This window comes from Laspinema olomoucense D3b (assembly GCF_025370785.1).
Classification (GTDB): domain Bacteria; phylum Cyanobacteriota; class Cyanobacteriia; order Cyanobacteriales; family Laspinemataceae; genus Laspinema; species Laspinema olomoucense.
Genome location: NZ_JAMXFA010000023.1, coordinates 67,580 through 110,549, shown reverse-complemented (window position 1 = coordinate 110,549; position 42,970 = coordinate 67,580). Strand labels below are relative to the sequence as shown.

General features: G+C 47.1%; 37 protein-coding genes (1 of these 37 only partly in view). 13 read left to right on the top strand and 24 right to left on the bottom strand.

What is annotated here, in order from left to right; genetic code table 11:
- Positions 1 to 104: 104 nt before the first annotated feature.
- On the bottom strand, positions 105 to 404 hold the full coding sequence (locus NG792_RS17650) for a DUF2283 domain-containing protein (RefSeq protein WP_261236243.1): 300 nt from the start codon (positions 402 to 404) through the stop codon (positions 105 to 107).
- Here NG792_RS17650 and NG792_RS17645 point away from each other — a divergent pair.
- Positions 403 to 654, top strand: a complete 252-nt coding sequence (locus tag NG792_RS17645; protein WP_261236242.1) for a hypothetical protein — start codon at positions 403 to 405, stop codon at positions 652 to 654. The genes NG792_RS17650 and NG792_RS17645 overlap by 2 nt on opposite strands.
- Positions 655 to 674: 20 nt before the next feature.
- Here NG792_RS17645 and NG792_RS17640 read toward each other — a convergent pair whose 3' ends face one another.
- From NG792_RS17640 to wecB, 8 genes are all read right to left on the bottom strand, one after another.
- The gene (locus NG792_RS17640) at positions 675 to 1,454 is read right to left on the bottom strand and encodes an Rpn family recombination-promoting nuclease/putative transposase (RefSeq protein WP_261197218.1); all 780 of its coding nucleotides are present in this window, start codon (positions 1,452 to 1,454) and stop codon (positions 675 to 677) included.
- Positions 1,451 to 1,633, bottom strand: a complete 183-nt coding sequence (locus NG792_RS17635) for a hypothetical protein (RefSeq protein WP_261197217.1) — start codon at positions 1,631 to 1,633, stop codon at positions 1,451 to 1,453. The genes NG792_RS17640 and NG792_RS17635 overlap by 4 nt, the downstream gene beginning before the upstream one ends.
- A gap of 88 nt (positions 1,634 to 1,721) precedes the next feature.
- Positions 1,722 to 2,405, bottom strand: coding sequence for a ribonuclease III (gene rnc, locus NG792_RS17630; protein WP_261236241.1), 684 nt, complete (start codon positions 2,403 to 2,405; stop codon positions 1,722 to 1,724).
- Between the two features lie 124 nt (positions 2,406 to 2,529).
- Positions 2,530 to 3,021: an NYN domain-containing protein gene (locus NG792_RS17625; RefSeq protein ID WP_261236240.1), complete on the bottom strand. Its 492-nt coding sequence runs from the start codon at positions 3,019 to 3,021 to the stop codon at positions 2,530 to 2,532.
- Between the two features lie 531 nt (positions 3,022 to 3,552).
- Positions 3,553 to 3,801: a DUF6887 family protein gene (locus NG792_RS17620; RefSeq protein ID WP_435387588.1), complete on the bottom strand. Its 249-nt coding sequence runs from the start codon at positions 3,799 to 3,801 to the stop codon at positions 3,553 to 3,555.
- 123 nt (positions 3,802 to 3,924) lie between these two features.
- On the bottom strand, positions 3,925 to 4,311 hold the full coding sequence (tumE, locus tag NG792_RS17615; RefSeq protein ID WP_261236238.1) for a toxin TumE: 387 nt from the start codon (positions 4,309 to 4,311) through the stop codon (positions 3,925 to 3,927).
- The gene (gene tumA / locus NG792_RS17610) at positions 4,301 to 4,531 is read right to left on the bottom strand and encodes an antitoxin TumA (RefSeq protein ID WP_261236237.1); all 231 of its coding nucleotides are present in this window, start codon (positions 4,529 to 4,531) and stop codon (positions 4,301 to 4,303) included. Before tumA ends, tumE begins: the two co-directional genes overlap by 11 nt.
- A gap of 90 nt (positions 4,532 to 4,621) precedes the next feature.
- A complete protein-coding gene (gene wecB, locus NG792_RS17605; protein WP_261236236.1) occupies positions 4,622 to 5,734 on the bottom strand; it encodes a non-hydrolyzing UDP-N-acetylglucosamine 2-epimerase in 1,113 nt (370 codons plus the stop codon).
- A gap of 222 nt (positions 5,735 to 5,956) precedes the next feature.
- On the opposite strand from wecB, the gene NG792_RS17600 reads away from it, so the two are divergent.
- Positions 5,957 to 7,234 (top strand): type IV pilus twitching motility protein PilT, encoded by a 1,278-nt coding sequence (locus NG792_RS17600; RefSeq protein WP_261236235.1) that lies wholly within the window; start codon positions 5,957 to 5,959, stop codon positions 7,232 to 7,234.
- 164 nt (positions 7,235 to 7,398) lie between these two features.
- On the top strand, positions 7,399 to 8,172 hold the full coding sequence (locus NG792_RS17595) for a circadian clock KaiB family protein (RefSeq protein ID WP_261236234.1): 774 nt from the start codon (positions 7,399 to 7,401) through the stop codon (positions 8,170 to 8,172).
- 129 nt (positions 8,173 to 8,301) lie between these two features.
- On the opposite strand, the gene NG792_RS17590 is transcribed toward NG792_RS17595, so the two are convergent.
- The 6 genes from NG792_RS17590 to NG792_RS17565 all read right to left on the bottom strand — a co-directional run bounded on the left by NG792_RS17590 (position 8,302) and on the right by NG792_RS17565 (position 17,304).
- The gene (locus NG792_RS17590) at positions 8,302 to 9,135 is read right to left on the bottom strand and encodes a hypothetical protein (RefSeq protein WP_261236233.1); all 834 of its coding nucleotides are present in this window, start codon (positions 9,133 to 9,135) and stop codon (positions 8,302 to 8,304) included.
- 185 nt (positions 9,136 to 9,320) lie between these two features.
- A complete protein-coding gene (locus NG792_RS17585) occupies positions 9,321 to 10,757 on the bottom strand; it encodes a NupC/NupG family nucleoside CNT transporter (RefSeq protein ID WP_261236232.1) in 1,437 nt (478 codons plus the stop codon).
- A 443-nt stretch (positions 10,758 to 11,200) separates the two neighbouring features.
- Positions 11,201 to 12,721: a thioredoxin-like domain-containing protein gene (locus tag NG792_RS17580; protein ID WP_261236231.1), complete on the bottom strand. Its 1,521-nt coding sequence runs from the start codon at positions 12,719 to 12,721 to the stop codon at positions 11,201 to 11,203.
- Between the two features lie 308 nt (positions 12,722 to 13,029).
- Positions 13,030 to 14,067, bottom strand: coding sequence for a tetratricopeptide repeat protein (locus tag NG792_RS17575; protein WP_261236230.1), 1,038 nt, complete (start codon positions 14,065 to 14,067; stop codon positions 13,030 to 13,032).
- A 283-nt stretch (positions 14,068 to 14,350) separates the two neighbouring features.
- Positions 14,351 to 16,111, bottom strand: a complete 1,761-nt coding sequence (locus NG792_RS17570; protein WP_261236229.1) for an N-acetylmuramoyl-L-alanine amidase — start codon at positions 16,109 to 16,111, stop codon at positions 14,351 to 14,353.
- Positions 16,112 to 16,197: 86 nt separating this feature from the next.
- A complete protein-coding gene (locus tag NG792_RS17565; RefSeq protein ID WP_261236228.1) occupies positions 16,198 to 17,304 on the bottom strand; it encodes a DUF1460 domain-containing protein in 1,107 nt (368 codons plus the stop codon).
- 359 nt (positions 17,305 to 17,663) lie between these two features.
- Here NG792_RS17565 and pyrG point away from each other — a divergent pair, with 359 nt between their 5' ends.
- Together pyrG and NG792_RS17555 are read left to right on the top strand one after the other, a co-directional pair.
- Positions 17,664 to 19,325: a CTP synthase gene (pyrG, locus tag NG792_RS17560; protein WP_261197201.1), complete on the top strand. Its 1,662-nt coding sequence runs from the start codon at positions 17,664 to 17,666 to the stop codon at positions 19,323 to 19,325.
- Between the two features lie 49 nt (positions 19,326 to 19,374).
- On the top strand, positions 19,375 to 19,800 hold the full coding sequence (locus tag NG792_RS17555; RefSeq protein ID WP_261197200.1) for a hypothetical protein: 426 nt from the start codon (positions 19,375 to 19,377) through the stop codon (positions 19,798 to 19,800).
- A gap of 70 nt (positions 19,801 to 19,870) precedes the next feature.
- On the opposite strand, the gene NG792_RS17550 is transcribed toward NG792_RS17555, so the two are convergent.
- From NG792_RS17550 to NG792_RS17535, 4 genes are all read right to left on the bottom strand, one after another.
- Positions 19,871 to 20,779, bottom strand: a complete 909-nt coding sequence (locus NG792_RS17550) for an ROK family protein (protein WP_261236227.1) — start codon at positions 20,777 to 20,779, stop codon at positions 19,871 to 19,873.
- 135 nt (positions 20,780 to 20,914) lie between these two features.
- Entirely contained in the window at positions 20,915 to 21,796 is an 882-nt protein-coding gene (locus NG792_RS17545; RefSeq protein ID WP_261197198.1) for an ABC transporter permease, read from the bottom strand.
- 530 nt (positions 21,797 to 22,326) lie between these two features.
- Complete coding sequence (locus NG792_RS17540) at positions 22,327 to 24,792, bottom strand: tetratricopeptide repeat protein (protein WP_261236226.1); 2,466 nt, start codon at positions 24,790 to 24,792, stop codon at positions 22,327 to 22,329.
- 92 nt (positions 24,793 to 24,884) lie between these two features.
- Complete coding sequence (locus NG792_RS17535; RefSeq protein WP_261236225.1) at positions 24,885 to 26,132, bottom strand: glycosyltransferase family 4 protein; 1,248 nt, start codon at positions 26,130 to 26,132, stop codon at positions 24,885 to 24,887.
- A 133-nt stretch (positions 26,133 to 26,265) separates the two neighbouring features.
- Here NG792_RS17535 and NG792_RS17530 point away from each other — a divergent pair, with 133 nt between their 5' ends.
- Positions 26,266 to 27,279 carry an Npun_R2821/Npun_R2822 family protein gene (locus NG792_RS17530; protein WP_261236224.1) on the top strand — a complete coding sequence of 338 codons (1,014 nt, stop codon included), beginning with the start codon at positions 26,266 to 26,268 and terminating at the stop codon, positions 27,277 to 27,279.
- A 6-nt stretch (positions 27,280 to 27,285) separates the two neighbouring features.
- On the top strand, positions 27,286 to 28,230 hold the full coding sequence (locus tag NG792_RS17525) for a glycosyltransferase family 2 protein (protein ID WP_261236223.1): 945 nt from the start codon (positions 27,286 to 27,288) through the stop codon (positions 28,228 to 28,230).
- Between the two features lie 16 nt (positions 28,231 to 28,246).
- Here NG792_RS17525 and NG792_RS17520 read toward each other — a convergent pair whose 3' ends face one another.
- The 3 genes from NG792_RS17520 to NG792_RS17510 all read right to left on the bottom strand — a co-directional run bounded on the left by NG792_RS17520 (position 28,247) and on the right by NG792_RS17510 (position 30,334).
- Positions 28,247 to 29,038, bottom strand: coding sequence for an SDR family NAD(P)-dependent oxidoreductase (locus NG792_RS17520; RefSeq protein ID WP_261236222.1), 792 nt, complete (start codon positions 29,036 to 29,038; stop codon positions 28,247 to 28,249).
- A 211-nt stretch (positions 29,039 to 29,249) separates the two neighbouring features.
- Positions 29,250 to 30,122 carry an SDH family Clp fold serine proteinase gene (locus tag NG792_RS17515; protein WP_317619163.1) on the bottom strand — a complete coding sequence of 291 codons (873 nt, stop codon included), beginning with the start codon at positions 30,120 to 30,122 and terminating at the stop codon, positions 29,250 to 29,252.
- Positions 30,123 to 30,160: 38 nt separating this feature from the next.
- Complete coding sequence (locus NG792_RS17510) at positions 30,161 to 30,334, bottom strand: hypothetical protein (protein WP_261236221.1); 174 nt, start codon at positions 30,332 to 30,334, stop codon at positions 30,161 to 30,163.
- A 62-nt stretch (positions 30,335 to 30,396) separates the two neighbouring features.
- Between NG792_RS17510 and NG792_RS17505 the strand changes: the two genes are divergently transcribed.
- From NG792_RS17505 to NG792_RS17495, 3 genes are all read left to right on the top strand, one after another.
- Complete coding sequence (locus NG792_RS17505) at positions 30,397 to 31,251, top strand: hypothetical protein (RefSeq protein WP_261236220.1); 855 nt, start codon at positions 30,397 to 30,399, stop codon at positions 31,249 to 31,251.
- Between the two features lie 132 nt (positions 31,252 to 31,383).
- A complete protein-coding gene (locus tag NG792_RS17500; RefSeq protein ID WP_261197191.1) occupies positions 31,384 to 33,507 on the top strand; it encodes an ATP-binding protein in 2,124 nt (707 codons plus the stop codon).
- A gap of 6 nt (positions 33,508 to 33,513) precedes the next feature.
- On the top strand, positions 33,514 to 35,649 hold the full coding sequence (locus tag NG792_RS17495; protein WP_317618826.1) for an AAA family ATPase: 2,136 nt from the start codon (positions 33,514 to 33,516) through the stop codon (positions 35,647 to 35,649).
- Between the two features lie 57 nt (positions 35,650 to 35,706).
- Here NG792_RS17495 and NG792_RS17490 read toward each other — a convergent pair whose 3' ends face one another.
- Together NG792_RS17490 and NG792_RS17485 are read right to left on the bottom strand one after the other, a co-directional pair.
- Positions 35,707 to 36,495: a hypothetical protein gene (locus NG792_RS17490; protein WP_261197189.1), complete on the bottom strand. Its 789-nt coding sequence runs from the start codon at positions 36,493 to 36,495 to the stop codon at positions 35,707 to 35,709.
- Positions 36,492 to 37,913 carry a ParA family protein gene (locus tag NG792_RS17485; RefSeq protein ID WP_317618825.1) on the bottom strand — a complete coding sequence of 474 codons (1,422 nt, stop codon included), beginning with the start codon at positions 37,911 to 37,913 and terminating at the stop codon, positions 36,492 to 36,494. The genes NG792_RS17490 and NG792_RS17485 overlap by 4 nt, the downstream gene beginning before the upstream one ends.
- Before the next feature lie 337 nt (positions 37,914 to 38,250).
- Between NG792_RS17485 and NG792_RS17480 the strand changes: the two genes are divergently transcribed.
- The 3 genes from NG792_RS17480 to NG792_RS17470 form a co-directional block, all read left to right on the top strand.
- On the top strand, positions 38,251 to 39,090 hold the full coding sequence (locus NG792_RS17480) for a hypothetical protein (protein ID WP_261197187.1): 840 nt from the start codon (positions 38,251 to 38,253) through the stop codon (positions 39,088 to 39,090).
- A 57-nt stretch (positions 39,091 to 39,147) separates the two neighbouring features.
- Positions 39,148 to 41,160: an ATP-binding protein gene (locus NG792_RS17475; protein WP_261197186.1), complete on the top strand. Its 2,013-nt coding sequence runs from the start codon at positions 39,148 to 39,150 to the stop codon at positions 41,158 to 41,160.
- A 101-nt stretch (positions 41,161 to 41,261) separates the two neighbouring features.
- Positions 41,262 to 42,970, top strand: partial view of a DNA translocase FtsK gene (locus tag NG792_RS17470; RefSeq protein WP_261197185.1) — the 5' portion only. The gene runs 880 nt beyond the window's last position; the window shows 1,709 of its 2,589 coding nt (coding positions 1–1,709); its start codon is at positions 41,262 to 41,264; the stop codon falls past the right edge of the window.

Below are 42,970 nucleotides of genomic sequence, written 5' to 3'. Positions count from 1 at the left end.
TTATGCGGTTTTTAGCAAAAGATCCGGAAAATCAGCTATAACCGGCCATCGGCTAAAATCAAGCAAAACTTTTTATTTTAGCATAAAATTATTTTGCAAGAGGTCTATTGTGCTGCCAAAATGCGGCGACGTTCCTCTAAGGGCAATTGCATAAAAGCACGCCGATCGCTTAAGGAGATGGGTTTCCCTTCTTCGGGAACGGGATTGGGTGAAATTACATAATATTCAACCCTTTGAGGATTCGCCACTCGCTGGGAAGCATTCAGGATTTCTAGTCTGACCAAATTTCCGTTTTTGTCATAATCGAGAATCCGGTCGGGTTGTTCCCGCTCTCTTTTTTCTACCGGACTTTCTTGAAAATAGATATTCAACACATCTGTTTCGGGATTGTAACTAATTTTCATGGTTCTACCCCTGAAAGTTTGGGTGATATTTTCCTCGGGTTTGGGAACCCGAACTACCGATCACGATCGCTGTAGGTTTAGCCCTCTCTTCCCTGCGATCGCCCAATGCTGTCAAAGGTTTGGCGGGACTTGCCTCCATTCTATCCCCGAGGGTTGCCAACAGCGATCGCTCAGAAGGAACGCCTCGGACAAAGTTGCAGTTAGGGCGATCGCCTCTGCAAACCTGCGATCGCCTTTATCCAACTTTTAATTGAGTGCAGCCGAAACTATCTAAGAGTTAGACTGTCCTTGTGCTGCCTGCCGAACGATCTCCACATCCAACCCCAACGCTGCGGCAATTTGTTCCACACTTAACCCGATCGCCAACAACCCCGGTACGGATTCTAGCTTACCCTCCGCTTTCGCTTGTTGGTAAAATCTCGTCTGTTTTAAATCCTCTAATCCAAACATCGCTTCTAACTCCTCCCGCGTTAACTCGGTAAACTTGTACAGGATGACGGTTTCTATTAATTCTACAACTTTTAGCTGGAGTGCGGCATCGTCGAGTTCCTGCTTTGCCTGCTGTAGCAGTTGGTTCGTTTGAGCGATCGCCGTCTCTCTATTTCCCACAATCAATTCCACGATTCCCAAACCCAGGGAGGGTTCTGCTGGCATCTCTAATTCATCCAAGTACACAAACTTGACTTGTTTGCTCATCACCAACCCCCGATACTGGTTGGGCACTCCCGGATCTAAATTGCGCGAGGCAAACACCGCCACCGCACACCAATCGTTGTTCGGTTTGTATTGTCCCAGATAAACGAAAATTTCGGTAAAAAACCGCCAATAAAAGTCTGACTTAAACTGAAACTGGACTTCTACAAAGTAGATCAGCAGAGCGGTTTCTTTTTCCCTGGGCAAAAATAGGCCGTCAAAGCGGCGAGCGAGTTCTTTGATTTCCCGTGAAGAAAACTGATAAGCGGTTGCCCGTTCGGGAGCCTCCCCCATGATTTCAAATAGTAATTGCGGGAAGGTTTGAAAGAGTTTGTAAAATAGGGTATCTGTTCTCATTCTTTCCTCATGGTTTCTTCTATTAATTTATCTTGAAATTTTCCCGACCCAGCAAATAAAGGAAACTCTAAAGACGATCGCCCCAGCAAAACTGCGATCGCCCTCACTGCAACCCATTCAAACTCAACCCAAACATCGGCACAAATTCTGCAATTTTCCCTGCCGTCTTCTGTTGCCAATGGTCACGCGGCATCGGATTTAACCCAGCAAAATATCGCTTCCATCCGCCCAGGAACGGCTATAAATTAATCAGAAAAATTTGCATGATTAAATCTTACCCTGCTTCTTAAGTTCAGACAAAGCATTTTCAGCCGCTTGCTTTTCAGCCTCTTTCTTGCCGCAAGCTTTGCCTTTTCCATAGGGTTCATCATTGACAGACACTATAGATTGATATTCCGGTGCATGATCGGGACCTCCGATCCGTTTTGTAGTGTATTTGGGCAATATTGAGCCAAAAGTTGTTTGGACATACTCTTGCAGCCTATTTTTGGAATCAATGTTAGAACGCAGTTCAACGATTGTGGGAGATACCGAATCAAATAAATCCTCGATAATAGGACGAAGTACCTCCATCTTGCGATCGCAGTCTAAATAATAGGCTCCTACCACCGCTTCAAAGGTACTACTCAATAAATTAGGACTTTGATAACCCCCATTCCGAATCATCCCTTGACCCAGACGCATCCGAAAGGTTAACCCCACTTCAGTGGCAAATTTGGCAAGTTGCTTTTCATCCACCAATGCCGATCGCCGTCGAGTCATTTCGTCTTCTGCCATTTCCGGATGCCGACAGTACAGGTATTCACCACTAATAAAAGTCAGGATAGCATCCCCTAAAAACTCTAGGCGTTCATTATGCAGTTCGCCAGAGTTTTCATTGGCATAAGAACGATGAGTCAATGCCTGTAGCAATAGCTTTTCATTCGTGAATTTCAATAATTTATGGTCCATTTGTAACAGCCTCATGGGTAGTTTTTATCTAAATCATAGCATTTATCTCGTTGGAAAATAAAAAGGGGCAAACCCATGTTTGCCCTTTTTGGGAATCACGCTATGTGTTTGATTGGGTCAGAATTTATCGTTTATTTTTGAAACGATAAAAAATATGTTCAACTTGATTTAAAGCGCAAAAGCCCTCAACACCAACCCGCTTTTGTAGCTTTTTACTGGTCTGATTCCAGGATTGTGTAACTATAATCACTTTTTTCCCGTGGGATTGGCACTGACTTACTAAATCACTAAATCCCCCATCCTTGGACAACAAAATTACTGTACATATTTCGGGGTTAGTGAGAATATACTGCTTACAGTCAGCCTTGATTTTCTCGTCTGCATCATTTTTATGCAATCGAGACGCCTGAACCCAACGACATTCAAAACCGCATTTGTCCCAAATACTAGCCCATTTTTTCAGTTCTATGCACCCACCGTATGCTTTTACATAGGAGGGTTTTCCATATTTTGTAGCAAATTGCAATAAAGCTATAACTTGCTCTTCGGACCGAACGTGGACATTTTGACCATCCCACAAAATCGCTACTTGATTCGACGTTAGTTGATTAGACATTTTATTTTGTGCCTCGTTTATGATTCGTGATTGGAGGCAGCTTCCGGGCATAGATCTGTACAGTAAAACCCCAGATACATTCTGGAACTGTTAGATCTATTCCGGTTGTCGTCTTAAAATCACAGTACCCTCATTCCCTGAATCATCACAGAGTTATTACATTGAGCTGGCTAAATTTGATACCAGACCAAGGCAAGAACTTTATGAAGTCCAGGTGCAGGGGTGCTGCTCATAAGACGAGAACCCAAGCGTAATGCTTGCGTTGCGCTGTAAGCTGCGTTGATTTCATTAATGCACAGTCTTTTGGGTTTGTCAAGGGCGATCGCAAAATTTCTTGTCTGCCCCTCATCCCTTGCTAGAGTACCTAGGGTCTATACCCATTTTCCCATACAAAGCAAGCCTGCGCGGGCTACCCTGCACCGAAGCGGCTGGAACCTGTACGTTCATGGAGCCAGACTTTTCAGAGTCCAATTCAACATCACCGGCATCGGTAGCGTCCGAAATAATATTAATATCCTAACCCCAGAACGACTAACTGGGAAAATTTGGAGAAGGGCGATCGCCCCCTTCAATCCGCCGCTGAATTGCCTCCTCAGAAATGCGGATAGTTTCTTCAGTTAAAGGTGCAGGATACCAGGTTGCCTCCGAGTCAGGACTCCGACGATTCACTAAAGCATCTAATGCTTTTAAATCATCTCGATAAGCTAATAGATAGGCTTTTAATTCCTCTGGGGACATCAGGTCAAATTTTGGATTCCTAAATAAACCTCCATTCTCCACTGTCGATAACAATCACTTCTAAATTATCTGCTGCCAATGTGCTTGCTTCTTCCTGGGGTTAATCACAGTTTCCTTCAGGGGGGCTGTTGCTCTTCTGCCAGACCTATAATGCCCCACTTTATTTTATGGAAATCCCTTAGTAATCGCCTCTCGTAAAACATCCGTAATATCTGGCTTTTCGCAAGCAATAACCACATCGGGTAAATGTTGGTGATGGGGAAAACTCGATAAATCTGGAAAGTGGGGAGTGCTGTCATAGCGAAAAATCAAACGATTGCCCTGATCTTGATAGTGATAACGATAGTCTAACCACATCAATACATCCTCCTCAACCACGATCGCCTCATTGATTTCCAATAACTGCCCCTCACTAAACCTCACCCGAATCCGCAACGTAGCTCGTTGTGGCGTTAACACCTCCTCCACATATCGCTCAACATAGACATCCTCTAGTGCCATTAAAGCCTGCTCAACGCGATTTAGATAATTTGCTAAAACTTCATGCCACATCTTGTAATCGCTTCTCTAACTCCAACCGCAAACCCAAAAAATGACGATAATCATTGGCCCACTCCACCCAATGCTCCTCATCGGAAAATTGTCCTTTTGAGTAGCGATTAAAAAACTCTTCTGTGTCCATACTGTACTGACTTTCATACAAGCTCAAACGCTTGGTCACGGCAATCAAGGCATCCAACGGTGAAGTGTAAATAACTTGCTGTTTTCGCATTTTGAATCTCCAAAGCTTAACTCAAATCCCCTGATTTGTTGCCAATATCCCCCAATAAATTGTCAGATAAATTGGATAAAATGAGCGTGCCTAGTCCAAATACTTCCGCACAATTTCTACGATTTTTTCCGACGCATGACCATCTCCGAAGGGATTGACTGCGGTTGCCATTTTTTGATAGGAATCCTTGTCTTTTAACAAGGCACTGGCGGCGGTGAAAATCTCTAGGGAATCGGTGCCGACTAATTTGGCTGTACCGGCGTCGATCGCCTCGGGACGTTCTGTGGTTTCTCTTAACACCAAAACAGGTTTCCCTAATGCCGGTGCTTCTTCTTGCAATCCGCCGGAATCCGTTAGTAACAAATAGCATCGTTGCATGGCCCCGACTAATTCGGCATAGTCTAATGGTTCCGTTAAAAATACCCGGGGATGATTGCCTAACATGGCTTGTAATGGTTCTCGGACGGTGGGATTTTTATGTAAGGGTAACAGTAATGCGGTATCGGGAAATTCATCCAAGGTTTTGAGAAATCCTTGGGCAATTCCCGTTAGGGGTTCGCCCCAATTTTCGCGGCGGTGAACTGTGGCGAGGAGGACGCGATACTGTTGCCAATCTAGTCCGGGGATGGGACAGTCGGGTTGGCGGGAGGCGACGGAGAGTAAGGCATCGATGACGGTGTTTCCGGTGAGGTGAATCTCTCCGGTGACCCCCGATCGCTCTAAATTTTCTACCGCTTTTGTAGTAGGAGCAAAATGCAGTTGCGCCAGTTGGGAAATTAACCGGCGATTGGCTTCTTCGGGATAGGGATTGAATAGCTCATCGGTCCTTAAACCCGCTTCCACGTGACCGATCGCAATTTTTTGATAAAACGCAGCTAAAGCGCCAGCAAAGGCGGTGGTGGTATCCCCTTGGACGATTAACAAATTCGGAGTCGTCTCTTGCAAGAACCCTTCAAGTCCCTGTAAACTACCACAGGTGATATCCGTGAGGGTTTGCTGATGTTTCATGATCCCGAGGTCGCAGTCGGCTTGCAAGTCGAACAGATGCATGACTTGCTCCACCATCTCCCGATGTTGGCCAGTTAAAATAACTTGGGTCGTGAAATCGGGCGATCGCCGGAATGCCTGGATCACCGGGGCCAGTTTAATCGCTTCAGGACGGGTTCCCAGGGCAATCAAAATTTTCAGGGGAGAGTTTAGCATTAGGCGCTTGATCGGCAAGTGAACAACAGGCGGAACCAACCCATTCTGTTAAAAGATGTCAAGTTTTGGGAAAACTCTAACAAAGAGAGGGCTGAGTTAGATCTATCTTAGAATACATCCACTCATTGATTGCTAGACTTACTCAACCGCCTAAATTCGCCCATTCCCTAGACTGAGCCAACTCCCTAAAATTTAATCCCTGTTCGTTAAAGAGAGAGAGTCATGACACAATCTCAGCGTCCACCTGTTCCACCACCGCCACCCCCGCCACCAGGGCGGCCCCCGGCAGCCCGCGCCCCTGGAGGTCCCCCGATGCCGCCGCCACCGCCGCCACCGCCACCAGGTCGGCCACCGGGTCCCCCGGCTGGGGTCGCTGTCGCAGCACAACCGGCGACCCCAGCCGCACCCGCCGCCCCCAAAGGCCCCGGCCCTAGTCCCGGACATCCGACCTTGCGGGACTTAGTGGTACAGGCGAATGAAGAAGGAATTTCCGATATTCACCTTGGAGTGAATGAACTGCCGCGCTTCCGCAAACGGGGGGATATTGCAGAAGCGGGGTATCCCGTCACCGATCTCAATACCTTTATGAGTTGGTTGCGGGAATGTATGAGCAATGAAGAAATCCAGCAGTTTCAGGAAAACCTAGACTTTGACGGGGCGTTTGATTTTGGGTTTGTGCGGGTCCGGATCAGTGCGTTTGACTCGTTAGCAGGTCCAGCGATGGTGTTGCGACTGATTGCTGCCAAAATCCTGACGATGGAACAACTGGGTTTACCCGAAGTGTTTAAAAAGGTCTGCCACTATCACAAGGGGTTGGTGTTGGTGACGGGACCGACGGGTTCGGGTAAGTCTACGACAATGGCGGCGATGATTGACTACATGAACAAGAATTTCGCCTATCACATGATCACCATTGAGGATCCGGTGGAATTCGTTCATGAAAGTAAGAAATCCCTGATTAAACACCGGGAAGTGGGTCGGCATACCCTGAAGTTTTTTAATGCGCTTAAAGGGGCATTGCGGCAAGACCCAGACATGATGTTAGTCGGAGAAATTCGGGACAAGGAGACCGTGGGGATTGCCATTAAAGCAGCCTCAACAGGTCACTTAGTCATGGGAACGCTGCATACGAATAGTGCAGTCAAAACCCTGACTCGGATTTTGGATATGTTCTCAGCGGAAGAACAGATTTCAATTCGGGTTTCGCTTTCGGAAATTCTGGTTTCGATTATTGCTCAGTTGTTGTGTAAAACCACCGATGGAAAACGAGCGGCGTTCCACGATATTATGATTAATACGGACGTCATCAAGGAATATATCCTCAAAGAACAGTATGAGGATATTCAACAAATCATGCTGAAAGATACTTATGAAGGCATGACGACGATGAACCGATCGCTCTATGAGCTGTATCAAGAAGGGCGAATTACGGAAGAGATTGCGTTGGAACAGTCGCCAACCCCGAACGAAATGGCTCAAATGCTCCGAGGTCGGATTTAAAGGTTCACAAACTCAGGTTTTTCTGTTGCACGAGCAGTTATGAATGTTAAGGGGTCCCAACTAGATCGCGGCCCCTTCATAACTGTTGTTTCCTGTGAGGGTTCCGTCTTGTACAGTTTCTCAATCGCCTAGTTCCCATCTCATATCCAAGCGATCGCGAGTTGTTGAAAAACCCATCCTCTTCTCTTCCTCCCCTATTTAAAGGGATTGCTCTGTTTACTCCTGGTGGAGACCTGATTTACTGTATCGACCCGAGCAAAAAAAATCGGTGGCATCTGAATTTATGCGCGGTGCTACAAGAATGGCTGGGGCTAATCGAACCCCCCCATTTCCTAGTTCCTTGTTATACCGCCACGGTGGACCGATGGCTTGATCCCTATACCGGACAAGTGCAAACTTCCGCGATCGCCTCGGCTTCAGTCCTGCGCTATCAAGCCTTGCTGAATGCTATCTTTGAAATAGAGGACTTGACTTGGGCGATCGCCCCTTGGTCCGAAGAGTTATGTCATCCAATGGTGTTAGCCACCTATCGTCAGCAGTTTCCCCAACTCTGGGAGAATCATGAGCTGATTGTCCGCTTGGAGTCAAGCGCAGACGAGGGCAGCATTCACCCCCCGAATTTATCCCCGAAGTTGAGGTTTACTTTGTCCGAACAAACCCCGACTCAAGGATATGTGCTCCGGTTATTTGTGTCGGGTCATACAGGAGCAACGGAGAGAACCCTCAAGACCTTGCACCAGCTTTTGGAAGAGTCTTTAGGCTATCCCTATACCTTGAAAGTGATTGATGTTTCTAAACATCCAGAACAGGCAGAACAGGCTCATGTTTCCGCTACCCCTACCCTGGTTAAAATGTGGCCCTTGCCCGTGCGCCGCATTGTCGGAAATTTAGAAGATCAAGATAAAATTCTGAATCTACTGGGCTGTCTGAACTCTTAACTTGATCCGATGAAAATTAGGGGTCAGTTAGGGAAATCTTAACCCCTCATTAATCTGGGGTGACTGATTAAAAAGGGCGCACCCTGTGCGCCCCATTGTGTGGCTAATGGTTGGGTTAGCGAGAGGAAATTAGAGGGGTTGCAGGGTCTCGAATAATAAAGCGATCGCCGGTTCGAGCTTAGATGCGGCCACATCTGTTGCGGAAATGAGCAACAAATAGACACTGCGATCGCGCTGACGGACCAAAATTGTCCCCTGCATCGGCGTCTGATTATTGAAAATCCCTGTCCAAGGGACGAGCACCTCTCCCGAGGCGATCGGCTTAAACTCATCGGGACTAAATCCTTCCCCCCGCTTAAATTCCTCAATCGCCATTTCTGCCAACTCCTCATTACTCAAGGTGCGGGCAGTGGCTAGGGGTTGGACAATCACCGTATAGGCTAAATTGCCATCAGGAGACTCGATTAACGGAATCCCCGCTGAAGACCCAATTTTATAGGGTTCCAGACGTCCTCTTTCCCCTTGGGACTCTTCATTTTGAGACTCTTCATTTTCAGCCGGTAAATATTCTGCCAGCACACCCACAGTAAACCGTCCTCCGGGGTCTTTATAGGGTTCTGCGGTTAACTGGACAGGACTCGCCTCTCGTTCTTCCTCAGAGAGACTCGGAGCCGGGGTGGCAGAGGGGGAAGATTGGGGAGAGGGGGAAGATTGGGGAGATTGGGGAGATTGGGGAGATTGGGGAGATTGGGGAGATTGGGGAGATTGGGGAGATTGGGTATTTCGAGACCCTCTTTGGGCGACTTGAATTACCCTAGCCGGAGCCTCTGCTGCGCCAGCATTTAACTGCAAATTCGAGATACCAACCTGGGGGTGCAGGTGAATGGCTCGATTGTCAGCAATCATCAGAGTTAGGGCAGTTAACAGCCCCAAACCGAGCAGCCAAAGCCGGTTTCGTTTCATTTTCAGCTTCCTCGTTTTCATACTGGGAGAGATTGATCCAGGAAATAGGCGATCGCCCAGGGCGTCGGTACAGGATTGGGAAGACAAACCAGGTTTATCCAAGTAAATATGAGCTACTGAGTCCCAAAGCAAGGGCGATGAAACCCGGTTTCTTGTCCTTATTGATTTAATACTCTACCCACGCTCTAGCGGCCTAAGACAGCGGCGTTACCGATATCAAATAACCCCGCAATACATCCGCTCATTAACGTTGCCAGAGTACCTGCCCAAAGCGCTTTAAAGCCCAAAGAGGCGATTTCATTGCGACGTTCAGGGATTAACCCGGATAACCCTCCGATAAAAATGCCGTAGGAGGCAAAATGGGTAAACCCACAGAGTGCATAGCTGATGATTAACAGGGCGCGATCGCTGATTTCCCCACTCAGGGCTAACCTCCCTAGCTGTTGATAGGGGGGAATATTCGTTTCAAATAGCCGTCGCCCCAGCACGAGAGAACAACTCCACAATTCCTGCCAATCGAGGGATACCCCAGTTAAAAAGGTCAGGGGTAAGAATAACATTCCCATGAGATTGGCGAGAGGATTAGCAAAGAACTCGGTGATCAAGGAAGGCTCACCGGATGGAGAGGCTCCCAGCACTACAGTGGAGATCGTCGTAAAGACTGCATTAATCAGAGCAACCATCCCCAGAATGGCAATAATTGCCGCAGCAATCCCTACCGCCATTTTCACCCCATCCAATGCACCACCAATTAAGCTATCCATTGGGTTAGGACGTTCAGAGGATTCACCCTCTTCATCTTCAGGGATGTGACCGAGGGTTTTCGGGTCGCCAGTTTCGGGAATTAAAAGTTTAGACATCACGAAACAAGCGGGAATGGTCATGATCGAAGCGGAGACCAAGTGACCGGCAATGGAGGGAAAAGTGGGGCGCAATAAACCGGCATAGAGGGCTAAAACCGAAGAGGCGATCGAGCCAAAGCAACTGGTCAAAATCGCGCAAAGTTCGCTGCGGGTCATATCTAACAAAAAGGGTTTGATGGCGATCGCCGATTCAATCCCTAAAAAAATATTAGCCGCCCCTGCCATTGATTCAGCACCACTGATATTCATGGTTTTTTGGAAAATGATCGCAAACCACTTCACCACAGGCTGAATCAGATTCAGGCGATACAGTAGACTGACCAATCCCGAGAAGAAAATAACTTGCGGCAAGGCGCGAAAGGCCAGAACGTAAGCAAAACCGGGATTGAGGTTATCCGGACTGAGGCGATCGCCCGCCACCGCGACGAAGGGAGTGCCTACAGTTCGGGCAATCCAGCGACCCGCTGGCCCTGGACCTGCGGCAAAATTGGGTTCTGCCACCAACATCGAAGACGCTCCCCCAAACAGGAATTTGGCCCCTGCTTCTGAAGCATCTAGGACCACATTGAGCAAATTACTCAGTCCTTCAATGAGACTGCTTCCTAACCCAAACACGATTAATCCCACAACCATTTGTAGGCCAATTCCCCAAAAGATGACCTTCCAGGGAATAACACGACGATCTTCAGAACCCAGCCATGCAATAAAGCATAGACCCACGATTCCGAGTAATGAGAGTAAATTTAATATCGGGTTCATTTTTCGATTGACGTCTCCCGCACGATGAACGGTGTGGTGATCGACTGTAAGTCAACTGGACTGGTTTGACACTCCCCCATTCCAACCGTTTGGAACCAGAGGAGGTGGGGGCCTTTTGTCCACTTCTCTTGAGGGGTAGCCAACTGGGTTTGAACCTTTAAGAAAAAAGTTGGCTCAAACCTATAACCGTTGACTCTTTATATCAAATGCGAAAGTGAATTTTCATTTAGACGTCCCGGGGCAAATTCTAACGTTATGCGGGCGTTCCTGTCTAGTTGTGCCGTCAAATTTTTTTGAAAATTCTCTCTTTATCCGGATAAAAAATAAAATCCCCATTTGGGGAGGTTATTTGGGGAGTTTATTCACTTCGCCTCCCACCGAGGGTCCCTCTTTTTGAAGCAGTCTGAGCCTTGTGTTAGAGTAGTTAGTTTTTAGCAAAATTCTCATAAAACACAAAACCCCGGTGCACATAATCCAGGAAACTCCAGGGTGGTTACGGTTAGAGTATCTAATGCTACCTGTCGGATGCGATGATTATTGGTATCCGCAATATAAAGCATACCTGTAGCAATACTCAAACCCCCGGGTTCAAAAAAGCGGGTGGCGGTATTTTTACCGTCTAATAATCCAGCAGTTCCATCTCCTAAAACCGTTTTGCACTCTCCCGTTTTGGGATTAACGGTTTTAATTTTGTGGTTGTAAGTATCTGCAACCCACAGCAATCCCTCGGCATAATCAATACCGAGACAATGTTGCAAGAGGGCCTCTTCTGCGGTCCCATCGCGATCGCCAAATCCAAACAAATCTCCACTGCCGCAAAGGGTTCGCACCCGGGGTTCATCTCCTAACCCGATTCCCCGAATCGAACTAATTTCACTATCCGCCACAAACAGTTCCTCATCATTGGTAGTAATGCCGCTAGGTTGAGCAAATGCCGCCTCATCCAGTTCTCCATCAATGCCAGCTTCTGCACCGATGCCACTGTAGGTCCCCACGGTTCCATCTATCAAATCTAGCGCCCAAATTTGGTGGGACCCGGCCATTGCGATTAATAACACTTCCCCCCCAATTAGTTCTAAATCCCAGGGAGAATTTAAGGGAGTCTCTAACCCGGGACCTCCTTGGGGTTCCAAGGTGCGATTTTGTTCTCCCGTTCCGGCAAGGGTTTGCACCTGTTGCGTCGTAAAATCGATTTGCCGGATTGCATGGTTTTCCGTATCCGCCACATAGAGACATTGGGAGTTACCATCCCAAGTCATCCCTTGGGGTCCAAAAAACTGCGCTTCAGAAAAAGATCCATCGGTTAATCCAGGAGTGCCATTGCCGATGATGGATTGTACAGTGCCTTCTAGGGTGGTGACAATGATGCGATGATGTCCCGAGTCGGCAATAAATAGGCGACTGCTGGCAGTATCGGCGAGGACTTTCCCCGGAAAGGCTAAGGGAGTAATTAAGGGATTTTTTTGTTTTTCTAGGATAGGTTTGATATGAGGAATTGAGACGGAACCTTGAGCTTGCTGCTGGGCGATTAACTGGGCGATCGCCTCATCCAATTCCCCCCGTTTCCCTTCTCCAGAAACCATTCCCACTACATATCCCAAAGGGTCAATTAAAATTAAAGTCGGCCATGCGCGCACCGCATACTGTTGCCAAATTTCAAACTCCTGATCCACAATGACCGGATGTTCGATATCATACCGCAGAATCGCTTGCCGAATATTTTCTGTTTCTTTTTCGTTCTCGAATTTAGCCGAATGAACACCGATGACCGTGAGATGTTCGGGATATTTTTGCTCTAAATATTTTAAATCCGGTAAAATATGCAGACAATTAATACAGCAATAGGTCCAAAAGTCAAGGAGAACAATTCGGCCTTTTAATTGGTTTAGGGATAAAGGGCGATCGCAATTTAACCAAGGTTGATGGGAAGGAAATTCTGGCGCTCTCACCCGAGGAAGATTCATGGGATTGATTTCACGATGGGTTGACTCGATTATTTTAAATGAAAATCCCTCGTTCGTAGTAACTCCTTCAGGAGTTATCTTGATGCAACTATAGCGGTTCCCATAGTTTCTAGTCCTAGGGTGGGGGGTAGAAACCGGGTTTCTTTCCTAAATTTAGGCAATTCAACAACAAGGGTCACAGAAACCCGGTTTCTAGTCCTAGGGTATGGGGTTAGAAACCGGGTTTTTTTCCTAAAGTTAGGCAATCCAACAACAATTGTTGCAGAAACGAGGTGACATCACAGGATTGAAAATACTCCCGCTCACATTCAATCAAACTCGTCAGGCAGCGCCTCTGCTCGGGCTTTCCATGCAGCTTTCAGAGTTGCTTCCGCCTCCGCGAGAATCGCACTTGCTTCAGCATCCCGATTGGCTAACTTGAGTGCTGCACCCACGTGATTCAGTGCTTCCCCTCGATAACCATCAACGCGGATCGAGTAGGCTAATGCAGTGGCCTCAGATAACTGTCCAGAACGAGCCTGCGCTGCCACGATTTCAGAGAGCGCCTTTTCCGGCCAACTCGGATAGCGCATGGAGCGAGCAGCTTCTACGGCGTCAGAAAAACGTCCCAGTTGTGTGAGTGCCTTTGCCAGGTGGTTGAGACTATTCTCTCGGTCCACCTCATCGCCAAGAGAATAGGCGATCGCTTTGGTTTCAGTCAAAACCGCATCCGCTTCCTTGGGTCGATTGACTTGCTCCAGGGTTTTCACCACCTCAAGTAGAGAATAAACCGATAAAAACTTCAAAGAACGAGCTGCCGAGGTGGCTTCGGTGAACATCGCGCTGGCTTGATCTGGGCGATCGCAACTCTCCAATGCGACAGCCAACTCTAAAAACCCACGGACGCGCTCACTCCCCTTGGTAATCGAACGGATCACATTTGCCGCTTCCTCAAACTTTCCCGCTTGAGTCAAGGCAGTCGCCAAACTCCGCAGCGCCTTGACGCGCTCACCTTCCCCCTTTAAAGAAGCCGCAACAGAGGCAGCTTCGACAAATTCTCCCGCTTGTGCCAACGCTCCTACTAGCTCGCTCAGAACGTTTTCTTGACTGGAAGCAGGCCAAAGGGACTGGGCGATTTGAGGAATTTCGGCAAACAGCGCCTTTGCTTCATCATGACGGTTGGCGCGGTGGAATGCTGTTGCTAACTCGCACAATGCAATGGCTCGACTGGACATTTGAAGAATAGAGCGAGTCGCTGTAGTTGCCTCGGCAAAAACCGCACTCGCTTCACTGTCACGACCGGCGATCGCCAATTCTACGGCGCGATCTCTCAATTCTTGCGCTCGTCTCGTCTCTACAAAATCCATACAAGAGGCTACCTCCATGACCGATTGAGAATGCTGAAATGTCTATTTAAGCTTGATTATACATATAAAACATCAAGACTTAAGTTAAACCTAATACCAAATCTGTAGCAAATATTAATGAAATTGGTATTAGGCAATGAAACGACAATTGTCGCAGAAACCCGGTTTCTGGTCCTGGGGTAGGGGTTGAGAAACCGGGGTTTTTTCCTAAATTTAGGAAATGATAACGACAAGTGTCACAGAAACTCGGTTTTGGGTTCTATAAGTCGAGAGGAATCTGACGTTACCGAGTAGTGGCGTACCACTCTACAATTCCATCAGCCAGGGTTTTGGCTAACTTTTTCTGTTCCTGTTCATCGACAATCCACTCAAACTCAGTGGGATTAATCATAAACCCGAGTTCTAGTAAAATGGATGGAGCAACCGTGGGACGAGTTAAGGCTAAATTATTCCAGAAAACGCCATAGGAGGGTCGGTTTAATTTCTGCACTAAATAGTTATGCAAAAATACCGATAAATCATGAGCTTGGGGATGATACCAAAACATTCCGACTCCTGCTGTATTTATGGCATCGCCGAAGTCGGGTAAGGCATTATAATGGACGCTCAGGGCGAGGTGGGGTTCGTCTTGTTCGATTTGAGCAACGCGATCTTGCGGCCATAAATCTTCATCTCCTTCTCGGGTCATTAAGACTGTAGCACCGCGCTGTTGTAGCTCATCTCGCAGGAGTTTGGAGACAATCAGGGTGACGTCTTTTTCGGGATAACCTGTGGGTCCGCGCGCACCGAGGTCCTCGCTGCTGCCATGTCCTGCATCTAGGAGAATTGTCATCCCTGTTAAGGGTTGATTGCGACTGCCGCTGGCGCTGGGGGGATGACGCAGGGAGAGAATGAGGGTTGTGCCTTCATAGCGCAATTTGTATCCCCATTGATGTGAGGGTTTGAAATGAAATGTATATTGCACTTGCTCGTTACCGGAGGGTTGCCAATCCATCCGTTCAACTAAGGGATCGTCGTTGAAAGCAATGGTATCGGTTTGAGCAGTAGTGTTATGCAATGTAAGCATAAAATTGCGATCGCCCTGGGTGACGGTAACAGGTACAGCAGTTTGCAGGGGGAATAGCACTTCGGTCCAGCCCGGAACCTGCCGCGATCGCACACCCCGAATTGCCGATCGCGGGGGAATCCCTGCCGATAAAATTCGGGCTTCCTCCGCCTTAATCCAGGCCCCGTAATCTAACCGAATCCATTCGCCTTCCCGTCCTGTCACTGCGGCGCGAGTCCCCTTGGGTAACGGTGTGAGACGGGAATGATTGGTACTCGGGCCCGTGCGTGCCACTGCTGCTTCGGCAGTCACTTCAGCCACTGTAATTTGACTCGGGGAAACAATTTCAATATTACCCGCTGCCATTTGGGTTTTTGTTTGTCCATTTAGGGACAATTGATAAGTCGGTTGACCCCAATTGGCAGGATTTTGCGGTGCAGTGGTACAGCCTTCAAAATTACCCGCTTCCCGGGAAACATTCGGGTCTGTCGTTCCGGTTAATACTGCTAAATTAGAAGGCAAAGAAACCGATTCTTGATTGAGCATTAACGGAATGGTGCGATCGCCAACTTGCACAGAAACTGTCGCATTCGGGGGAGCAATTGCCCCAAAACAAATCAACTCTCCAGGCATTCTGGCAATATCAACCGTCGGCGTTAGAGAACTTTCCACAAATGCCATTCCTTCAGGAACCGGCGGCAAACTCGACTCCCGGGTAACTTTGATTTGGAGTTGTTGGGTTTGATGGGTTAAGGTAAAAATATTTTCCCCTAATTCTAAGGGAAAGCTGGGGGCAAAATGTCCAGCCGGACTGCGTTCAATTCGTTGTCCATTGACTAAAACTTCCGCATCCGGTGCAGCAGTTCCAATTAAAAAAATACGGTCAGAGGTCGTTTTATGTTCCGGGGGAGGATAAGCCACAAAAAGCTGTTGTTCAGCAGCGGCGGGAGTGGTGAGCATAATAGATGCAATGGCCGTGGATAGAAAAATGTTTCGCATGGGTGTAAGTCAAATCTAGCTCGAACTCGGCAAGCATTAGAGGGGAAATTGACCCGGGAAATTCGGACAATTTCCCCTTTAATGCTTTAAAAAGAAGGCAAGGTATCTGGACGTTCAGGGCGGGTATCTAGGGGACGGGCAACAATAATGCCAATTTGACCTTCCACCGCTTGGACGTAGGATTGTAAATCAGGAGCAACCGTCACTTGTCCACTAGGAGAAGCATGAATAAATGCCATTTTGCCATCTTTGGATTGATAAACCAATCCGGTATGGCTGACATCAAGTCCTTCGATATCCGTAGCGGCGGCGATGATGTCTCCGGGTTGCAGGCGATCGTAAAGGGTAGAAATTTGGTCTTTGGGAATATAAGTGAGAGAAACATCCTTGAGCTTGGCTTCCACTTGACGAATGCACTCGTAATTCCCATCATCGGCGAGTTGGGGATAACTTTGACGATTTTGGGTCATAAAATTCAAGGTTTTATTCAGAGGAATCCCGCCGAGGGATTGGGTAATATTTTCAACGAGTCCGCGTTTGCTATTATCATAAATCCAGTCGGAGAAATAGTGGAGACGACTACAATAATCGGTGAGTTTACCATCGCGATAGCGTTGTTCTTCAACGCGATTTTCTAACCCTTGGTAGGTGTAATCCTGTGCGGCAATTCCTCGGGCGATCGCCAGAACGGTTTCTATAAATAATACACAATCAAACCCGGCGAGAGAAACGACCAGGGTTTCATCTGGAGATTTATCTAATAAACCGGCTACGTAAGGGGCCCCGATAAATTGCCCCGCCACCCCGGAGATAATCTCACTTAGTGGGCGACGGCTCAAATTTTGGGCAGAGGCCCATTGCATGACTTCTTTAAACTTGAGGTCCTGGGGTTCAGCCTCAACAGGGTCCGGGAGTTCCACATCACCAGGGTCCTCAGCATTGGGATCAATCAGGGGTAATTCCCGAGGTTCAGAAGTCTCCTGGGCGATCGGGACCTCAGCAACCTCGGTCATGAAAGCTGAGGGGGTTTTAGGCGGTGTACCTCCGGTTACAGTCCCCCCTAGGGTCCCGAATGCCGGGAGTAACGTCAGAGACCCAAATATTGCCAGTGGTAAGAGTTTCGGTCGATTGCTAGACTTTTTCATTTGCTGTTCTATTTGCTCATACCCATCGCCAATCTTAATGATGTGCACAATCCACAGAAGGAGCAACCCCAACTGGATTCCCTCCCCAAACTTGTCCCCATCATTCCCCTGCACCCTAGCACCCAGAGTCCTAGTTTGAAGCCCGGTTGTGCCAGCGTAACATCTGCCTTGAATCTTTCAATTTTCATGATGGAGTTTAGCTCCTCACTGTAGAATAAGCTGAGCATTGCCAAGCTGACATCCTCAGAGCAAGGGTTGTTGGATGAGCGGGATAGAAAATGGGGCATTCTCTCCTCCCCCGTTAGGATTCGTGGTTTTAGGACCAGGAGCGAGGGTACTCATGCCGTAAAATGTGGCACAATGAACCCAGGATCTAGGCGCGTAAATCACAGCGTTGGGTAAATTTTATGACTAAGTTTGTGTTTGTAACGGGTGGGGTCGTTTCCAGTATCGGAAAAGGGATCGTTGCTGCGAGTCTGGGACGGTTGCTCAAGTCCCGGGATTATTCTGTCTCCATTTTGAAATTGGACCCTTATATTAACGTTGATCCCGGTACTATGAGTCCCTTTCAACATGGAGAGGTGTTTGTGACCGAAGATGGCGCTGAAACGGATTTAGACTTAGGACATTATGAACGCTTCACAGATACGTCCATGTCTTGTCTGAATAGCGTGACCCAAGGTTCTATTTATCAGGCGGTCCTGAACAAAGAACGGCGGGGGGATTATCAGGGGGGGACGGTCCAGGTGATTCCCCATATTACCAATGAAATCAAAGAACGCATCAAACGGGTGGCTAAAAATACGAATCCGGATGTGGTGATTACGGAAATTGGTGGAACTGTGGGTGATATCGAATCCCAACCCTTTTTAGAAGCGATTCGGCAGTTTCGTAAGGAAGTTGGGCGCAATAATGTCCTGTACATTCATGTCACCCTGGTGCCTTGGATTAGTGCTGCCGGAGAGATGAAGACGAAACCCACCCAGCACTCGGTGAAGGAACTTAGATCGATTGGGATCCAACCGGATATTTTAGTCTGTCGATGCGATCGCCCTCTGCCTGCGGGACTCAAGGAAAAAATGTCAGAGTTCTGTGACGTTCCGGTGCAGTGCGTGATTACCTCGCCAGATGCCAGCAGCATTTATGAAGTTCCCCTGATTTTAGAACGGGAAGGATTGGCCGAACAAGCCTTAGATTTGCTGAAACTTGACCCCCGTCAACCGGACCTCAAACAATGGCAAATTCTGGTAGAACGGTTGTATGGAAAGGGCAAACCCATTGATATTGCGATTGTTGGGAAATATGTCCGCCTCAGTGATGCGTATCTCTCTGTCATTGAAGCGATTAAACACGCAGCGATCGCCTTTGGGGCCGAGGTTAACCTGCGGTGGATCAACTCCGAAGATATCGAAGCGCATGGATCTGAAAAATTTCTCAAAAATGTCCAAGGGGTCTTGGTTCCCGGTGGGTTTGGCATTCGCGGCGTCGATGGGAAAATCGCGGCGATCCAATATGCGCGGGAACAGCAGATTCCCTTCCTCGGTTTATGTTTAGGAATGCAGTGCGCGGCGATCGAATGGGCGCGTCACGTTGCTAAATTCGCAGATGCCAACAGCGCAGAGTTCGACCCCGATACCAGCAACCCCATTATCAACCTCCTCCCTGAGCAGCAAGATGTGGTCGATTTGGGCGGCACCATGCGCTTAGGGTTATATCCCTGTCGATTAATTCGCGATACCCTCGCTGCCTCGGTTTATCAACAAGAGGTGATTTATGAACGCCATCGCCATCGCTATGAGTTCAATAATGCTTATCGCAACCTCTTTATTGAAACCGGATACGTGGTGAGTGGCACTTCCCCCGATGGACGACTGGTGGAAATTATTGAACTCCCCTCTCATCCCTTTTTCATTGCTACCCAATTTCATCCCGAGTTTCAATCTCGACCCAGTAACCCCCATCCCCTGTTTAAAGGCTTTATCCAAGCGGCATTAGGTTCCCTGTCTGATAATGCAGAATCATCGGTTTCATCCGAGATTTCTGCTGCCATCACTCCTGGGCGATCGTAACGGATAACCGGGCTGTAAATGGGATTGAATTGCCGAGTGAGGAGGTTTTGTGACGTATTGGGTCAAATTTATTTATGACAGAGAGACATACGTCGTGGATTTAGCGCGGATCGGTGCTTTTTGTCGATCGCCAAACGGAAAAATTGCCTTTTGGTTACCTCAAAGTCGCACTCCTGTTGTTATTCATCCTCAGAGTAATACCGAGGCTTATCAAACCGTGGTAAATTTCATCAACAAAACCCGACAATACTCCCTCGGCTCTCATTGGGTAAAAATTCATTACGAGCGGGAAGAATACGATATCGATTTGAATCGAATTAGTTCCTTTTGTTGCGCTCCGGGAAATGGAAAAATCTCCTTTTTCTTACCGGATAGTGGCATGAGAATTATCATCCATCCTCAAAGTAATCCCGATGATTATCAGAAGGTCGTAGACTACATTGAACAGACTACGGGTCATGATTTAACGGGATAGTAGGGTGGGCAATGCTCACCCTACAATTGCTACAATGGCTCGTTAAATGACACCTTAAACGGGCTATTTTCTACAAGCTATCTTCGATAGTTTGCCATGCTAATTTAGCTGCACCAACCATACCGGCTTTATTGCCTAATTCAGCGACTAAAACTTGCAAATTGGGACGACAAACCGGCAGAACCCGGCGTTCAATTTCTGCGATCGCTGCTGGAATAAAAAATTCCGCACTCGCACTAATTCCACCGCCAATAATAATCGCCTCTGGGGTGAGTACATACATTAAACTGGCTAATCCAGCCCCCAGGTGATGTCCATACCCTTCCCAAAACTCCAACGCCTGCCGGTTGCCCGATCGCGCCGCATGACCTATTTCTTCTGGGGTGGTCCGAGTCGCCCGTTGAATCGCTTGCACCGAAGCATACTGCTCTAACGAGCCTTTATTCCCGCTATTACAGTCAGGACCATACAAATTAATCGTAATCAATCCTAACTCCCCTGCTGCCCCGGTATGGCCCGTAAACAACTTACCATCGAGGATAATTGCACCGCCAACCCCAGTCCCCAGGGTGAGCAAAATCAGATTGCGAAAATGACGCCCGGACCCTAACCAAGCTTCTCCCAATCCTGCACAGTTGGCATCATTGGCGAGAATCACAGGTTTGCCGGTTTTTTGGGATAACCATGAACCCAGGGGGACATCCTGCCAACCATCCAAATTAATCGCAACTTTGGCAATTTTACCCGTGGCATCCACCGGACCCGGTGTCCCCACCCCGATTGCCCGACATTGATTGTCCGGGTCCACTTGAGCGATCGCCTCCACGATCACTTGTAATACAGCCTCTGGAGTCGCCGGTTTTGGGGTATCTACAGACCAAGATTCCTTACAGGTTCCATCAGCTTCAAATCGTCCTAATTTAATCGCCGTCCCGCCTAAATCAATTCCTATAACAAAGGGGGTATTGTCATTTGTCATTTGTTATTTGTCCTTAATCATTTGTCCTGGGTCATTTGGGGTTGGTTTTTTGTCATTTGTCATGGGTTGTTGGTCGTTGGTCGTTGGTCATTTATCTAAACGACAAATGACAAATGACAAATGACCTTTCTCGGGCTATTCCTTCCGCATTTTGGGATTAACAAATTCGTTTAATCCTTCTCCCAAGAGGGACAATCCCACTACCATTAAGGTCATGGTACAGCCGGGGAAAAAGGCAGTCCACCAAATGCCGGTGGGTAAGGCATCGAGGGCTTGACGGAGGTCATTTCCCCATTCTGGAACTTGTTCGGGAAGTCCTAATCCCAGGAAGCCTAATCCTCCCAGGATTAAGATGGCATCAGCGGCATTGAGGGTAAAGAGGACTGGGACGCTTTGAATCACGTTTAAAAACAGGTAGCGGGAGAGGACGCGCCAGGTGGAGGCCCCCATTGCCTGGGCGGCTTCGATAAAGAGTTCGGTTTTGACGCTGACGGTGTGATTGCGGACGACGCGGTAATACTGGGGAACGTAGGCAATACTCAGGGCGATCGCGGCGTTAAAAATGCCTCTGCCGACGACAAAGGCTAAGGTAATCGAGAGCAACAATCCAGGCAAGGTGTAGATCGTATCCATCAAGAATAAGAGGGTCCGGTCTAATTTGCCGCCTAAATAGCCACTGACTAACCCCAGGGGAACCCCGATCGCCATACTCAAGGCGGTGGCTAAAATCACCACTTGCCATGCGACGCGAGAGCCCATTAAGGTCCGGCTGAACACATCATATCCGAGGCGATTAGTACCAAACCAATGGTCCCAGGAGGGGGCGTCATGGATGGGATGACTGAGAAATTCCGTAGGGTCCGTTATCCATCCCCAGGAGATCAACAAGGGAGATAACAAGGCAATTAACACGAACATCACGGTAATCCCTAATCCCACTCCCATCATTTTCATGGATAAGTTGGGACCGTGGGACGATCGCATGAATCGAGGCAGTCGAAGTTTCTGGGTAGTCATGAAAGGGAGTGGATGGGTAAGGGATGGGCTATTTTATAACAACCCGCACCCTGTTTGCGTAGCGTTCCGTAAGGAAAGGGTGGGGAGGAAAGCGGACGTAGACGCGCTAGCGGCTTCGGTGAAGGGTAGCCTGCCTACGCAGGCTACAAGAGAAAACCGACGTTTTTTGGCTGTAACCCGCACCCTAAAGGGTGGGGCTATACGGACGAAGCCTGCCTACGCAGGCTAAAAGAGAAAACCGACGTTTCAGACTCAGATTTGGTAGACTCCTAAATCCGATTGTCAAAAACCTACTTAACTTGACGATAAACAGCCCGCGCAGGCGGGCTTTGTCCGTATAGCCTCCGGGCTTCAGCCTGCGGGGCAGGTGGGTCTGAACAGCCCGCGCAGGCGGGCTTTGTCCGTAGAGCCAGACCCTTTCCTTACGGAACGCTACGCGAACAGGGTGCGGGGCAGGTGGGTCTGAACAGCCCGCGCAGGCGGGCTTTGTCCGTATAGCCCCACCCTTCAGGGTGCGGGTGTTTGGTTGGTTAAAACTCAAACCGCTGGCGATCGCTGGACCAGCGCTGCAAGTTATACCCATTGCTGCCTTCTACCACTAAGACGGGGAGTCCGCCAATGGGTAGATCGGCAATGCCTGCGATCGCTTGGCTGTCTGCGGTGGAGAGTTCACTATAAATGAGCGCCCCCTGGTCATCAAAAATTAAAGTGCGGGTCCGGTAGGCGGCATGGGAGAATCCAGGGGATGGCACTAAGGCATCACTCCGCAAGGTGATCACGGCTTCGGACAAGTTGTTGCCGGTGAGGTCCGTGGATTGGACGAACCATCCGCCCAGTTGAGTGAGCATTTGTTCCGTGGAGGGAACTGCGCCCTGGGGGACCTGTCCGGTAGTTTGCAACTCCTGCCACAAGGAAGGCAGTAGGATCTCAACCCATTCCGGATCATCCCAGTGCAATTGTTTGAGGGTTTGGGGTGCGGGCGATCGCCATTGTAAGGCACCCGCTGTCAAACTCAAGGGTTTGGACACTCCTGAGCCAATTTCTGGTGTAGGAATCGCATCACTGGTGGTCAGCAGGAGTAAGTCCCCCCCAACTAAGCGCAATCCCTTGACGGTCCCCAGGGTGGTTTTTTGCTCCCCATTCGGCATCCAAACGCCGATTTGAATCTGGGGGTCGTTGTGCAATCCCAACTCTTTCCACAGATGATTGGACAGGGCGGATTTGGGCAGATTAATATCTTTGAAGGGTGCCTGTCGCCAGCTACGGGAGTCGTTAAACCCACTCACCTGAACTTGATACCAGACTTGTCCGGATTGCAGTTCTAAGGGGGGACTGCCTTGGGGGCGAAGCCAGTCCTGGGGATTGACTTGGGAGAGCATGGAGGCGGTCCCGATGATTTGGCTTTTATGGGTTTTGAGTTTTTCGGCGTAGGTACTGGCATTGGCGCGGGCATCGAGCAAATTATAAATGCGATCGCGCAGTTGGGCTGTATTTTGCGCTTGTTCTTCCAACCAGGCAACGGCTTCGCTGTCATTGTAGCGGGCGGCTAAGACCAATGCTCCCCAGGCTTTGGCATCCGCTTGGGCAGGATTCACTTTAACTGCGGTTTCGATGCGATTCCACAAGGCAAATTTTTCATCGGTGAGCAAGCTGCCCATTTCATCCCCGAGTTTAAGCTGCAACTCATACACCTCTAGGGCTTTTTTCCAGTTGCCATCGATCAAGGCGGTGAGGATTTGCTGGGGGGGTTCCATCCCGGTGGCGTTGGCTTGGGTTTGGGTGATTTGGGCATGATACCGGATCACATCCAGTTGGGCTTGGGCGGCTGGGGGCCAGCTTGAACTGGAACTGTCTTGTTTGAGGGAGGCCATTAATTCCCAGGCGGCAGACCATAACTGACTTCTGGCCAGCAGAAGGGCATCTCGGTAGGCCCGGGAAGTGAGGATGGGTTCGACGAGGGAGATTTCTTCTAGACCGATGGGGTTGAGGAAGAATTGGATGGGTTTGATTTGATAGATTTGGAACTGGGGTTCCATGCCGATGCTGCGATCGATTACCAGTTCGGGGTCGCCGCCTCCGCTGATTTCCTGCCATTGGGGGAGATGCCCTTCGGGACTCACCCAGTCGGTCATTTCGCTTAGGTGAAAGGTTTCAGGGTTGTAGTGAATGATTTTGCCGTAGGCGATTTGGCGGTTGCCGAAGGTGCGATCGCTGTGTAAATTAAACCAATTTCCCGGTTCTGGGGCATTTTCAAAGGGGTCTAATCGGGTCAGGGGTTGAGGGCCAAGGCTCAGGGCGGCGGCTTCGCTGTCCGTTAAGGTGGGAACGAGGGCGGATGGGTCGGGTCCGGTGACTTCTAGCTTGTTGAGGAGTTGATAGTAAGGCTGGGGGTCACTGGGATTGTTTGGATTGAAGACGGGACGATAAACCCGGAGTTCGGCTAAGGCTTGACAAGGGGTGGCGTTGGCTTTTGGAGTCCCCGAACAGGGGATCTCTGTCATCACCGGCATTAGGAGTTGCTGTTGGGCTTTGGTGGGGGTGGGGTTTAAGGTCTGGGGTTCGGAATCCAGGGAGAGGGTGGATGCGGGAATCAGTCCCGCTTCTCGAATCTGGTCAGTGATTGCCTGGAGGGTTTGGGGGGCTTCTTTGTTGGCGATCGGGACTTGAGAGGCGGCAGGTAACCAGGATTGTACCCAGTTGATGGAGGCGGGATCAACAATTAGGCGAACGCTCAACCAGGCGCCGCAAAAGAATAATGTGGTACTGCCGGTGATGGCGGCCATCGCACTTAATCCATTACCCGGGGTGCGTTCCAGGGGGCGATCGCCCTTCCGCGATCGGGAGACTTTGGCCGTTTTGCTTGGCGGCGACAGCCGATCGCCGCTATCGGGTCGCGTTCGCGATTTCGCAGCAGGCGACTTCGGCACTGGGTGCGGGAGTGGCCGGTTTGCTGTGGCCGGACTCAAAGGTGCTCGCTTGCGAATAGGGTTGTTCATCCGAGGTTTCAACGGTAAAGGGGATATGTTTCTATCCGGGGGGATAGACCCAAGTATGAATGAAAAAGAAAATTGAAAGTGATGCCATCCTATCAGGATTTGCTGGTGGATAACTCCCTTAACAAGGTTTCATAGCGATCGCCCGCCACTTCCCAGGTATAATCCTGTTCCACGAACCGTCGGGCATTCACGGATAATTGGTCTCGCAGACGTCGGTCCTCGAATAATCGTCCGATCGCCGCCACATATTCGTTGACTTCATTGGCCCGTAATGCCCGTAAGGGGACATTGGGTCCCTCCACGGTTAAGCCTTCTAATCCGCGATCGCTGGCCAAGACTGGGGTTCCTGCGGCCATTGCCTCTAGGGTTTTATTTTTAATTCCATATCCGGTTCGCATGGGAATCACGCAGACGGTGGCTTGGTGCAAATATTCGGCGATCGAAGGGACCTGACCTGTAACGGTTACTCCGGGCTGGTTTGCCAGTTCCTGGACTTCGGGTACGGGTCGGGACCCCACGAGGGCCAGGGTGGCATCGGGATACCGCAGGCGGACTAAGGGAAAGACTTCTAAGGCTAAAAATCTGGCTGCATCAATATTGGGTAAATTATCCATTGCCCCACTAAAAACCAGTTGATGCCGCCCCGGATCGAACTGTCTGAGGGGAAATCGCGTTAAATCAACGCCATTGGCGATCGCCGCAATTTTGGCCCGGGGTTTTAAGTCGAGGATTTGCTTTTGGTCCTCTTCGGTGGTGACCACAATCCCGGAGAATTTAGAGCAGTAACGCTGTTCATACCTCTGCAAAAGGGGCAGTTGCAGGCGATCGCGCAGGGGTTTTTCTGAGGTGTTGGTTTCCAGCAGTTGCCGACAGGTTCCATACAAGGAACTATGGATATTAACCACTGTGGCAATTTTGGACTCCCATTCCGGACGAACATAAATCTCGTTAACGCTATGTTCACAGGTGATCACCAAATCGCCAGCTTCACCCTTGGCGATCGCTGACTCCACATAGCGATCAACCCAATTTTGCATTTTTAGAGAGTAACTCGATAGGACATTTGGCGGGGTCCCCTCTCGTAGAAAATTCGCGAAGCGCTTCACTTTGGAAAAGGCCCCATCCATGCTACTAAAGGCGGGACGGGCAAAAATCGCCACATCTTGGACGCATCCGCGCAACCCTTCGACTTCTTCCTCCGTAACATCGGGCGATCGCTGGGTAACTAAAATCACATGATGACGCTGGGTTAGATACTTCATTAAATGAAACGTCCTCACCTGAGTCCCTCCCCGGGTGGGTGGATAGGGAAAGGTGGAAGAAAGCATTAAAATTTTCATACCAGGATGAATCACTCAGCTAGACTACTCATATAATAAAAGAGTATCCTCAAGATCCTTCAAAATCTCCCTCAAGTTTCAGGGGGTTATCACTGGAAGTGATTACTTGTCTATAGGACATGGAGTAAACTTGATGAATTCCCACGGTATTTATACCCTAGCTAATGATGTGGTTTATGACCAAGTAATAGCTTTAATCAACAGTATTGAGGTAAATATTGGTACAGATATTCCCATTTGTATTATTCCTTACGATGATCGTCTCACTCGCCTTAAACAGGAAATAGCCACCCGAGATAATGTTTCCCTTTACGATAACCATGAGTCCATCCAGCGCTGGGAAAACTTTGCCCGTGAGGTCTGGTCAGCTCATCCTTTAGCTCAACAAAAACGCTTTGCGGCTTTGGCGGCTATGCGCGTGCGATTTCAAAGACGCTATGCAGCATTTGATGGACCGTTTGATAAATTTGTGGTCTATGATGCCGACTGTTTAGCGATGCATTCCCTGGATCGGGTCTTTGCTAAACTGGATACTTACGATTTTGTGTTTGATGATTGGGAACATAAGAAGCCGATAGAAGTGGCAGCTTTGGATTTGAAAGCTGTTGAAAAATCAGGGATTTTTCCAATTGAAGAGTTACGGCCTAAGCTCCATTGTAGTAGCTTTTGGGGTTCCAAACGGGGCTTTTTTAACGCGGAAGAACTGGCTTATATTCAAGACAGACTGATCAACCAAAACGAAGTCACCTGGCTTCGAGGAATCAGTGAAGCCTTTCTCTTTTCTTATATGACTCTATGGGGCGATCGCTCTTTATTTAACTTTACCCTCAGCCCCAACCCTCAAGACCGAACTGGCAACTGTGCCGATGCCGATAAGTTTATTGAACAAGACAAGGTATTGTACAACCAAGAAGGCTTAAAACCGATTCATCGAATTCACTACATGAACTATCCCTCCATAGATTTTACTCGGTTATGTCAGGGCGAAGATGTCAATCTCTATCACCAAGACCTGTTTTTATACTATCGCTTTCTTAAACAACCGGATCAGAAGCCCTCGGAGTTAAAAAAGCCCAGTTTAGGGGTGAAAACGAATCGGTTTATTCAAAAAACGATTACTAAAATTAAAAAGAAGTTAGTTAATTAAATTTAGATGCCAAAAGTTAGCGTCTGCATTCCCACCTATAACCGCGTTGAACTGTTGCCGGTGGCAGTTGAAAGTGTCTTGAGCCAAACTTACACCGACTTTGAGTTAATCGTCTGTGATGATGGTTCCACGGATGAAACTCCCAAATTGATGGACAAATTAAGCGATCGCCGGGTTCGCTACCTGCGCCATCCCCAGAATATCGGCAAAAGCAACAATATGCGATCGGGATTTGAAGCCGCAACCGGGGATTATTTTATTAAATTCGACGATGACGATCGCCTAACCCCTGAGTTTCTGTCTCAGACTATAGCAATTTTGGACCAAGATTCTACCTTAGATTTTGTGGGAACCGATCATTGGATTATTGACATCCACAACCAGCGACAGGAAACCCAAACGGAACAGAACTCTCAGCGATGGGGACGTGGGGAATTATCAGCAGGTCCCGTGGAGAATTTGCTAGAAGTCGTCTTTGTTAAGCAAAGTTTCCAAATTGGTGCGACTTTATTTCGGCGATCGGCATTATTAGATGTCGGCTATATGCGTCCTAATCTGCAAAATTGTGAAGATAATGATTTGTTTGTGCGTCTAGCCTTATCCGGAAAAAGGGGATATTATCTCCCCGAATTATTAATGGAATATCGGGTCCATGAGGGACAGCAAGGACTGAATCGTGCTATTCCTTATTTAGGGGATAAAATTCAATATTTGGAAACCTATCAGTTTGACTCCCCAGAATTAGAATCGATTCGGCAGTCGCGGTTAAGAGAAAGTCAGTTACTGTTAGGATTGCGCTTAGTCGAAACTGGCGACACTGAAAAAGGTCGTCACTTACTCCGCCAAGGAAAATCATTCGCTCCCGCCAAGGCTTATCTCGGCTTAACACTCTCCGCATTACCCCTGGGGTTGAGAGGACTAGCGTTTAAGACCCTGCGACAAATGAAATAAAAAAACAAGCTAAAATTTACGCGGTAAATCCCCCATCAATTACTAATTCTGCTCCCGTTACAAATTGCGATTCATCCGATGCTAAATACAGAATTGCTAGAGCAATTTCTTCGGGGTGCGCGAACCGTTTTAAAGGGGTATCTTGGGCTAACTTCTCCCATAATTCTGCTTCTCCTCCAGCTTGGGATTTAAAGGTTTCCCACCCTTCCATCCTCGACCACATGGGTGTCATGACGCCACCGGGTAGCACTGTATTCACCCGAATCCGGGGTTCAGTTTGAGCAGCTTCTAGGGCGGCACATTTGGAAAATAAGCGCACACCTGCTTTACTGGTAGCATAAGCTGAAGCCCCTGGGGTGGCTTTCAGTCCGGAGGCGGAGGAAACGTTAATAATGCTGCCGCCCTTACCTTGCTTCATGCCGATTATCCCATATTTTGTCCCCAAAAATACGCCATCTAAATTTACGGATATCACTTGCCGCCATTGGGCTAAGTTCATGTCAGTAATAGACTGGGCGAGGGAGATGCCAGCATTATTGACTAAAACATCTAATTGACTCCATTGGGCTACTATTAAATCTAATCCTTGTTGCCATTGATTTTCATCGGTAACATCCAGTTGAAAGGACAGGGCTAGATATCCCTTTTCCCGAATTTCTTGTGCTGTTTTTGCCGCTTTTTCTCCATCGATATCAGTAACTGCCACCTTTGCACCTTCTTGTGCCAAGGCGATCGCTGTTGCCCGTCCAATTCCTGAACCCCCACCCGTAACCCAAGCCACTTTTCCCGCAACTCTACTTTTGGTCATTTGTTGTTTGTCATTTGTTGTTTGTCATTTGTCATTTGTTGTTTGTGAACTGATGAAGCAGGGGAGGGAAACGACAGCAAGTCGTTACTACCAACATCTCCCCTATCTCCCCCACCTCCCCTATCTCCCCTATCTCCCCTATCTCCCCCACCTCCCCTATCTCCCCTATCTCCCCCACCTCCCCTATCTCCCCCACCTCCCCTATCTCCCCTCACCCTTTCCCCTTCCCTTCGGGCAACATGGGACGATTTTGATAGGGCATGGGAATATACTGAACTGTGGGACGGGCTACTTTTGCTTGGGGATATAAATCCATTAAATCATAGATAGAATTAGGTAAACCAACGGTTATGGGTAAACCCATTTCTGTTGCTTCTTCTACGGTAATGGGATAATCATGTGTCACTTGACCTGTGGTTAGTTTTTCAATGATGGTATCAATATCTTGGGGGTTGATTTTTTGGACTGGAATATTGTCTTCTAGGAGGGTGCGAACAAACCGCTGGACTTGGGCGATCGCCTTGCGGGCAATATCGGCCATAATCAGGGTTTGGTCGTCAATTTCAGAAATGGGTTTTTCTTCTAAAACTTTGAGAATACTGGCCGCTGGAGAGGTTCCTAACTGCGGGTCAACGGGACCGAGGACGGCATTTTCATCCATGATAATTTCATCGGATGCTAGGGCCAGCATGGTTCCTCCACTCATGGCATAATGAGGAACAAATACGCTCACTTTTCCCTGATGACGAATTAAGGCCCTAGCAATTTGTTCGGTGGCTAAAACGAGTCCGCCTGGGGTATGTAATATCAAATCAATGGGAACATTAGGGGGAGTCAGGCGAATCGCCCTGAGAATTTGTTCGGAGTCTTCAATACTGATATAGCGAGACAAAGGAATCCCTAATAAACTAATGGATTCTTGCCGGTGAATTAGGAGAATGACACGGCTATTTCGTTGCCGTTCAAATTCAGATATGGCTTGATAGCGACGGGTTTCAATTTGACGTTTTTGCCATAAGGGTTGCAAGGAGGCGAGTAAGAAAAAAACCCAAATAAAATCCAGGAAATTAAAGTCCATATTCATGAAGGAAACCCTTAAAACAATCTGCTATTACTGGTATTTTAGTGTAAATGCTGAAAAATTGGACACGAGGGGGCGATCGCCGACTTCGGGTCTGGTTTGAAATTATAGCCGGTTTCGATGGGATGATTGAAGGGGTAAGGGTTCCAGTCGGCCATTTCCCCCGGGAGGCGATCGCCAAGGCCATTCTCGGAGTTCTCTGGGTCTCCCTGCAATTTAAACTGGTATTAGACGTTTTGTCGTTTATTGTCGTTGCCAATCCAGTTAGGGGGAGCACATGGAAGTGCAGGAGCTCAAGTTTCTGCTAGATTTACTAGGGTTTCCCGATTATCGGGCAGCCATCACCCAGATTAAACCGAATCCGAAAACCAAGGCGGCGGAACGCGATGGCATCTGTCGTACACTCGCCGATCGCGAGTTAGTTGGATATGCTGAGGAGATTTTGACCTTTTCGATTTCTCCGGCAGGAAAGTCGCTGCTACAACTCGATCCCACCCGATTGCCGATCGCTGAGGCGTCCGTGACCATCCTCACGGCTTGTGCTGAGTCTACCATCACTCCGGCACAAACAAACCTAGAGGCGGCAAACCGGCAATCTGTTATTCAAGGGTTAGCAGAAAAGGGGTTAATTAAGGCGGAAAAAAGCCAAATTACTGAGGTCTGGTTGACAGCCCGAGGGCAGGAATATCTCCGGGAAGAGTACAATCCCAGTGGAACGTTACCTGTCGTTAGTTTGGATATGCTAACGAATTATTTGCGCTTCTTGCGGAAATCGTTGCGATCGCCAGAAGACTCTCTTCCCCCCCATTCATCTCCCGCCACAATCACTCCCCCATCATCGGAGGTTATTGTACCTAAACCCTTATCCGATGATGAGATTGTGCAGTTAATTCAGCAGTTAGATCGGGAATTAGCAACGGATAACTATTTGCCGATTTTTCATTTACGCCAAAAGTTACAACCCCCTTTCTCCCGGGAAGAGTTGGATCGCACTCTTTATCGCTTACAACGTAATGATCGCATTGAGTTAAGTTCTTTACAAGAGGCCATTTCTTACAGTCCGGACCAAATCGAGTTGGGGATTCCCCAAGATATCGGCGGCCCTTTGTTTTTTATTATTGTAACTCAATAAATTAAAAATAGGTCATCATCAATAACAAAAGACACCCCACCCCCTAATGTCCAAGGACCAATGACCAATGACAACACCCCCTAATGACCAATGACCAAGGACCAATGACCAACAACAAATGACCACCGACCAATGACCCATGACAACTTACCCAAAGCAACTCTTATGGCAACACTCGAACAAATCATTCAGCGTGAACCAAATCCTTTTGATGCGGAAACCTTTTGGTCTGGGAATTTTTGGCAGGAAAAACAAAATCCGGCTTTTACGGTTGATTCCATTCACCAAGAGGCCATTTCTCAAATCGAAACTCTACTCAATCAGGTGTCCGAGGACCATCGCACTCGCACTGTTTTATTAGAAGGTGAAACAGGATCCGGCAAGTCCTATTTATTAGGCAGAATCAAGCGGATTCTGAATCGTAAAGCCTTTTTTGTTTATATCGAACCCTTTACTGCCAGTGACTATATTTGGCGGCATATTCTCCGGTACACGGTGGATAGTTTGCTGGAAGTTCCCGAGGGCGAAGAAGATTCTCAATTAATTTTGTGGTTGAAAGGGTTATCGGAATTTGAGCATCGCAGTATCATGGATATGATTCGTGGCGATCGCCAGGTTTTTATTCGCAATCTCCGAGATAACTATCCCACGGGAATTTATAATGCCCATGAGTTCTTTGGCGTCCTTTATGACTTGACAAATCCTAAATTTTCTAGTCTTGCCTGTGAGTGGTTACGCGGGGATGATTTAGATGAAGAAAGTCTCAAGATTCTCCGAGTGCAACATTCTATTGATAGCGAAGATGCGGCCCAAAAAATTCTAGCCAATTTTGGGAGGATTTCCGCTGAAACTCTCCCGATTGTTCTGTGTTTTGACCAATTAGATAATATTGCCAGATTAGCCGATGGATCTATTGATTTACCTAGTTTATTTGGGGTAAACTCCGTCATTCACACGCAAAAATTAAAAAACTTTCTGGTAATGATTAGCATCATTACCGATACCTGGAAACAAAATGCGTTTCGCATCCAAGCAACGGATAGGGACCGACTGGATGCGATTGTTCAACTCAAACAAATTAGTTTGTATCAAGGGGAGGCACTTTGGGCGAGTCGTTTGTCTATTGTGCATCGTCAATCTGCCACCCAACCCCCTTCTAATTTGTATCCCCTCACCCGAGAAAAGTTAGAGGATAAATTCCCCGGAGGGAAAACTCGTCCCCGAAATGTGTTGATGTTGGGACGCCAGTTATTTCAGGACCACAAGTTAGAATTAATGCGCGATCGCATCGAGTATATTGATGTCGAATATACCCCGGTTCTGGATCAACAATCCTCCCATTCTCCTGAACCGGCGATCGATGTTTCAGAAACGCCTAGTTTACCCCCTACTGCTGAACCCAAAGCAGATTTACTGGCAGCTTTCAAGTTATTATGGTTGAGGAAATTTAGCCAAACTCAGGATAGAATTTCCCGAATTCGTCAGTTTTCTTCCCCGGAATTAATCGCCATGTTAGGGGAAGCATTAGAAGCATTATCCGTCCCCGAGGTTAACCTTCGCTTCCTAGATAGTCGCACTTATAGCAGTTATTCCCTCAGCTATCAATTCCCCGGAACTTCAGAAACCGTTGGAGTTGCCTGGAGTGAAGATGCCAATTTGACGAAGTTTTGCAATTTTATGAAAGTCTGCCAAGAGGCGATCGCGGCGAAACAATGCCACAAGTTGCACCTAATCCGCGAAGAAAGTATCGGCAATCCCAACAATACCGGATACAGAATCTATAGCGATATTTACCGGAAGTCTCGTCATCAGCATCTTAAACCCGACTTGCTGTCGGTTCATTATTTAATTACCTATCACAGCTTAGTCAATGATGCCTGTGGAGGCGATTTAATTGTGGGCAATTCTACCCCAAATTTAACCGAATTGCAAACCCTGATTCGAGAATCCAAAATTTTGCAATACTGTCCCCTATTGCAACAATTAGAACTGGTCCCTAGTCTCCCCATTGGCGAAGCAACTCGGGAATTGTGGCAACCTGTGGAGGATTTTTTGTTAAATCGGGCGATCAGTCAACAATGTATGGCGCGCCAAAGGTTATCTCAAGAAGCGATTTCGCAATTTTCCCATATTAACGAATCCCAAGTTCACCATTTAATTGAACATCTTTGTGAAAATCATCCCTCGGTTGCCATCCTGAATCCTGATGCAAAACTGGAAGATCAGTTAGTCTATTTGGTCAACTCGCAGCGATAACTCCAATTGCGATCGCCTACAAAATGCGATCGCCTCTGGACGAAATTGCACCCTAATTACACCCTGTATTCTCTCACTGAGGAGTCCGCCGTGGCATCTATTGACCGCATTATTCAAGAATCCGTTAACCCCTTTGATTCCACCACCTTTAGACCCGGTAATTTTTGGCAAGAAGACCAAAATTCTGCCTTTACCGTCGATTCCATTCATCAAGAAGTCTTAACGGAAATTACCTCCGTCGTCGATCACGTCACCCAAGATCATCGAACCCGGACAATTCTACTCTCGGGAGATTCGGGTTCTGGGAAAAGTTATCTCTTAGGACGGATTAAAAGTACCCTCAATTCCAAAGGCTTTTTTGCCTATATTGGACCTTGGCCCGAAAGCGACTTTATTTGGCGGCATACCCTCCGCAATACCTTAGATAGTTTAATGTATGTTCCCCAAGGTCAAACCGAATCCCAACTGTTACTTTGGTTAAAAGAATTAGCCGCATTTCAAGATAGAGGTCTGATGAAACGGGTGTTCGGAGAACGGCAACTGTTTATCCACAAATTAAAAGGAACCTATCCCGCTGGAATCTATAACGCTAATGAGTTCTTTGGCCTTCTCTATGACTTAACCAATCCTAAATTATATCCCCTCGCTTGTGAATGGCTCAAAGGCGATGATTTAGACGAAGGCAGTTTAAAACTTCTGAGGGTCAAACGGTCCATTGATTCAGAAAATGCCGCCCAGCAAATTTTATCCAACTTTGGCAAAATTGCCTCCGCAACTCAGCCGATGGTTTTATGCTTTGATAATTTAGATAATATAGATAGGGGGATAGATGGATTAATTAATTTACAGGCGTTATTTAACGTAAATTCAATTATTCATAATCAAAAACTCAAAAATTTTGTTATTATCATAAGTATCATCACCAACACCTGGCAACAAAACTATAAACGGATACAACCGGCGGATTTAGCCCGAATTGATACAAAAATCCGCCTGAGTGCGATCGACCTCCATCAAGCTGCCGGATTGTTGGCGATGCGCTTGTATCCCTTACACCAACTAGCCGAAACTGCCCCCCCATCCCCCATCTATCCCATCACCGAACAAGATTTAGAGGCGAAATTTCCCGGGGGGAAAACCTTACCTCGGTTTACCCTCCTCCTGGGAAGACAACTGTTTCAAGAGGCGAAACAGCAGGAGGGAACAAAACCCGAAACGGTCATCTCACCTTCGGCTAACGAAGTCACTGCCGCCTTTCACCTCCTCTGGGTGAAAGAATTTAATAAAACCCAGGAGAAAATCACCCGCTTGCGTCAATTTTCCGCCCCCGAATTGATGCAAATGGTGCGAGAAGCCCTAGAAGCCTTAAATGTGAGTGGGATTCAACAAAAACTCTTACCCAGTCCCAGCTACGCTAGTTATTCCCTCAGCTATCACCTGCCAGCACAACTGGGAAGAATTGGGATTGTCTGGACAGAAGACCCCAATCTAGTCAGCTTTTATCATATCATGAAAGCCTGTGAAAAAGCCCTGACTATGCAACGCTGCAAAACCCTCTATTTAATTCGCGCTGAACGCTTAGGAACGCGCAAAAACCTGGGAAATAAACTCTACTCCGAAATTTTTACCGGACATCCCCATCGCCATATTTTACCAGATATGGTATCGGTACATTATTTGGTAACGTATCATAGTTTAGTCAACGCTGCTTGTGCTGGTGAATTAGTCGTGGGAAGTCTTACCCCGAATTTAAAAGAACTACAAGAAATGATTCGCCAATCCCAAATTTTAGAAGAATGTCCGGTATTACAAACCTTGGGGGTGTTTGCCGGATATACCCGCATTATCGGAGTTAGTGATAATAAACCCAAACAACTCGGACCCGCAGGCGATCGCAGCAAAGCTTTAAAGCAAGCAAAAGAGTATTTACTCGCCTTAGTTCGTACTCAACAAATCATGGGCCGAACCGTGTTAATTCAGAATACCTTAGACCAATTTACTGATGTGCAAGAGTATCAAGTTAAAGAGTTACTGTTTCAGCTATGTACCGAAAACAAACTGTTTATTTTAGATGAAACGGTCCCCGACTCCGCCCAGTTAGTTTGTGTATTAGAAGCCTTTGGCAAGAAGGCTAGAAACTAGACAGAGTGGCAGGTTTAAAACTGCCACTCCTTTAAAGATTAAAGGGTCCATATAGGCTTACCTTTGCCAACCATCAATCATTTTAATCATGGTTTTTGCAGCCACGCCATTAATTCTGTCCACCACATCTTCAAAAGTGACAAAGGGTTCAAATGGCGTTGTATTTCGCTCTTTTGCGATATTCTCGATAATCTTATTATTAATTCCAGCCTTTTTCAACCGCGAAGCCAGTAAAGGCAACTCTAAGTTATTCAGAGATTCTAATAAGGGAGCAGGTTTGGTATCCCGACTTTCAATATCTTTTAACCGTTCCTCTACCTTTTGGTCTAACATCTCCTCAATTCTCTGAAGATTCTGAGAATACTCAGCCTTTAATTCATTGAGTCGAGTGTCAATTCTAACTTCAATATTAAGGAATCGGGCTTCTAAATCCGGTTGAATGGGCGTCTGAAGGGGTAAATCTTGAAGACCTTCCTGATTAGATTGAATAGGCGCTTGAGCGGGTGCAACTTTAACGCCTTGGTTGGTCTTTGAGTCGGCAAAACTATTCAATAATTCAGTTTGCTTGAGGATGATTTCTTCATGTTTGGGTGCAATCACAAAAGCATTAACCATTTCTCCTTTACGAGGATTTTTTTCTTTTGCTCTAACCGCAGCGTAATATTCTAAATGTCCATCAACTACGGTATAACTTTCGGGTCCCGTTCTTTTTAAAACTACAGGTCTTAGAAGTCCTTCACACTCTAAAATTAGGTCGGAAAGACTATCCAAGACTGTTTCAGATAAAGTGGAACGAGAGACGGTAGAATGGATACTTTTAACATCTACTAGAGAAAAAGAAATCATAGGTCTATTCCTGTTTTTGTTAAAACTTCTAGGGCTAAGGCTTGAAATTCTCCGGAGGATAAAGACTCCGGAGAATATTCCAATATTGATTTGGGTTCAGGTATCTCTTCCCCCAGAGCACTGGTATGATTAGTGCATTGAGAAAGAAGGACTCTTTCATAAATAATTGAATCCATTAAGGGAATGCCATATCGGCCCGGAATCACCCTCTTTTGTTTGGGAAAACTATATTGCAAAAATTTGGGGTTAGGGGAAATTTTAGAAGGTAAAACTCCTAAAATATTAAGGGGTTTTTTTCCAATCATCTCCCGAAATTCATCAACTTGGCTGATAAACTGGGTAACACTGGGTAACCCTTGGTTAGCAAAAGGTTTCAAATCCGACGGAATAATTAAATGATCCGCAGCAATCAAGGCTACTTCTGCATATAAATCCCGAGAGGGAGGGGTATCTATAATTACGAAATCATATTCTTTTTCTACTCGGCTTAACTTAGTCACTAACCGAGTTTTACTGGCACCGATTTGATTCAATTTATACTGCCCTTCAATCAGGGTAATATGAGAAGGAATTACCTCAATTTCTGGATTATTAAAACCCTCCGATTTTCGCGCCACATCGGAAATAAAACAAAATTCGCCCGATTCCAGAAGATGATAAACATTATTATCTCTTAAATTGTCATCTTCTTCAAAAATGAATTTAAGTAATCCGGTTGCAAAAGTTGAATTAGATTGAGCATCTATATCAATCAACAGAACCTTTTTACCCCTTTTTCTCAGAGCGGCAGCTAAGTTGACTGCAACTGTGGTTTTTCCAACGCCGCCTTTATTATGATAAACAGCAATTACTTTCAACGTAGCTTTCCTCTGGTTATTAAAATTTTGCTCAACAACGGGTTTGGGCTGAATGGGAGTTTCGGGAAATAATTCCTCGGGAAATGGGATGGAAAAAGGAATGTCTTTAGATACTCCTTCAGGAATTGACTCGGCTCCCAGGTGAGGGAAATTAGAGTCTGTAGACCGGGAATCTAGGGTTTGCTTAGGGTTCCTGCTATCTTTCCCAATCAAGGCATTTATTTCTTCAATTCTTGCCTCAATTTCTCCTCCCCTACACTGAAAAACTAGCTCAATCTCATCCCCCAATCGTTCATAAATCCGCATTTCCTTGCCATTCGTGAGAACACCATATTTAACTTGTAGTTTCGTTAAATATCGCTTCAACTTTCTTCGGTTTCGATCTAGGTTTTGTTTGGGACTTTTGGCCTCAATGACGACCCTCATGGGCGAATTCGCATCGAGGACGAAGGGAATTGCTGGGGTATTGAAGGCTAAGAAACCTAACCGAAGTGAAATAAAGGCAACTTCTTGATGCCAACTGTCCGGGGTGTAGCCTAAGGCTGGCAACAAGTAACTCACGATTAGTTTACTCTCGACTTCGCTCTCGTTTCGGCAAAGGTCTGGATGGAAACTCAAGGTTTTTAGCCGGATAATCCGGAGCCTTACAGAATCGTTTTACATATTAGCGGATCTGAGGTTAAATTTGAACAATATCTTAACATTTATTAATAAACACAAGCGGTAGACTTTGTTCTGTTGAAGACTTCCCCTTATAAGGTGGAGGGTTTTTAAAGAGGGACTCGGAACCGGACCCGGGAAGATTTCTAAAGTTTTGTAAAAAAGCGATCGTCGGGTTCCAAATCGGGTCATTATAAAGTTGGGCAGTTGTTATGGCGCGCAAGCGACGGGTGAAGGTATGGATGTAACGGAGCTAAAATTTCTGTTGAAGTTATTGGGGTTTACGGATTATCGGGCATTGATCACCAAAGTTGAGCCTAACCCGAAAACGAAAGCTTCAGAACGCGATCGCATCGGTCGCCAACTGATTGAACGCGGGCTAGTTGATTGTACGGAAGAAATCAAAAAATTGGCGATCGCCCCTCCGGGAAAATCCCTACTCCAAGCAGATCCGACCACATTGCCGATCTCTGAACAAGAATTAAAAGTCCTAAAAGCTACAGCTAAAGGTAGCATTTCCCCTGCGCAAACTGGGGTTGCTGCGGAGCAGCGACAAGCTGTCATTCACAGTTTAGCCGCCCGGGGATTTATTAAAGTTATTGATAAAAAATTTAAAGAAGTTTGGCTGACGGAACGGGGAAAAGAATTTTTACGAGATGAGTTTGAGTCTAACAGTACCAAGGGTACGATTCACCTGAAAATGTTGACGGAATATCTTCGGTTTCTCCGTAAAGTTCACCTCCCGGAAAAAGCCGCTTTACCGCCGACCTCTCCTGCGCCCGAAACTGCCGCCCCAGTCCCCATGAAAAAGCCCAGTGATGAGGAAATTTGGCAACTAATTCGGGCTTTAGACCAAGAATTAGTAACGGACAATTATTTACCAATTTTTCATCTGCGCCAGAAACTTCAACCTCCTCTATCCCGCAGGGAATTGGATCAAGCCCTCTATCGATTGGAAGGCGACGATAAAATTGAGTTGAGTTCTTTAGTGGATACAAACCCCTACAGTCCCGACCAAATCAACGCAGGAATTCCCCAAGATCTCGGATGTCCGCTATTTTTTATCACCTATTTCTAGTCTCTGACTGCCTTGATTGTTGGCATTTTTACCCCTTCGCATTAGGTAATTTCAGGCATGGTATCTATAGACACAATTATTCAAAGATCGGTTAACCCTTTCGACCCCATTTCATTTAAAACGGGAAACTTTTGGAGAGAAAGCCAAGAAGCCTCACTCACCGTTGATTCGATTCACAAAGAGGCAATGGTTGAGATTGAAACCTGGGTGGACCAAATGGCCCAGGACCATCACAGCCGCACAATTATGCTGCTGGGGGATCCGGGTTCGGGCAAAAGTTATCTATTAGGTCGTCTCAAAAAGACTTTGAAACCTAAAGCCTTTTTTGCCTACATTCCCCCTTGGTCTGACCATGAATGGATGAGACGCCATCTCCTGCGCCACACTGTTGATAGTCTCATGCAAGTTCCAGAAGGGGAAACCGATTCCCAACTCATGCTTTGGCTCAAAAGTCTGTCTGCCTTCACCAATCGTTCCCTAAAACAGCGAATTTTTGATGATCAAGTCTGGACCTTACTCCAAAGTAATCGTAAAAAATTTATCACCCACCTCAAAAAAACCTATCAATCCCTCGGGATTGCCCAAGCCGATAGTTTTTTTGGGATTTTGTATGACCTCACCAACCCGGAACTCTATCCCATCGCCTGCGAGTGGTTGCGCGGGGATGATTTAAGTGAAGATTCTCTCCAAGACCTGAAATTAAAACATTCCATCGAAAGTGAAGAAGCAGCTTGGGAAATTTTAGCGAATTTGGGAAAAATTTCAACGGAAACCCAACCGATTGTTTTATGTTTAGATAACGTTGAGCTGGTAGGTATGGGGTCCGGGGGCTCTTTAAATTTGCAACCCTTGTTGAGTTTGAATACTCGCCTGCATCTGGAGGGAATCACGAATTTCTTAATTATTATTAACATGGTGCAAAATAGTTGGAAAATTGTAAGACAGGGAATTCAAAATTCGGATAAAGCGGGAATTCATAAACTGATTCTCCTCAAACGAATTGGCTTGGATGAAGCCGAAGCCATCTGGGCAAATCGTCTTTATTCACTGCATCAAAAAGTTAGCATTCAACCCCTTTCGCCAATTTATCCCTTAACTCGCAAAGACTTAGAAGAAAAATTTCCCAGTGGCAAGACTGCTCCTCGCTTAGTATTACAACTGGGGCGGCAACTGATTGAAGAGTATAAAATTGGACAACCGCCACCCCCAGCAGATTATGGTTCTGGCTTGAAATTACTCTGGGTGGAAGAGTTTAAAAAGACTCAGAAAAAAGTTGCTAAAATTAGTTATTTTTCAGCACCGGAGCGGATTCAAATGTTACAGGCGGCGATGGAGGCATTGCGCTTACCCGTTGCCCCGAAATTTTTACTGAGCGACAAATTAGCGAGTTATTCTCTCTCCTATCAACCCAGTGGTGGACCGGAATCGATTGGGGTGGTTTGGAGTGAAGATCCGAACATGAAAACCTTTTTCTTTGTGATGGATGCCTGCCGCCGCTCAATGGCACAGCATCCTAAAACTCCAGTTTATTTAATCCGCGCTGAAAAAGTGGAAGAATCTAAACTCAAGGGATATAAACTGTATAAAGAACTGTTTACGGGTTCTCCCCATCGTCATATCACCCCCCGTCTCAACTCCCTGCACTATCTGGGAACTTATTATACCCTAGTTAAAGAAGCCCTGGCGGGAGAGTTGGTGATTGTGGATCAAGTGATAACCCTGGAGCGGTTGCAGAAACTGATCCGAGAAACGGAGATTTTGCAGGGCTGTATCTTATTGCAAGATTTAGGTATGGTTCCTGCTCCGCCCAAAACCGATTCTGACCCGAGTCAACCGGAGGTTGACCCCCAAATTTTAGCCGCTAAAGACTTTATTTTAGATATGGTCATTACCCAACAGTTCTTAGGACGAGAGATGGCGATTGACAATGCTCATGCTAACTTTGATACGGTTTCTCCAGAAGGACTCAATCAATTGATTGATGAACTGATTCAAGAAGGAAAAATTGATTTGATCGGTTCTGAAAGCGATCCCAAGACTCAAGTGATCTCTCGGGTTCCGCAAGTCTAGGCCCAAATGGATGACCGATTAAACGGCCTAGAATTGCTCTTTCTAGTGGCTTTCACCACCCTTTTAGGGAAACCAGCACCCCACTTTCACCCTATTGATTAATGTTTTATTTGACTCGACCCGCTGAGATCCAAGCTGCCATTGCCCAATTCGCGGCTCATCCGATTCTGTGGATTGATACCGAAGTAGCGGATTGGTACAGTCCTGTTCCCCGACTTTCTCTGATTCAAGTTCTGGCCCAGGAAACGGACTGCACTGGAGAGTTTGCCTATATCCTGGATGTGTTGGAGAAACGGGAATTAGTCCAGGAGTTTATTGGCAAAATTATGGCCAATCCTGACATCGAAAAAGTTTTTCATAATGCCAGTTATGATTTAAGATTTTTGGGAAAATCTCAATCCCAGAATGTCACCTGTACCTTAAAATGGGCCAGAACATTGAAACGCGATCGCCTCGGGGTTTCCAACTTCAAACTCAAAACCCTCGCCGCCGAACTCTGCCAATTTTCTGATATCCATCCGGAAGAACAATCCAGCGACTGGGGACAGCGCCCCCTCAGTCAAGGGCAATTAAGATATGCCAAGATGGATCCGGTTTATTTAGCCCAAGTTTATCTGAAATTAAAACAATTTACTAAACCCCAGCCCTTCCCCATCCCCAAGCTTGTCCCTATGCCCAAATCCGAATCCTCTGACCCCAAATCTTTGACAGCGACTAATGTTCGTGTGGCCTTTGAATGTCCCCGGTTATTTTATCTGGGCCAGCATTTTGGGAAGATGACGATGTTTATTCCCACCCCCAATGCTTTCGGCATTGGTAACCCATTTCACGAACTCGCCAAGCAATTTGTTTCCTTAATCTTAGATGGGCCGGAATTTACAGCGTTTCTCGCAGATGCCCCGCCCAAACTGAATGCCAACACTCTCGCCCAACAGATGCAAACCCGCTTCTATGATTTGCGGTTTCGTTGCTATCTCCAATCGACGATTCAAGCGGACCCCAATAAACTACCGGCCCTCAACCAAATTTGGCAGGGATTAAAAGGACTAATCCAACGATATGCCGAATTATTAGTGACGAATCGCCAATTTTATTCGGCGGATTCTGTCCTCGCTAAAACCTTTATTGCCCGGGAATTTAGCCTCAATTATCAATTCGATTTACCCGATGGCAGTCGGCAATTGGTTAAAGGACAGGTGGATAATTTGATTGTGCATGGACAAGGCGATCGCCTCTGTGCGGTGGAGTATAAAACCTATCAACCGGCAGATATCAGCGGCCAACTTGCCCAGGTAGCTTTGTATAGCTATATGCTCAAGCAACAGAGAAACTGCCCTGTAGATTCTGCGGTTTACTGTGTATTACCGGAGTTTAAAGAGTATCACTATTCTTGGGAAGAATTAGAACAAACGGTACATCAACTGATACCCTATAAACTCCAACAAATGCAGGACTGGTTGCGCTGGCAACCTCCGCATCCCAATCCACCCCCGCCCACTCCCCAAGCTCACTTGTGCGATATTTGTCCGCAACACCAGAAGTGTCAAACGTTTTTTCAATCTAGTCCGGTTGCCGTGGATTCTCCGGGGAACACTCCTCCCCCCGCGCTGAAACCACTGCTGAATCTGCCGCAAAATTCCGTTCCCAAACTCCCCCTGAATGCAGATGCGATGGGGCAACAATTGACGGTGACGCTCAAATCTTTTAAAATTAATGTTGATTACTTAGGAGCAGCGATTGGTCCGGCTTTTATCCGAGTCAAACTCAAACCCGCTCCCGGGATAAAAGTGGCGTCGATTTTAAAATTATC

Coding starts and splice junctions, on each gene's coding strand:
- NG792_RS17645 (WP_261236242.1), top strand. CDS start 403: ATGGTTCTACCCCTGAAAGTTTGGGTGATATTTTCCTCGGGTTTGGGA.
- NG792_RS17650 (WP_261236243.1), bottom strand. CDS start 404: ATGAAAATTAGTTACAATCCCGAAACAGATGTGTTGAATATCTATTTT.
- NG792_RS17640 (WP_261197218.1), bottom strand. CDS start 1,454: ATGAGAACAGATACCCTATTTTACAAACTCTTTCAAACCTTCCCGCAA.
- rnc (WP_261236241.1), bottom strand. CDS start 2,405: ATGGACCATAAATTATTGAAATTCACGAATGAAAAGCTATTGCTACAG.
- NG792_RS17625 (WP_261236240.1), bottom strand. CDS start 3,021: ATGTCTAATCAACTAACGTCGAATCAAGTAGCGATTTTGTGGGATGGT.
- tumE (WP_261236238.1), bottom strand. CDS start 4,311: ATGTGGCATGAAGTTTTAGCAAATTATCTAAATCGCGTTGAGCAGGCT.
- tumA (WP_261236237.1), bottom strand. CDS start 4,531: ATGCGAAAACAGCAAGTTATTTACACTTCACCGTTGGATGCCTTGATT.
- wecB (WP_261236236.1), bottom strand. CDS start 5,734: ATGCTAAACTCTCCCCTGAAAATTTTGATTGCCCTGGGAACCCGTCCT.
- NG792_RS17600 (WP_261236235.1), top strand. CDS start 5,957: ATGACACAATCTCAGCGTCCACCTGTTCCACCACCGCCACCCCCGCCA.
- NG792_RS17590 (WP_261236233.1), bottom strand. CDS start 9,135: ATGAAACGAAACCGGCTTTGGCTGCTCGGTTTGGGGCTGTTAACTGCC.
- NG792_RS17585 (WP_261236232.1), bottom strand. CDS start 10,757: ATGAACCCGATATTAAATTTACTCTCATTACTCGGAATCGTGGGTCTA.
- NG792_RS17580 (WP_261236231.1), bottom strand. CDS start 12,721: ATGAATCTTCCTCGGGTGAGAGCGCCAGAATTTCCTTCCCATCAACCT.
- NG792_RS17575 (WP_261236230.1), bottom strand. CDS start 14,067: ATGGATTTTGTAGAGACGAGACGAGCGCAAGAATTGAGAGATCGCGCC.
- NG792_RS17570 (WP_261236229.1), bottom strand. CDS start 16,111: ATGCGAAACATTTTTCTATCCACGGCCATTGCATCTATTATGCTCACC.
- pyrG (WP_261197201.1), top strand. CDS start 17,664: ATGACTAAGTTTGTGTTTGTAACGGGTGGGGTCGTTTCCAGTATCGGA.
- NG792_RS17550 (WP_261236227.1), bottom strand. CDS start 20,779: ATGACAAATGACAATACCCCCTTTGTTATAGGAATTGATTTAGGCGGG.
- NG792_RS17545 (WP_261197198.1), bottom strand. CDS start 21,796: ATGACTACCCAGAAACTTCGACTGCCTCGATTCATGCGATCGTCCCAC.
- NG792_RS17540 (WP_261236226.1), bottom strand. CDS start 24,792: ATGAACAACCCTATTCGCAAGCGAGCACCTTTGAGTCCGGCCACAGCA.
- NG792_RS17535 (WP_261236225.1), bottom strand. CDS start 26,132: ATGAAAATTTTAATGCTTTCTTCCACCTTTCCCTATCCACCCACCCGG.
- NG792_RS17530 (WP_261236224.1), top strand. CDS start 26,266: ATGAATTCCCACGGTATTTATACCCTAGCTAATGATGTGGTTTATGAC.
- NG792_RS17525 (WP_261236223.1), top strand. CDS start 27,286: ATGCCAAAAGTTAGCGTCTGCATTCCCACCTATAACCGCGTTGAACTG.
- NG792_RS17520 (WP_261236222.1), bottom strand. CDS start 29,038: ATGACCAAAAGTAGAGTTGCGGGAAAAGTGGCTTGGGTTACGGGTGGG.
- NG792_RS17515 (WP_317619163.1), bottom strand. CDS start 30,122: ATGAATATGGACTTTAATTTCCTGGATTTTATTTGGGTTTTTTTCTTA.
- NG792_RS17505 (WP_261236220.1), top strand. CDS start 30,397: ATGGAAGTGCAGGAGCTCAAGTTTCTGCTAGATTTACTAGGGTTTCCC.
- NG792_RS17500 (WP_261197191.1), top strand. CDS start 31,384: ATGACCCATGACAACTTACCCAAAGCAACTCTTATGGCAACACTCGAA.
- NG792_RS17490 (WP_261197189.1), bottom strand. CDS start 36,495: ATGATTTCTTTTTCTCTAGTAGATGTTAAAAGTATCCATTCTACCGTC.
- NG792_RS17480 (WP_261197187.1), top strand. CDS start 38,251: ATGGATGTAACGGAGCTAAAATTTCTGTTGAAGTTATTGGGGTTTACG.
- NG792_RS17475 (WP_261197186.1), top strand. CDS start 39,148: ATGGTATCTATAGACACAATTATTCAAAGATCGGTTAACCCTTTCGAC.